This is a genomic window from Comamonas sp. AG1104, assembly GCF_003350425.1.
Taxonomy (GTDB): Bacteria; Pseudomonadota; Gammaproteobacteria; order Burkholderiales; family Burkholderiaceae_C; genus Comamonas; species Comamonas testosteroni.
In genome coordinates, this window is the sequence record NZ_QQAS01000005.1 from 1 (window position 1) to 56,408 (window position 56,408).

A 56,408-nucleotide genomic window follows, 5' to 3' on the forward strand; every position below is an offset into this window, starting at 1 on the left:
GGTCAGTTGCTGGTACTGCGCGGTACCTACAACCTATCCAAGCGCACTGCGGCCTATGCCTCGCTGGGCTATATGAAGAACAGCGGCAATGCGGCCTTTGGAGCAAGCAGCGCTCAAGCTGGTGGAACGCCAATGCCTGGCGTCAACCAGACTGGCTTTGGCATGGGCCTGCGCCACATGTTCTGAGGTCGGTGCACAAATAGAGCGAGTGAGGGTAGCCTGGTGGCCCCCACTCGCTTGATGCATGGAGTCAAATGTCAGGACGCGACCATTCGTGCGGTGAGTCGTGCGTATTTCAGTCAGTAGAGTCGGTACGAGACAGTGAGACAGTATTTCCGAATGACTCTCCGGCACAGCGGATTCAATCGGTCAATGCAACACATGCGCTGAACATCCAGCGGCTGCACAAGACCCGCAAGGCATATCCGCCCTCCCTACAAGCCGAAACTGCCCTAGTCCAGCCGCCCTGAAACAAGTTCCTTTGAACTTTAAATTAGACTGTTCGAAGTGCTGTAATGGACCGGGTTGCAACTACCGCCCCGGCCATGAACAGCCTTTCAGCAGGATTCTCTGATTTACAGTCGCCATCTCTTGCCGAGGTTGGGCCCGTGGTCCTTGTTCTCCTTCCTGGAATGGATGGCACGGGTGAGCTTTTCGCCCCGTTCGTTGCCGCATTGGGGAAGACGACGCCCGTCGTCGTGGTGAGCTATCCAACTTCCGGCTCGCCACAGACCTATGCCGACCTGACGGAACTTGCCACATCGGCCTTGCCGCCCAATGGCCGCTTGGTCTTGCTGGGAGAGTCTTTCTCGGGACCTATTGCCATTTCGCTGGCAGCGGCATACCCGGGGCGCGTTGTGGGCGTTGTTCTGTGCTGCTCGTTCGTTCGCAATCCAAGGCCGGGTCTTCGCTGGCTCAGCGGCCTGGCGACCATGCCCGTTCCGCTTCCCCCTGCTCCAATACTGGACCTGATGCTTCTGGGCCGGTTTGCGACGCCGGGCCTGCGGGTTATGCTGCGGTCCACCTTGGCCAAGGTTCAAACGGCGGTTCTACGTTCAAGGCTGAGAGCGGTGGCATCCGTAGATGTGCGGGCACATGCCAAAGCAATTGATGCTCCGGTTCTCTACCTGAAAGGGATACGTGACCGCCTGGTGCCGCAGTCTTCCGTGTCTGATGCAGAGCAATGTCTTCGGCAGATAAGAGTTCAGGCGTTTGATGCTCCGCACTGCCTACTGCAAGCCATTCCGCAAGAGGCCGCTGCGGTGGTGGCTGACTTCGTTAGGAACGTTGCAACACCACGAAAGAGCTCGGCGGTGCATAAATAGGGATTCGAGAGCGTAGGCGTGGTGTCAGACGCCACGTCGCTCTGGCCTGCGCTGGCACGGTCAGTGCACTCCCTCTACGGTCGACACCATACGGTTTCAGGGCACCCCGTCGAAATTGAGCGCCTCAGTAAGTGTTGCGATAGTGATCTCGGATGAATACGGGCAGATCGTTTGATGGCGGCGTAAAAGGTATCTGATACATCATGTCGCCGACAAAACCTCGGTGATAAGTGCTGTGATTCACGATATGCAGCACGATTTGCCCACGCGTCATGGCGCCTTGTCCTCCTCCTACAAATTCGAAATGGACGACTTTTACAAGATCTTCGTCCGACCAGGTATCGACAAGCCTGGTGTACCAGGAGTCCATTTCCTGAACCGCCTTCCATAGGTCGTCAACCGCAGGCGTATGCTCCGTATTGCGTGCGGTGTAGCCGTGCTTCCTGCCTTGTAGGTGGTGCCTGAAGATATCGTCCACCACATAGACGTGGTTCAACGTATGCACCATGTTCCCGAACCGCATCGGTCTTTGCCGAAGAGCCTCGCCTTCCGGTAGCTCCATCACGTTCTTGAACGTCAGGCCATTCGCCCAGGCCTTGTAGCGCACCAGCATTCTCAATGTGTCTACCGCCGATGCGGACAGCGCCGCGCGCTCTTTGAATGGTGGGCTGTATGGGTGCTGAAGGGTTGTGGACATACTCGAGAGTTCCTTGGACGTCTTCAAAAACTGTGCAGCTCGCTTTGGACATGCGTGTGCGTCTCGCCGCCGACCCGGACCTGGCCGGCATCGTCACTGCTCGGATAGATGCGGCTTTTTTGACTGGGGCGGGTTCCTTGAGCGGCAACATAGCTGCTCTCGGCATGAGGCCCAATCACGCCGATAGACGAGTGCGATTTGGCTGTCGGCCATGTCGGCGCCCCCAGAAATACACACATCTCTTGCATCAGGGCTGGAGATCGGCACGATGCACGATATGGATTTTGTTGCCGTCGGGATCGCGCAGATAGGCGCCGTAGTAGCCGTCCCCATAATGAGGACGTGGCCCAGGAGCCCCTGCATCCCTGCCACCGTGTGCCAGTCCATCGGCGTAGGCGGAGTCCACTGCTGCTGCTGACGGCGCCAGAAAGGCCGCCATGCTGCCATTGCCGACGGTCGCTGGCTCTCCGTTGTACGGACTGTAGACATAGAAGCGAGGCAGACTCGCATGTGCGCTTACCCAGCAAAGCGCCGCCGGCCCACCATCGGGCACCACAATCCGGCGCTTCAGACCAAGCGGCACAAGCACCGCGTCGTAAAAGCGGCCTGACCGTTCAAGGTCACGCGCTCCAACCGTCACGTGGCTAAACATCTCGCTCTCCTTGCTTTCTGTCAACGCCGCTGGGCACTTTTCACCAAGAGGCAGTCATGCAAAGGCATTTGCAAGAACGTTACACTATTAAATAATAAGATAGTGTCACGAGACACTCTTTTTTGTTGAGACTGCAAACATGCTCCTCCAATCCCCTTGGCAGCCTCGCCTTGCAAACATTGAAGCCAATGCGGCCGAACGACTTGCACTTGCCCTGGCCGACGACATCGTTGAGGGCCGGCTGGCGGGAGGTGACCGTCTGCCTGCACATCGAGACCTTGCAGAGAAGCTGCAAATCGGTCTTGGCTCGGTGACGAAGGCCTATGCCGCTCTGGAGCGCAGAGGTCTGACGCGCAGTATCAAAGGGCGGGGAACATTTGTCGCGATTCAGCAGGCGCATGGTGATCGCCTGATTGACCTGTCGTCCAATGCGCCGCCGGACGCACTCAACGCACGCATTCTGGCGCGGGCATTGACAGGCATCGCTCGCAAAATCGACGCGGACCATTTCAATTTCTATGCACCTCCTGGCGGACATCTGGAGCATCGTCGCGTTCTCGCCCGCTGGCTGATGTCACTTGGCCTGGTCGCCGATCCGTCGCTTCTGCTTTTGACGAGCAGCACCCGCCAGGCGCTGTCATTGGCTTTTGATCTGGCTTGCAGCCCGCAAGGATTGCTTGTGACCGAGCGGATCACCTACCCCGGCGCTATTGCTCTGGCCCGGCGCAAAGGCTATCGGATGCAAGGTGTCGAGATCGATGCCGAAGGGATGGTGCCGCAAGCGCTTGCGGACGCACTTGGCAGTGTCGCGCCGACCGATGGCAAGGCGGTCTACCTCACCCCGACGCTGCACAACCCGACAACTGCCACGATGAGCCTGGAGCGAAGGCAGGCCATCGTGGATATATGCCGGAAAACGGGGGCATGGATCATCGAAGACGGGGTCTATGCCGCCGCTCTCCCTGATTTACCCCAACTGTCAGCACTGGCGCCCGATATCTCATTGCATGTGAACGGGCTCTCCAAGTCGCTTGGGCCGGGGCTGCAGATCGGCATGTTGCTGGTCCCAAAAGAACTGGGCGGCGCTGCGCAAGAAATGGTGCAGGATGTGCCGATGGCTCCATCAGCATTTTCCTGTGCGGTAGTCGATGAATGGCTGGCCACCGGCGTGATCGCCTCGATCCAGCGGGATCTGCACCATGAGTCCCGGCGGCGCGCCAGGCTTGCCGCTTCGCTTCTCGGGACTGGCAAGCCTGTCTGGCATCCCCATGCCTACAACGTCTGGCTGCCGATGAAGCGCGAGGCCGCCAATAGTCTTGTCGCTGCAGCCGCAGAAATCGGTTTGAAGCTGACCCTGCCGGAATCCATGATGGTGGACCCTCAGGATGGGAGGAGCGGTCTCCGGATTTGCCTGGGCGCTCCCGGCTTTGAAGACCTGGGCGACGCGCTGAAGTTGCTGGCAGAGCTGCTCAAGCCGCAAGCTTGAGTGCGGCGCCGACGCAGGTCTGCCGCAGAAGACAAGTGAGAGATGCTTGGCAATCCATCCACCTGGTCGCTTCAGGTACGGCTGAAGCGGGAGTTCTTCGAACTGCGCAAGAAATGGAGCAGATACCGAAGAACTCCCCCGCCTTATCTTTGTACCACTGGAAAGCCGTGGCTCCTGGCTGCCCACACAACAGCCAGCGTTGCAGCTAGCAGCACCAGAAGGACCGGAGAGAATGCGGCGACGCCGAGATAGTCCAGCAAGGCACCGCCAATCAGTCCTCCACTTGCAATCGCGATATTCCAGGCTGTGACCAACATGGACTGCGCAACGTCGGCCGCGTTGCCCGCCGCCTTGGCGATGGCTGTTTGAAGCAGTGTCGCCACGCCGCCAAAGGCCAGGCCCCAGGCGGCCACTGCCGCATACACCACAGCAGGCGCATCGCCCATCAGGCCGAGTGCCAGCGCCGACAGGCCGAACAAGAGCGTACTGCCCAGCGTCAGGGCGCGCAGATGGTGATCGATCAGCACGCCGATGACCCAGATGCCCAGCAGCGAAGTGATGCCGAACATGAGCAGGACCAGATCTGTTCGTTTCGCCATGTCTGCCGCCGCGAGAAATGGCGCGATATAGGTATAGAGGATGTTGTGTGCCAGAACGAAGGCCAGCACCACGAACAGCACCGGACGTACACCCGGGAAAGTGAACACATGCCCCAGAGACATGCGTTTGCTCGCCGCCTGGCCCGCGAAATCTGGCAGCTTGACTTGTACCCATGCCATGAGCGCCAGTGCCAGTCCGCTCATGATGCCGAAGCACATCCGCCAGCCCAGCAGATTGCCCAGGAAGGTGCCCGCCGGAACCCCAAGCGACAACGCCAATGGTGTACCCACCATCGCAATGGCGATGGCTCGGCCCTGCTGGTGCTCGGGCACCATGCGCGCGGCATAGCCCGCCAGCATCGCCCATAGCAGACCGGCCGACACGCCTGCCAGGAAGCGCGCGATCATCGTCAGGACATAGTTGCAGGACAGGGCCGTGACAGTGTTGGCGATGGCAAAGCCTGCAATGGCCGCTAGCAGCAGCGGACGGCGGCGCACGCCCTGGGTGGCGGCGGTCAACGGGATGGCGGCCGCCAGCGAGCCCATTGCGTAGATCGTGACCGTTTGTCCTGTCCAGGCTTCGGACACCATCAAGCCCCTCGCCATCTGAGGCAGCAGCCCTGCCGGCAGCGCTTCGGTCAGGATGGTGATGAACGCGGCCATTGCCAGCGCCAGCAATGATGCAATTGGCATCCGGTCTTGATGTGCAGCGGTCATTGCACGACCTCCAGCGCACCATAGACTGCGTCGCGCAGCTCGGCGACGAAGCGACCGGACATGCCCTCGTACAGCGTATTGGTGAAGGCGACCACGCTGAGTCCGCGCGCCCTATCCACAAACCAGGCATGGCCGTAGGCGCCACCCCAGCGCCAGGTACCTACCGATTCTGGCGATGCGGCGCGCAGCGGGTCCCGCAAGACTGAAAAACCGAGGCCAAAGCCAAAGCCCGGTACATCCGGCAGCTCCAGTCCACCAGTCTGGTCCCGCTCCATCTCGTTGATCAGCTCATCGGGAAGCAATGCTCCCCTGCCCTGCCGCAAGGCCTCCAGCAGGCGCAGAAAGTCTCCGGCCGTACCGGCCATTCCAGCTCCACCTGAAGGGAAAGCCAGGGCGTCGAAGATACGGCCCGGGCTGTATCTGATACCGACTGCGCCCTCGAACGGGGAAACCACTTCACCTTCGGCTAGCGGGTGTGGCTGAGGCGTATCGCTTACGTAAGCAGTGGCCACGCGCTGCGGATCGCGCACCAGGAAACCCGTATCGATCATGCCCAAGGGACCTGTTACCCATTGGTTGACTGCTTCGTCCAGTGACGCACCGTGGATGTGTTCAATCAATGCCCCCAACACATCGGTTGCCAGCGAATAGCCCCAGGAGGTACCCGGCACATACAGCAGCGGCACGCTGGCGATACGGCGCAGGTTCTCGGCCAGATTGAAACTGACTCTGTCCATGCCGTCCGAGGCACCAGCCCGGGCATAGGGGCCATCAGCATCGGCCTCGAAAAAGCGATAGCCCAGCCCTGCTGTGTGGCTAAGCAACTGCCTGGCAGTGATGCGTGCCGGGCTGCCATCAATCAACCTGGGCTGGAACCCCGGGAGCCAGCGGCCGATGTCCTCATCCAGATCGAGGCGGCCTTGCGCAACCAGCGCAAGCGCAGCGGCCGAAACGATGGGCTTGCTCACCGATGCCAGCCGGAAGATGGTCGTCAGCTCCATCGGGCGCGCGCTCTCGCGGTCGGCATGGCCGGCAGCCTGTTGGTGGATCAATTCGCCATTGTGTGCCACCAGCACGACGGCACCGACCAGCCGCCGCTCATCCAGAGCCTGCTGAACGGCGGCATGGATGCGGGTGGACAGATGTAGGGGCGGAATGCCCGGGCGTAAAGGAAAGACGGGATAAGTCACGGAAGAGCCCCTGATTCAATGGATCACGCCGTGACGATAGAAAGTCTGAGATTAAAGAAAAAGTAGGCTACAGTTCCTCTTTATGCGGACAAGAATGTCTTTAATCTAAGTGTGTTATGGACAGCTTGAATGGTTTCGCCGTGTTTGTGCAGGTTGCCGAGACGCGAAGTTTTGTGGCCGCCGGCCGGCTGTTGGGCGTGTCGGCCTCAGCCGTAGGCAAGAGCGTGGCGCGGCTGGAAGATCGGCTGGGCGTGCGCCTGTTTCACCGCAGCACACGCAGTGTCACGTTGACCGCCGAGGGCATGCTGTTCCTGGAGCGCAGCCGACGTATCCTGGCTGAGATCGAAGCGGCAGAGCTCGAACTGGCGCAAGCCAGCAGTGCACCACGCGGTCGCTTGAGAGTGAGTTTGCCCCTGGTTAGCTCGCTGGTGCTGCCGGTGCTCGGCGAGTTCATGCGCAAGTACCCCGAGATCGAACTGGACCTGGACTTCACCGACCAGATGGTTGACGTGATAGAGGACGGCTTCGACGCCGTGGTGCGCACGGGTGAGCCCAGCGACTCTCGCCTCACGGCACGCAGGCTCGGGGCTTTCCGTTCGCTGCTGGTGGCTTCGCCAGACTATCTGGCACGGCGAGGGACACCTCGAGAGCCTGCTGATCTGATGCAACACCATTGCCTGCACTACCGCTTCCCCCATAGCGGCAAGCTGGAGCCATGGACTCTGCGAACCATGTCCGGCGAAACCGAGTTGCAGCTGCCCACTTCGATGATCTGCAACAACATCGAGACGCGCGTGTGCTTTGCCTTGCAGGGACTGGGGATTGCCTACCTGCCGGAATTTTCCATTCGTGAACAACTGGCCGATGGCCGGCTGCTACCGCTCCTTACCGACCATACGGAGCGCAGAGGCGTTTTTTATGTGCTTTGGCCGGCAAGCAAGCACCCGTCGCCTAAGGTACGGGCTCTGGTTGATTTCTTGTGCGCACGCGTGTTCCCTGCTGCCTGATCTGCCCGGGATTCACGTCGTTTCCGGGAGCTGATAGCAGAGTGAGGCTCTTCGGTCATTGGCAAACAACCGCATCAGGCCCAGCGCAGTGTCGACCGGCTAGGGAGTCATGTAGTCTTGCAGCCCCTTCAACAGCGCATCAAATGTCACCTTGCAGCTCGGATTGTTGCGCAGATCTTCGTGCATGGTGAGCCAGGTCTCCAGGCTCAGCGGAATGCTTCCAGGCAATATGTTCACCAGATTCCGGTCGCGCGCCGCTAGATTCACCTGGCACACGCCAATACCGCAGCCAGCTCGGATCAGCGCCATCTGTGCCATGTCGTTGTCGGTGCGCACCGCAAAGTTTTCGCGGCTCCAGATCGGGAATGCCTTGCGGGCAGCGCGCACGAACGGCGTCTCTTCATCAAAGCCAATCAGCGCGTGCTGCGCCAGATCGGCCAGCGAGGCGGGCGTCCCATGCTTGTCCAGATAGCGCTTGTGCGCATGCAGGCCAAGTGGCATCGCCCCAACGCGCCGGGCAATCAGTTGCTCCTGCCTGGGTTGTGTCATGCGCACGGCGATGTCGGCCTCGCGCTGCAACAGGTCCTGTACGCGGCTGGTCAGCACCAGTTCCACCGTCAGGTCCGGGTGTGTGTCCTGCAGTTGCGCCAGGATAGGTGGCAATACCTCTTGCCCTATCACCTCGCTGGCCGTCACGCGCACCGTGCCCTGGATGCTCGAGCCTTGGCTTACGGCCGTACGTCTTAGCGCAGCGGCAGCGGCAGCGCTGTGCATGGTCTGGGCAAACGGCTCCAGCGCTAGCACCGCCTCAGTGGGTATAAGACCCATTTGCGAACGTGTAAACAGCTTCACACCCAGCGCTTTTTCCAGCGCGTCCACATGCCGCCCCACGGTGGGCTGGGCAATTCCCATGGCGCGCGCCGCACCGGACAATGAGCCCTCTTCCAGCACGCCCAAATAGGAGCGGTACAGCTCCCAGCCGATCTCGGTGGTGTTGTCGTTAGCCATACAAAAATGTATGGCGGCTACCACATGTTGGTCAATTGCTTAATAGCAGTGCCCGCCCGAAACTTCCTTTCATCGCAACAAATTCAGGGGTAATGAGATGGAAAGCAACACTGCCTTGGTTCTAGGCGCCACCGGCGGTATCGGTGGCGAAGTGGCACGGCAACTACGCGACGCAGGCTGGAAAGTGCGCGCATTACGCCGCAGCGGTGAGCAGCAAATCGAGCTGCGCGACGGCATGGTCTGGGTGCGCGGCGACGCGATGAACCGCGACGATGTGCTGGCCGCCGCAGAAGGATGCTCCGTCATTGTGCACGCAGTCAACCCGCCCGGCTACCGTCACTGGGGTGAGCTGGTGCTGCCCATGCTGGACAACACCATCGTCGCCGCGCAGGCCAACGGCGCCACCATCGTGCTGCCTGGCACGGTCTACAACTACGGCCCCAGCGCCTTTCCCACGTTACATGAAGATTCGCTGCAGCAGCCCCTCACCCCCAAGGGTGCCATCCGTGTGGAGATGGAGCGGCGTCTGCTGCGGGCCAGCAGCCGGAGCTGCCGAGTGATCGTGGTGCGCGCGGGGGACTTCTTCGGACCCATGCCGGGCAATAGCTGGTTCTCGCAGGGCATGCTAAAGCCCGGCCAGCCGGTCAAGTCCATCAGCGTGCCCAACGCACCCGGCGTGGGCCATCAATGGTCTTACCTGCCCGACGTAGCCCGCGCCATGGTGGAACTGGTGCAGCGGCGCGGCACACTGCCCTCCTTTGCCGCCTTCCACATGGCAGGCCATTGGGACGTCGACGGCACCCAGTTGGCCGCTGCGATCTGCCGCGTGGTTGTCAGGCGCGGCGGAGTCCAGCCCAAAGTGAGAGCCTTTCCCTGGTGGCTTACTGCGCTTGCAGCGCCCTTTGTACCGACCTTGCGTGAGCTGCGTGAGATGCGCTACTTGTGGAGCACGCGGATAAAGATGAGCAACGCCAAGCTGGTCTCGACGCTCGGACATGAGCCGCATACGCCGCTGGATGAGGCGGTGGAGGCCGCCTTGGAAGGTATGGGGTGCTTGCCGGCGACACCTGGGCGCAAGTTAAGCACCGTCAAAAAAGCTTTCACCACAGCAATGGTTGCGCTGGCCGTTGGCCTCTGTCTCTGCACGAGCGATGTGCGTGCGGAGCACCTGTTTGCGAATTTGCCAAGTATCGGTCGGTGATCTGGCCTGGCAGTGATGGCGAACGACAGCTGTAGCGCATGCTGCCGAATTCACGCACTGGGTCGATAGCATCAGTACGTTCCGAACTTGATCTATCGTTCATCGCAGGATCACCTGTACCGTAAATCAAGTGCCAGGTCTTGGAGGTGTAGCGGTCATACGAATTGCAACCCAGCGAATGACCTGTGAAGAAAGCGACTGCCGCCAAGGCACAGTGCTCGAATGACTCTGATCAGCCTGGACCTGCCGTTCGCGGCCACGCAGAGGTCAAATGTCGACGTCTGGCGTCGCTGTCAATCTTCGTCGTCATCCTCACGCCAGCCTCGATGAGGGTGTCTGTGCCATCTGTTCCAGCGTCGGCCGTCCTCCTGCCAGCGCCATGCCGGAACAGCCTCCGGCGGCGCGACTATCACGGGTCGAGGGGCATAGACAGGCCTCGGAACGTATTGAACAGCCGGCGGTCCGTATTGAACGGGCGGTGCCGCGTAATAGTACGACGGAGCAGGTGCTGCCACGTATGGAGCCGGAGCACCGTAACCTATACCCAGGTAGACCTCTGCATGACCAGGTGCCGCAGCCATGGCAAGTGCAGCAAACAGCGAGAGTGACGTGTAGTTCATCAAGTGACTTTCAAGGCAATGGCGCTCGCCATGCTTGGTCTCTTTAACGAGGAGAATTTAGGAGCGTTGACTAAGCATTTGTAACTGGATGCGCATAGATGCTTCGTATGTTTCCGACTGCCGAAAATTTCATCGGCAGTTATCGGAACATGCGTGACCGTCATCGATAAGGAGCGAAAATTCCGACCTGTCCTCGGAATTTTTTATGAATCTCAATGGCAACCTGAAGGCTTGGGCAAAGCGGATCAAGCGCGATGGCGTGACACTCTGGTTCGCCGGAAAACACCCCGACACGCCTTGGCATGCGAAAGCGCTGGGACTTCTTGTCGTGGCTTATGCGCTCAGCCCGATTGATCTGGTTCCTGATTTCATCCCGACTCTTGGATATGTGGACGATATCCTCTTGCTTCCGACGCTGATTTGGCTGACTGTCAAGCTGCTACCCCAATCAGTTCTTGTAGATTGCCGTAATCAAGCCGATGCTTGGATGGCCGAAAAAGGGTCTAAGCCTAGTAGGCGCGCAGGCGCGATCATGATCATCGCGTTGTGGGCCGCCATGGGGATCGCGGCATGGCTCTGGTTGAATCCTCAGTCGTTCTGAGACGGTCGCCCACCGAGCCAACAGCGGCATGGAAACACAGCTATCCCGTGCTTCAATTGGGGCATGAGCACACTTAATACTCAACTTGAAGCAGTTCGCAGTGGCAGGATGTACAACGACTTAAGCAGTGAGTTGGTAACCGCGCGTGCGCAGGCCGTATTGCTGAGCAACGAATACAACGCATCTTTTTCACAGCCTGCTGCGCAGCGAGAACACATTCTGCGTAGGCTGCTGGGCTCCGTTGGTTTGAATGTTCACTTTGAACCGACTTTTCGCTGTGAGTTTGGGCAACACATACACATAGGCAATGACTTCTACGCAAATTTCGATTGCGTAATGCTGGACGGTGGCGGCATTTTCATTGGCAACAATGTGCTTCTCGGGCCACGCGTAGGAATCTACACGTCTAATCACGCCATAGATGCGAATGAGCGGGCGGCTGGGGGATGCTATGCCAAACCCGTTCGGATTGGAAACAGAGTATGGGTAGGGGCGGGTGTTCATATCAACCCAGGAGTGACGATCGGAGACGACACCATCATTGGCTCGGGCAGCGTCGTAACCAAGGACATCCCTGCGAGCGTGATAGCTGCAGGCATTCCATGCAAGGTTTTGCGCTCGATTACTCCCGCAGATAAGACTGGTTTTACTGTTTCCGGCTAAGAAAACACAGGACGTCCATCAAATGCATGACCGCTCAGGGTCGGTCTGCGACAGTCGCGGATCGGCCAATAACAGTCGGTCTCGGCAGATGAAAGCAGACGCTCAGCGCCCCAGCCAAACGGGCGAAAACGCCAGGCCACCAGGCCCGGGATAACAATGCCGTTATGCATCTGATGGAATAAACAATTGGGTCAGGGGATCCAAGGATGTGACAACCATATGGCGCGGAATGCGTTATTGCAGCCCAACATCAAAAGAGATTTACGAAGCTGAGAATCGTCGACCAAGCCAGCTCAAGCAACGCCCACGCAGAGAACAATCCGTTCACCACTAGAAAAAGCGCGCCAACCACAATCACTATAACGATGAGTTGCAATGCCTTCATACGGTGAAGTCTCCCGAAAAAACCAATCTTTCCATTGGGCATGTTTGGCCCCTACCGATATGCCGCATCGTGGACCTTTGATCAATTTTAGGTTGGTTATGCACTGTCCCCTCTGGGTCGTTCCGAGGCTCTCACCTACCAGCCAGACGCAGTCGCTGGACTAAAATCCAGCCGAGCGATTTGCAGCGGCCACAGCCTGGCCAGCAGCGACATTGCTGCGTGACTCGCGTACATTGAAATTCATCGTTTCCCTCACCTATGGTCAGCATGGCTGGCAGTCATTGAGAGCAGCTAACAACCCTTGATACGTCGTTGCGCCGCCTTGTCGTACTTCTCACAGCCCTCGGCTTCGCGTCTCGTCTCAAGCGCAAGCCTTCGGTTTGCCGGGCCTTGTTAACCGCTCTTGGCAACACAGGACTCAGATGCGCTATCTAGTGATCGGCACCAGTGGCGCTGGAAAATCCACCTTTGCCAAAAAGCTGGCGCGCAAGATCCGGGCCTCATATATCGAACTGGATTCGCACTACTGGGGGCAAGACTGGCAAGCAGTGCCACCCGAGCAGTTCAGGCATTCAGTTGTTGAAGCTACTCAAGGAGCATGCTGGGTAGCCGACGGGAACTACAGTGCTGTTCGAGACGTGCTTTGGTCACAAGCCACACATGTCGTGTGGCTCAACTACGGTCGCTTCACCGTATTTTCTCGCCTGCTCCGGCGCACTCTTGGCCATGGCATCACCCGCAAGCGTCTGTCGCATGGAAACCGGGAGTCACTGCGGCTGGCCTTTTTCTCGAAAGACTCAGTACTTCTCTGGTCGCTATCCACCTATGCAAAAAACCAGTCGAAGTTCGCCGCTCTGCGCGAGCATGGCGAGTTCGCGCATCTGCAATGGATTGAATTTGCCGAGCCTTCAGAGGCTTCGACATTCCTCAAGGCGATCGCGACCTCACAAGAGCACTGACACGGGTTCATCTCCACTGCCCTGCTACAGCCCGGCATTTCAATGACCACCTTGTTGCCGCCCGGATGTCGGTTCGGTGCCTGACCGCGATGGCCACAGTCAGGCCCGGACCAGACCGTCGAATATGCTCGCTATCGCTGCACATCGAGGTCGTAAGTGACCCAGTCGGTTGCCGATGCAAGCTTGTCGTAGAGCTGGCGCGCCTGGGCATTGCTGCCAGCGGTAATCCAGCGCACCACGGGCCAGCCCCGTTCCCGCGCTTTGGCAGCCACGCCCATGATCAGGCTGCGGCCTATACCTGAGCCACGCTGGCCTTGAGCCACGAACAGGTCGTCGAGAAACCCGACGTCCTGCGCGATCAGCGGTTCAGGGCACGCGCGAAAATGCGCCAATCCCAGCAAATGGCGCTCCTCCGACTCTGCGACCAGCCCTTCCATCGGGTGGCGCGGATCCATCAGCCACGACCAGGTTCGATCCAGGATCGCATCGGTCATGGGCGACTGGTAGAAATGTGCGTACTGGCGGTAGAGATCGCACCATGGCGCTCGATCACTCATTTCCAGGGGGCGAATTTTCACTGCACTCGGCATTGGGGTTCTCTTGCTTGAGGTTTTCTTGTCCATGATTGCTCCGGGTTGGTCATTCCCGAGCCGGTTCTGTGTTTCTCACCAGACGGCGGACGCCGCCGACGGTCCTTCGTGCGAGGGAAAGTGCGGCAGCACCTCCCTGGCCAGCTCCTCCAGCACCTCGGCTGGCGGGCGTTGTGAAAACTGAATGCCAAGCGCGGCATGGTTCACCCCTGCCGCCTGCCACGCTTCAAGCAAGGCCATCAGCCCTTTTCGCCCGGTGCGCAGAACATAGCCTCCGTGCAAGGGGGTCCGAGGATAGCCGGGATCATCCACCAGATCGATCCATTCGTTTGTCATGTGCGGCCTGAATGCCCCTCCGGGGACAAGTTCACGCCAGGCCCGAATCTTCTCCGCCAGATGCTGAGGGCCCCTAGGGGTGTGGGTGGCATTAGGATAGGTCAGCCATCCATCCGCATGCTCGGCAATCCACTCCAGTGACTGCCCGGACGAGCCTGTCACCATCATCGGAATGCTTGCGGACACAGGCTTGGGCAGGAACTCCGCACCTTCAAAACGTCCCAGCGGCGAGTCGATGTCCAGATGACCGGCATGCATGAGCTGGCGCATATAGGATAGCGCCTGGGAAAAGCGCTCCGCGCGGGCACTGTGCTCCAGCCCGTAGGCCGGAAACTCCATCGGCCTGTCGCCAGAGGCTACCCCCATCACCAGACGGCCGCCGGAAAGCTGGTCAATGGTCGTGGCTGCCTTGGCCAGATCAATCGGGTGACGCAAGGAGATGACGGCGCTGCCCGTTGCCAAGGCCACCTTCCTGGTTCGGGCCGCCAGGTATGCCAGATAGGTGAAGGGATCGAACACCTGCCCGGCATCTCCAAACGATGGATCGAGCAAAGGCACATCACGCACCCACACGGCGGCGAAGCCGTAGCTGTCGATCTCGGCGACCAGGTCCGACTGGCCGCGCAGCACCGACATATCGCCTCTGTAGCTGCGCAACGGCAGAAAGATGCCCAAGGTCAACCTGTCCGGCGAAAACATGCGTCGGTAGCCGGGGTGTCCGAAAAACGCGGCGTAGGAGGAGCCGCCCGTGTGCTCAGAGGGTCTGGATGCTTTCATTGCTGGACTCGCGAGATGTTCATTCATGCACCGGTTGCCGGTGCGGGCAGCGTGATGCCTTTGCGTACAGCCGCTCGAGCCGCAACCCGCTCGTGCCATGCACTGAGATGGTGGTGCTGGCTGAAGTCGAAATGGATGATTCGCGCGATGTGCGTCCAGCCGAAATGGGCAATGTCTGCAATAGAGTAGTCGTCGCCGGCCAGATATGGACGGCCCGCCAGCGCTTGATCCAGCACCGTGAACGCTTCCTGCGTCAGGCGCCGGTAACGCTCGATTGCCGGCGCAACGGGTTCATCAGCAAACAGCTCGAAGTGCACGCGCTGGCCCAGCAGCGGCCCCATGCTGGATGCATGGAACTGCAGCCACTTGATCGCCTCCCAGCGGGCTCGCGGATCTGCCGGCAACAGCTTTCCGGTCCTATCCGCCAGGTACAAGAGAATCGCCGCCGACTCGAACAGCACGACACCTGTCTCGCTGTCCTCTAGTACCGGAATACGGCCGTGGGGGTTCAGCGCAAGAAAGGCGGATTGACGGTGCTCGCCTTCATCGATGCGCACATGGTGCAGTTGGTAAGGCAAAGAAAGCTCTTCAAGCGCGATTGTCGCCTTGAAGCCATTGGGGGAACTGTCGGAGTAGAGATGCAACATTGAATTTGTAGATAATCTAAAACCATCGAAATCGCCGGCATCACAAATTTTCAGATGAAAAAATCCTTATATAAAGCGATTATTTCTTCCCAATAAATTTAGAAAATCTAAATTAAATATGAGCTACCCCTTGCAGGCATTGCGCACATTCGTAGAAGTTGGGCAGCGCAAAAGCGTCAAGGCCGCAGCGCAGGCCCTGCACGTCACCCCCGGCGCCGTAAGCCAGCAAATCCGCTTACTGGAAGACCGCCTGGGAGTTGTCTTGCTCGAACGTGAACGCCTTGGCATGCGGCTGACCGAGGCAGGTGCCAGCGTGTACCCCAGGCTGCGTGAAGCGTTTCTTCAGATCGACCAGGCGATGCATGCCCTGGAACGCAGCAAGGGAGAACGCAGCCTGACGGTCAGCACCGTCGCAACGTTTGCGGCATCGTGGCTGGTACCTCGGCTTGGGCGCTTCAAGCAATTGCACCCCGACATCGAAATCCGCGTGGAAGCAACGTCTGAGCTGGTAGACCTGCGACGTGACCGCGTGGATGTCGCCTTGCGCCATGGGCTGGGCGACTATCCCGGGCTTGAGGTCACCTGCCTCATGGCGCCGGTTCTGACACCTGTCGCCTCACCCGAGTTTTTGAAGACCTGCCTGGGGGCGGTGATCAATGAGGCACGCGATTGCCTTGACTACCCCCTGCTCCACGACGGAGACCGCGCAGATTGGCCGCTCTGGCTCAAGGCACACGGGGTGGCCGACGACGCGCGTGCGCAGCGCGGCAGCGCATTTGAAGACGACTTCCTTCTCATCCGCGCGGCGGAAGCTGGACAGGGCCTGGCGCTGGTGCCGCAAGCATATGCCCAGGAAGAAATCGCGACAGGCCGGCTCATTCAGGTACTGGACAAGCCCTGGCCCGCAAGATTCGCCTACTACGCCGTGACCCGCCCTGGTGCGGCTGACCGCCCCGAAGTGCGCGCCTTCCTGGACTGGATTCGCGCAGAAGCGGCCCAGTAAGGCCGCAAGCAGAGACCCTGCCCTGCTGCCCTGCTGCCCTGCTGCCCTGCTGCCCTGCAGGCTGCTCGAATTGAATCACCCGCCGCGCGAAGCCGCAGCCACTACAGCAGTACGACAAGGCGAAGCAACGACTTACCAAGGGTTGTGTTCTCGGTTCCAGGCAATACCGGGCGATGCAATAACCGCCACGACAATCAGCGATTATTCATACCATTGCTGAATGGCAATTTCCCAAGCTACTGAAGGCATTTCGTCAATAGGCCCGTCACGTAATGGCAATGACCCGACACGGCCCCCTCAGGCCTTGAATATCGTCCACTCGCTCAAAACCAGATTCTGTCCAGAATTGATTCCTCGAAATGGAAGGTCTGAAAATTACTTTTCTTCTTTTCTTCCAATCGCTAATCAATAAAAATTCGGCGTATCAGATATCAATTGGAATATTTCATATCATCAAAAAATACTCACCTTAATCTCTAAAAAATATTGCCCAACAAATACGCCAAATTAATAATTCAAATACGCCATCGATAGCCAACCCAACAATGCAGATAGCACAAAATTAGCGATGATTTATTTCAATTTCATATTGATTTAAAAATTCAATTAACGAAGTTAAATCAATTAATTATGTTAATAACACAACTCAACAAACACAACATCAAGCAACTACCCATTTCCCAGGATTCATTTTGTAAATTCAGTAAAAATTGACATTATTTGACATTTTCTATGGATTTCCCAATGAGCACTAATTAGTTTCCTAGAGTATTCAAGCCCCCTGGTCTTTTCGTTGGGAGCCATCTATGCAAGCCGTCCAGACTTCATCTTGCCCGCCCTTGTTCACCCATCAAAATGACGCCCCTCCATCGCTTAGCCACTCGATGTGGCCAGGGCACATGGTGGGCCAGCGAGAGCAGCCCGTTCGCGTCTTTCTGGTGGACGACGACAGCCATATCCGCAGAGTGATTGCCCAGGATCTGATGGGCGACTCAAGAACCCTGCTGGTTGGGCATGCCTGCAGCCTGCGTGAGGCACGCAAGAGCATTCAGCAGCACGACTTCGACGTTCTGATGATTGATCTCAACCTGGGCGACGGCGAAGGTCTGGATTTGCTTGAACTTGTCCAGGGCACACACCCACATGTGCAAAGCATTATCGTCTCGGTAACTGAAAGAGATGAAAAGGTCTTTCAGGCTTTCGAGAAAGGTGCTGTAGGCTATTTGCTGAAAAACTCCTGGTTTGGCGACTACGCACAAGCTGTATTGCAAGTGGCCAATGGCGGTGCATCCATTACCCCATCTCTTGCCAAGAAAATCCTGTCGCTGGTCAGCAGATCACAAACTTATGTCGTTCCGGCGTCAAGCCTCACCAAGGAAGAGAAACTTTCTGAGCGAGAAATAGAAATACTGAAACTCATTGCCTGCGGCTACAGCTCTCCTGAAATATCCACGCACCTCAAGATAAGCACATTGACCGTATCCACGCATGTAAAGAACATGTACCGAAAATTGCAGGCCAAGACAAGAGCTCATGCTGTGAAAGCCGCCTCTTTGCGTGGGCTGATATAAATTTGAAGGCATTTTCTATATCTATAGCCCGAGATGGCAAGCATATGGAATCACTGAGAAATATCGGTTGGAGGGCAACAACCGTTTTCCTTCAGACCATTACCATACTAAGCTGGTGTTTTCTCACACCACTGCGAGATCAGAATTGGTTTTTTGTCTTCAGTATTTTGGTGGCTTTGAGCGGATTGCTTATCTCGCTTCGCTACATTCCTCGAATCTATCGTCTCATCAAGGCCAGGCTGCGCGTCAGTGCCCAACCCTCAAAAGAAGTCCAGGAAGAGCGCAAGCGCATCGCGTCAGACCTGCACGACACCCTAGGCAGCCAGTTGGTAGAGGCCTTGAACCTGATGAACTCACAGTCCTCGGTTGAAGATGGCCCTGCCAGAAAAGTCCTTGAGCAATCGCTGCTGGACCTGCGCCTGATCGTCGACTCCATGGATGCGCAATCCGACAACCTGGCCATGCGCCTGGCGCGATTGCGTTACCGGCTGGAGCCCGCGCTTCAAAGAAAAGGCCTTGTACTGCACTGGCAGTTGACCGACCCTGAGCTCGGGGTCGGCCAGCAGACAACGCTGCCGCTTCCCAGAGACCGCGTTGCGCATGAAATCCTGGCCGTCGTTCAGGCCGGCATAAGCAACGCCATAGAGCACGCCCATGCAACCGAGATGTGGCTGACCCTGGAGCCCTATCAACAAGGCGATCTGCAGAGCTTCGGCTGGGACTGGTATCTGAGCATAGAAGACAACGGCAAGGGCTTCGATCTTCGAGCTGTGCTCAACAACCCCGGCAAGTCCGGGCAAGGCGTCATCAACATGTTTCATCGCATGCGAAACATCGGCGGCGACCTTCACATCCAACCCCGCTATGGTGGAGGCACGCAGGTGTTGATGCGATGGCGGTCTGAACCGACCAGCCTTTGCTAGAGAAGCCTGAATTGAGCGTGCAGCGCAGGAGACCTTCATTGGAAAGCTCTCCGCACACTCTGAAAAAGGACTCATGAAGAGCTTATGAAGGCCTGCTGAAGGCGTTTTGTCGTGGACAGAGATCCGGGGCCGGTGCAGGAACAGTACCCAGAGTCGAACCCACCTCATAACCGGTTGGCGGGCACCATGGCAAGCGACCTCATCTCATTGCTAAAACACGCCACTATTCTGACAAAACGCCATCAGCTCCTGATTGAACTTCGCCTTGAGCTTGCGCATCGCGGTCATATTCTGCGAACTGACTGTCTTGACGCTACGGCTAAGACGCTCTGCAACCTCTGCCAGGCGGTTGATATCCGCCCAGAAGTGACCCACTAGCCCTCCGGCAGTCAGTTCTACATGGAAATCAACATGGGCGCCTTGACTGACATTCCGCGATGGAATGGCTGGCGTGCTGTATCTGGCAATGGGCAGCCATCTACCCAGGATAGGCTGCAGCACAAATCAGTTGCTCATTACAACTATATAGTTGTAGATTACAACCGATATTGATTGCTTGAGGGCACAAATGACCAACACCATGTCTGAAATTGACTCGATTCGAGCCGACTCCCGCACCCTGGTAAGAGAGCTCGGCTTCATGCAGCCGACACTGGCCACAACTGATTACTCGGCATCGGCTGTGCATGCATTGCTTGAAATCGACGCCCATGAAGGCATGACCTCAGTTCAACTTGTGCAGCTTTTGGGGCTGGAGAAGTCAAGCGTCAGCCGAATGCTTGCGAAGCTGGTTGCAGCAGGAGAGATCAAGGAAGTGGCTGCTGTCGATGACGGCCGTTTCAAGCTATTGCAGTTGACTGCCCAGGGGCACAGCACAGTCAGGCAGATTCACTCCTATGGCCAGATGCAGGTGCAAAGTGCGTTTCAGCACCTCAATCGCTCCCAGCAACAAGCGGTTGCACAGGGCTTGTCTGCATATGCAGGAGCGCTTAAAGCCCACCGCTTGAATATGGCAGAAAAACAGCAAAGCCCAATCACTGTCAGCGCAGGATATCGCCCCGGACTGGTTGGACGCATTGCCGAAATGCATGCGGCGTTCTACTCGAAGCACTCCAATTTCGGGCAGTTTTTCGAGAGCCAGGTTGCAAGCGGAGCGGCTGAGTTCGCCGGACGGTTGAACGAGCCATGCAATAGGGTGTGGACCGCTCTGCTCAATGACCGAATTGTTGGTTCGCTCGCGATAGACGGGCAGGACCTGGGGGACAACAGGGCCCATCTGCGATGGTTCATCTTGGACGATGGCTGTCGCGGTAGCGGTGTCGGCAGGCTGTTGATGACAGAGGCGATGACATTCTGCGATATACGTGGGTTCCGTGAAGTCCATCTTTGGACATTCAGGGGGTTGGACGCAGCTCGCAAGCTGTATGAGTCTTTTGGCTTCAAGCTGCAGAAGGAGGAGCAAGGGGCGCAGTGGGGAAGCACAGTGACCGAGCAGCAATTCGTTCGCGTATCCTGAAAATTTATTGCCGGCTCAGGACAGCTTCTGGCCTACAGCGGGCGGCAACGCTCCTGTGGCGATTTCACTGCGCGCAATGAGCGCCATGATGCAAACGTAGTGCCCCATCGTGTGAAGCGCGGCGCGATAAATCAGCAGGCTGTAATGCGATAAATTAGCGCCACGTTACTTTCGCTCTATGCAAAGGAATTTCAATTTCACCAACTAAGCGATGGTGACCTGCTCAAGCTAGGCACCACCTACCGCCTCCAAGGTGACTGGTCGCGCTGGACCGTGGGTGGCAATGTCACCTGGCAAACCGAAACGTATTACCAGCAGCCCAGCGCTCCGTACTGGCGCGCCCCCCCAGCCTTCCTATGCCGTGGTGGGACTGATGGCACGTTACGAGATGGACAAACACTGGTCGATGTCGGTCAATGTGAACAACCTGTTCGACAAGACCTATATGCCGGGCCTGGGCTCTTATGGCACAGGCGTCTACGGCGATCCGCGCAATGTGCTGGTGACAGCGTGCTGCCGCATCCAAGAGCCGCCAACACCGCCCTTGATACGTCGTTCACTTTGTCGTACTTCTGTACTGTCTGTGGCTTCGCGCCTCGTCCCAACCGCAAACCTTGGGTCTGCCGGGTCATACCAGCCGCCCCAAGGGCAAGGCGTGCAACGTTCGGTGATGGCGTCATCTCTCGGTGAACGCCTCTGAGATGTGTGAAGGGCCGCAAATGGTCCATCTATGACTGTCGCAATACGTCCCAAGGCAGTTCGGCAAGGTGCTATTTCCTTGTTTCGGTCAACATACGAACGGCCAAGCTGGCGAGGACTGTTCCCATCAGCCATCGCTGGACCATGATCCATTTCGGACGGGCGGAAAGAAATACTGCTATCGAGCCTGCAAGCATGGCAATCGCGGCGTTCACACTGACGCTGATCACAATCTGGGTGAAGCCCAGAACCAGGGATTGAGAGAGCACACTGCCGTGTTCAGGGCTGATGAACTGAGGCAGCAGTGACAGATACATCACGGCGATCTTCGGGTTGAGAAGATTGGTCAGGAAACCCATCAGGAACAGCTTCTTTGGGCCGTCCTGCGGAAGGTTCCTGACCTCAAACGGAGAGCGACCGCCCGGCTTGACGGCTTGCCATGCCAGATAGATCAAGTACAGAGCTCCGCCAATGCGCAACGCATCGTAGGCATACGGCACCGCCATGACGATCGCCGTAATGCCCAGTGCCGCGCACATCATGTAGAACACGAAACCGAGAGCAACTCCCCCCAAGGAGATAAGCCCGGCGACACGCCCCTGGCATATCGATCGGGAAATCAAGTAAACCATGTTTGGTCCTGGAGTGAGGACCATTCCAAGGGAAACAAGGCCGAAAGCAAGCCAATTCTCAAAGCCAGGCATGATGGTTTCTCAAGTGTTATTGCATTTGAATATATCAGTCGAGGTCTGCTCCTGGCCGAAAGAAGCAGCACTCGACCCGGATCAGGCAGTCGCCGAGTGAGAGGTTCTCTCCAGTCGTATGCGCCCGATATTCATCAACAACATGCCGAAGATGGCCGTAGCGCCGCCTCCCAGCAGCGAGCTGGTAACGGGCTCTCCCAGCCAGAAGCTGGACAGCAGCATGCCAAACAACGGCACCAGGGACATATACGCGGCTGCGACGCCAGCACCCAGCTCCTGGACGCCCTTCAAGTACCAGGCGTAAGCCAATGCCGTAGCGCCCAGGGCCAGGGCCACAACGCTGTACCAGGCGATGGCAGGTGCTTTTGCCAGGCCAGTCCAGGCGGACGAGCCCTCCAGAGCAATGCTGGCCATAAGAAGAAGAGCAGCGCCAATGAGTGCGGTCGCCGTCGTCGTGGTCAGCGCATCCACGCGGATCAGAACGATGCGCCCTATCAGGGTATAGGCAACCCAGCATGCGGCGCAGCCAAGCAGCAGCCACTCACCCACGCCGGACGAGGAAGACACCAGATCCCCCAAAGCGCCGCCACTCAGCGCATACAGGGCGCCCGTTACGGCCAGCCCCAACCCCAGGCACATGATGGCGTTCACGCGTTCACGAAACAGCAGCGCTGCGAACAGCATGGTCAGAACCGGGTTGAGCGCCACCACCATGGCCGCCTTACCCGCAGGCACGGTCTTGAGTGCCTGCAAGAAGAACACGGAGTAGCCCAGCACACCTACGGCAGAAGCACAGGCCAGGCCCGCCCATTGGCGAGGCCCCAGGACACGCAATGCACCCATGCGCCCGCTGCGGTACAGCCACAGCACCAGCAGGAGCCCGGCCAGAAAGAAGCGCAGGCTGGCCGCAGCCAATGGAGGCATGGCTTGCGCGACAATGCGTCCCCAGGGCCAGGAAGCGCCCCACAGGACAGCCATGCCAATCAATCCCAGATGGGTGGAGGTTCGTAATGTGTTCATGAGACGTTACTATCTGATAATCAGAATTCATCGTCGAATGAGTAAAAGCTCATGACATTCACGCAACTCGAAGTCTTTGCAGCACTCGCCCGGGTCGGCAGCTTCTCGCGCGCAGCGGGTGTGCTCGGTATTTCCCAGAGCGGCGTCAGCCATGCCATCAAGCAGTTGGAGACAGAACTGGGCGTCACGCTTTTCAAGCGCGAAGGGGCTGCGGCAGCACTGACCGAAGTGGGCGTCAGGCTACTGAGCCGCGCCAATGACATCCTTCAGCAAAAAGAGGCATTGCAGCAGGAAGCCGACGCGGAGCATGGCATTGCCCGGGGCAACTTGCGCATTGCATCTTTTGGCGCCACCTCGTCGCTGCGTCTGCTGCCGAGCCTCCTGGCACGTTTTCAGCAGAAGCACCCCCTGGTCGAGGTGCACATTGAGGAGGCCGTAGACAGCACTGTCGTTCAGTGGTTGCTGGAACGGCGCGTGGAACTGGGCTTCGTCGCCTTGCCCGACGAGCGCTTCGATACCCTGCCCCTGGCCGAAGACGAGCTGGTGGCGGTGCTGCCCGCTGCGCACCCCCTGGCGTCCCAATCAGCCATTGGCGCCATGAGCTTTCATGGACAGCCCTTTATCCGCACCAGCGCAGGCTCGGGTCCCCATATCGATGCATTTTTGGCCAGCCAGGGCGCCGTACCCAGAACCCTGTTCAGGTTTGAGCAGCTCACTTCAATGATGGGCTTTGTAGCGCAAGGCGAGGCAGTCACCATTGCCGCACGCCTGGCTCTGCCCGAGTCCCCGGTAGATGTTGTCTACCGCCCGTTAAAGCCCCGTTGTCGCCGGAAAATCGCGTTAGCCGCGCTGAGCTTTGACAAGCTCTCGCCCGCTGCCTTGGCTTTTGTCGAGCTGGCCCGGAAAAGCAGGGCCAGTCTGACGGTGGAGCATTGAGCGACCTCGTCATCCGAAGCAAGTGATCTACCGAATGCCTGGAGCCAAAGGTAGTCTGCAACAGCGAAGCAAGGCAGATTGCCACCGTCGATAAGGCAACAAGTTACGGTCGTGCGATGAGTGCAAGGTTCATTGCATGACTGGATATCGGCCGACCAGCCTTTGCAGTCATGGGAGGCTCAAGTCCATACCGAGCATCTTGGCAAGGCCGAAGGTGAACAGCAGCACACACAGCAGCGCCAGCATGAAGGCGGCAGCGACCTTGCTTCCCGTGCGCAGCAACGCGCGCCTGTCCATGCCCTTCTTTCCTTGGTCGTAATGCCACTTGATGGCGAAGAACATGCACGCACCGAAGATGAGAACCTTGAACGTAACAAAGATTACAGGGACCCAATCGATCATTTTGAGATTTTCCAGCTATGACTTGACACTGTCTATCGTGAGGAACACCGCCTCCCGAAGGAGAGAGGCGAAAACGTCGGCGATTGCCATACAAGAATGGGATCGCCACACGCTCTGAGGCATATTACTTAAAAGCAATTTCCATACATTGAGACAAAATGTCTGCGTATGAAAACCATACAAGATGACAGTTTGCCAGTTTGGCTGCCGCGATTGGCCGTGCATGGCGGGCCGCGCTTCTTGCAGATTGCGGATGCCTTGCAGGCGGCAATGGCTGACGGATCGCTCAAACCGGGTGATCGTCTGCCTCCGCAGCGCCAGCTGGCAGCACAGCTGAACCTCGACCTGACGACGGTCACGCGCGCATACGACGAAGCCAGACGCCGCCATCTGCTGGAGGGCCGCGGCGCGCGAGGTACCTATGTCGCGGCACCGAAAGTTGAGCTGACCTCGGTCCTCGACCTGAGCATGAACACACCGCCCCCACCCGCTGGCGTGGACTTCGACGACCTGCTGAAACAAGGCCTTTCTCAGGTAATGATGGGGGCAGACACCGCATTGCTGATGACTTACCACCTGGGCGGAGGAAGCGACTCCGACCGTAAGGCAGGAGCCAGATGGCTGGAGCCGATGTTTGGATCCCTGGATTCAGCGCAGGTTGTTGTCTGTCCGGGCGCGCAAGCAGCAATTGCCGCATTGATCTTGGCGCTGACGAAGCCTGGCGATGTGATACTAGCAGAGCCAGCAAGTTATCCGGGCCTGCGTACTGCTGCGACCCAGTTCGGCCGACGCATCGTTGCGGTGGAAGCGGATCAGCACGGGATGGTGCCCGAGATGCTGGAGCAGGCATGCCATCAGCACCTGCCTGGGCTGGTCTACCTCAACCCTACATTGCAGAACCCGACCGCCATCACCATTCCGGAGCGCCGGCGCAAGGAGCTCGCCAAAATCGCCAAGCGCTGCACTGTACGCATCGTCGAAGATGACCCCTACTGGCTGCTTGCCGATGCACCGCCACCACCTATTGCCACGTTTGCCCCGGAACAGGTGTCCTACATCTCGACCCTGTCGAAATGCCTGACGCCCGGCTTGCGTGTCGCCTTCGTGCTCATACGTGACCAGTATGAACGAGAACGTTTTCTGGTCGCGCTCAGGTCATTTGCGCTGATGGTCGCACCTCTGACGGCCGCACTGGCCACACAGTGGATCCTCGACGGCTCGGCTGCCGCGTTGATGGAAGGCGTACGTAAGGAGGCGCGTCTGCGCCACTGGATGGCCAGGGATATTCTTGCGGGGAGGTACAGCGGCACTGGAGACGGCCTTCATGTATGGCTCGAGTTGCCAGGGTATTGGAGCTCCTCACAGCTTGCGCGTGCAGCCGGCAGCGAGGGTATCGCAGTCACGCCGGCGGAGGCATTCACAACTAGTGCCGCCAGCAGCGACTCCGTCAATGCCATTCGTATCTCGTTGGGCAGCATCAAGGACCGCAGACGCTTGCAGACGGGCCTTCAAAGGCTGTCTCATCTGCTGGCGAGAAGGCCCGAGCCGTTCAGCGCTGCGGTGGTTTAAGTACTCGGGAAAAACGGCTCCCCTTCGGGAGCTCCCTCAATGCGGTCGCATCCAGCCGCTTCAACCATCGACTAATCCGGCTTTGTAAGCGCCCTCACCGCTCTGGCTGGCCTTGGAATGCCCTGAATCGCTACGACCACCGGTTGCGATTGCCCACCACGGACCTGGCATGCGTCTGGTGGCTTGAATTTCAAGCGTGTGCTACGCACCGACTTGCTGCCATTGCTTATCCCTTTGTCGTTTCTTGAACAGGGTGAAGAAATCCACTTTGCAGGGAGCAAGGTCAACCCGCACCAGGCACACCGGCGATCACTCGTGCGCCCTTCACTCGCGGCGTCCTTTGCATCTCTATTGCAACAGCTGAAATCCTCAATCTTTGGCCGGGAATCTTCCATTTGATGTGCTCTCACATAACTACGACTATGATTGTCGGAGTTATGTGTTCGACCGGCGACTTCCAGTCTGCCGAGCCAAGGCGGTCTCCTGCGCGCCAGTTGTCGACACTCCTACCGGACCTCGGTGAGCCAACAGGCCAACCGAGCATGCCGTGATACGTGGGATGAAGGTGAATCTGTGAATACTCAACGCATCGTGATTGTTGGTGCAGGCTTTGCTGGCATGTGGAGCGCCCTTGCTGCGGCGCGCGTCCTGGACATGCAAAAGCGTTCCGATATTGAAGTTGTGCTTGTGGCCCCCCAGCCTGAGCTACATGTTCGACCTCGCTTGTACGAGGAAGCCCCAAACACCATGCGGGTCAAGCTAACTGAGTTGCTTGATGCCGTCGGCGTGAGGTTCATGCAAGGAAGCGTCGAAAAAATTGACGTGCAGCAGCAGCAAGTTGTCGTCAAGGCGCAGGGGCAGGATGCTCAGCTGTCCTATGACCGCCTAGTGCTTGCAGCCGGGAGCAAGCTCTTCCGACCCGATATTCCGGGGCTCACCAGATACGCCTTCAGCGTGGATCAGGTGGATGAAGCGGCGGCTCTTGAAGCGCACATTCAGAGCCTTCGCAGCCAGCCCGACACAGAAGCCAGGCGTACCCTTGTCGTTGTCGGGGGCGGCTTTACCGGAATCGAGACTGCTGCAGAGATGCCTGCCCGGCTACGTGCGGCCCTGGGCGAAAGCGCAGCAGTGAATGTCGTGATTGTCGAACGCAACAGCGACATTGGACCCGACCTCGGGCCGGGCCCGCGGCCGGTGATCGAACAGGCGCTCGCAGAACTCGGCGTAACTGCGGTTCTGGGTGCTGGTGTGACCGCTATCGATGAGCATGGATTGGTCACATCGGCCGGTCAGCGCATCGATGCAAGCACGGTCGTGTGGACAGCAGGCGCCCGGGCGAATGAACTCACATCGCAAATCCCGGGAGAGCGGGACGCATACGGTCGATTGCACGTTGACCATGATTTGCGCGTGAAGGCGGTGCCAACCATCTATGCAACGGGAGATGTCGCCTACGCCGCGACTGACGATCAAGGTCATGTAGCCATGATGTCGTGCCAGCATGCAATGAATCTCGGCCGCTCTGCTGGACACAACGTTGCCGCCGATCTGCTTGGGCTGGCTCCGATTCCTTATAGTCAGCCAAAGTATGTGACCTGCCTTGACCTCGGCCCCTGGGGAGCGGTCTATACCGAAGGATGGGAGCGCTCGGTCAAGCTGGTTGGAGCGGAGGCAAAGGCGCTCAAGCAGAAAATCAACACCGAATGGATCTATCCCCCATCGGCGAATCGTGCCGAAGCATTGGAGTCGGCTGACCCCCTGCGAATAGTCGTCGCCTGAGAACGGCTGACACGCCCCGGCATACCGAAGGTTTGCGGTTGAGACGAGGCGCGAAGCCACAGGCAGTACAGAAGTACGACAAGGCAAAGCGACGCGGTATCAAGGGGTGTGTTGGCAACTCCAAGCAGGACAATCGATGGAAGAGACCTCGCGCCTCTTCTACATGAGGACCGTGTCCCGATATCCGTTCACATCCCAAACTAAGAGGTCGAGCGCCGAGCCGCCGAGCGTGCACCAAACCATTCGATGACTTTGGCTTCGTGGCTCGCTGGCGCTTTGGACCTGGTTCGGCTTGCGAGGTCCGCAAGCGTGTGCCGGTCGAGTTCGTCGCGCATGGCCTTCTCTGCTCCCACCATCACTGCATGGATGGAACAAGTGCCACGTGTGGCCCATGCGGGAGCGACTTCGCCAAAAACAGCACAGCGCTCTCGTACCTCCCGGCAATCGAACACCGGCTTCACGCCATCAATTGCCTCCACGACGTCTTTCACCGTAATTTTCTCAGCTGGCCGCGCCAGGGAGAAGCCGCCGCGAACCCCTTCTGCCGCACGTACGAGTCCAGCATGCCCCAGCTTGGTAAAGAGCTTGGCGACGTACTCCGCTGGTACGCCCTGCATATCTGCAAGGTCACGGGTGCTGGCCTCCGCAACGCCATGCTCGGCGGAGTGAACCAAGTACAGCATGCAGTGCAAGCCATATTCGACACCTGCGCTCAAAAAACTCATCGCATAACTCCGACTGATACAGACTTAGTTTAGCCGCATACCTGCGGCCATGCACTGGAGAGGACTCATCCGGCCGCGGCATCGGCTTCCCCGATGACTTTTCGCTCCAGACGTACTTGTTACCATGCGTTCAAAACGGCCTGGGGAGAGTACGTGGGCAAGGCATTACAGCAGCAAGCTCAGCGCAAGCAGTCAATGCGATCCACCGTGCGCATGGCGACGCTGGGAATGGCCGTTGCGTGGCTGACCTTGGTGGCTGGTTCGGGGTGGTGGATGTCCAAGCGAGTCGTGGGTGCAGAGCTGGACCGCTTGACGGCCAGCGCCGAATACGAAGCCAAGACGACGGCTCGCATCATGGACCGGCTGTTCACGGAAATGCTGAGTGTGACCAATATGGTGGTGCGCCAGGACTCGGTGATCCAGCTGACCACCCGGTATCGCTAAGATCCGCCGAGTCTGTCCAGGCTCACGCGCCAGCAGCGCGCAGCGCAATTCACGCAGGATTCGCTGGTGCGTAAAGTCGGCGACTTCATGCATGAACTCTGCAGCGATCTGCGCTATGCCCGTATCTACATGAACAATATGTCGGACGACACGGTAACGGCCAGCAACTAGGACGAGCCTGACAGCATCGTGGGCATGATCTACTCTGGCCGTCCCTATCTGATCGATGCATTGCGTGGCGGCAATGACCATTCGTTCGGTATCGCCCGGCTGAACAAGACGCCGTCCTATTTTGTGGTAAGCCGTATCGCGAATGAAGACGATGTGCCTCTGGGCTCCGTCACGGTGAAGTTCGATGCGCCGGAAATAGCGCTCTACCTGACTGGACACCACGTTGCACTGATCGTGGATCGCTAGGGAAGCCACTGAGACACGCAAATTGGCGGAGCGACTCCAGGTTTCGGCTTCCGACTTTGGTTCTGTGCGAGCCTGAAACAGACCGGGAGTAAAACTCCGGCTTCGCCTGACCCGCGTTGACGGAAATCCCTCATTGCCACAGGTTTCTTGCCGCCGCATTGTTGTGCACTCCGCAAACTATCCCAGAGGTGCCCCATGGCTGAACCATCGACTCCCGACAAGCAACCGCAGCCCGATCCGGCCGAACTCAATGCGTTCTTTCCCTCCCCCTACTCGCTCAGCCAGTTCACGTCGCCCAAGTCCGACCTGAGCGGGGCCGACTACGCAAAAACCTATCAAGGCAGCAAGAAGATCCTGATGATCGGCGCAGACGAACGTTACCTACTGACCGATAACGGCAGCTTCTTCTCCACCGGCAACCACCCGGTCGAGACGCTGCTGCCCATGTACCACCTGGACAAGGCGGGATTCGCGTTCGATGTGGCAACGGTGTCGGGAAATCCTGTCAAGTTCGAGTTCTGGGCAATGCCTTCGGAAGATGAGACGGTCAAGGGCTTCTTCAACAAGTACCACTCCCAATTCAAGGAGCCGCTGCGCCTGTCTACGGTGCTTGAGCGAGGACTGGAGCAGTACGCCGCCATCTTCGTCCCTGGCGGGCATGGCGCGCTGATCGGCATCCCCGACAGCCATGATGTAGGCGAGGTGCTGGAATGGGCGGCGGCCAACAACCGGTTCGTCATCTCCCTGTGCCACGGCCCTGCGGCCTTCCTCGCGGTTGGCGACAGCGATATCTACCGTGGCTACAAGATCTGTGCCTTCCCTGACTCACTCGATGCACAGACCCCGGCCATCGGCTACATGCCGGGTCACCTGACCTGGAAGTTCGGCGAAAGGCTCAAGGCCCTGGGTTTCGAGATCGTCAACGACGGCATCTCGGGTGCCGTGCACCGGGACCGCCAGCTGATCACCGGCGACAGCCCTCTGGCTGGCAATGCGCTTGGCAAGCTCGCGGCCGAAACCTTGCTCAAGGAAGTCACGGCCTGAGATGAGCACCGCAATCGCGCAGGCGGCATTCCAGGGATCCCTCGCCATCGAGGGCGCCCGCAGCCTTGCCGCAATCCAGGATACGGTGCGTGCTATCGGCGCGCCGCTAGGGTACGACCGCTTTGTGCTGTTCTCAGCCTCCAGCGCTCGGGACGATGCGGTGGAGCGCATCTACTGGATCGAAGGCGACTGGTTCGGCACGGGCGCGCCTGTCGATGCTGAAACCTACGTGCGGCACTGCCCGGTGACGCGCCATATCCTGGAGACGAACCAGCCCTTCTTCTGGACCAAGACGAACGGCGCTCAGGGCGAGAGTTACAGCGTCGTCCGCGCGCCGCAGGGCCCGGGTATCCACGGTCTGCAAGTGCCTGTATTCGGCCTCCTGGGGCTGGAAGGCGCGATGAGCCTGGGCGGCGAGCGCATTGATGCCTCGCCGCAGGCCCGGCTGGCGCTAGAGTTGATCGCCCAAACCGCATTCCGCACAGCGCGCAGATTGCTGGAACTGCCCCCACAAGAGGAGCTCAGCACCCTGTCTGATCGCGAACGCGAGGTGCTTGCGTGGACGGCCGCCGGCCGGCGGCAGACGGAGATTGCCGCAACCCTCGGCCTGTCCGAACGCACTGTGGAAAACCACCTGCGCCGCATCCGCAAGCGCCTGGGCGTTGCCACGACGGCGCAGGCCATTCGCGTGGCGATCCGCAACGGAGAGATCGCCGCCTGACTATCAATGTCGGCTCACATCTCAAGTGTCCCTTTGGAACATGCAAACGGGAGGCAGGAACCGGCCGCAAGAGCTCTTCAAGACACAGCCCTGCCGGCTTCTGCTCCCGGTTCAGATCTATGCTGAAGTGGGTAGCGCCTTAATGGAGCGCAGAACATTGCGTGTGATGCTTTGCCGTTTGGCAAGGTCGGCAAGTCTGTTGGGCGTGTCCATGTTCAAGGCGAAGAAGACGGGGCCGCTGGGCCACTCTACCCAGCCCACCCACCAGCCGATTTTTCCGGTCCAGCCCGTTTTTGCACGCAGTATCCAGTCAGGCCCCGCTTCATTGACCATCACGTCCTTCACAAGCCGCTGGTGCTCGACCTGGAAAGGCAGTTGATTGCGGTAAAGCCGTTGCAAGAAAGCAATCTGCTCGAAGGATGAGATGGCGAGGTCGCCCTCAACCCAGAATGGCTTGTCGCCAGTGGCGACCGCATTGCCGTACCCAATCTTGCGCATATAGGCGCTCTCGCGTGCATCGCCGAGTTCCTTGGCGAAGCGCTCATACACCCAGACGGTGGAGTTCCTCATCGCGGAGCGCAGATTCTGGTCCACGTTCCACGCCGCCTCAGGCCGTTTCACACCATCCCATTGAATGAGCTGAAATTCGTCACGCAGCAGCCCTGCATCAAGCGCAAACAGGCTGTGCGGAATCTTGAAGGTAGAGGCTGGCGAGTAACGCTGACTGGAACGCGACACGTTGTAGACGTGGGTAGTTTCTGAGTTATCACGTGCATCGAGAACAACGATGCTGCCTTGCGCATCGGCTTCTGTGAAAAACCGAGACCACTCTGTCATTTCTTGAAGCTGGGGGCCAGCTGCCGTCACTTGAGCAAACCCTGCGGCCAGGGCGGATAAGACCAGACTACGTCGATTCATGCGGCTAGTTTAAAGGTCAAACGAACCCATCCTGAGATGGCAGGGACAGTGACTGTGTCGACTTGTCGCAAGGGAGAGCGTCTCTTGCGGGCCAGACAGCGGCAGCCGCAATCGCTTGAATCCACAGCCAAAGGCTGTCTTTCGGTCAGCCAGATCGGACATAGCGAGCGCTCCGGGAGTTCCGACTGCCGCCTGAGCTGTCAATCAGCGCTCGCAGGCCCTTTAAGTTCAAGCTGATTGCCGTCCGGGTCTTTGCAGTAGATGGACAGGCCCATGCCGTCAGCGCCAAAGCGTCGCACCGCCCTATCTGCCTCGAGACCGTGACCAGCTAGGTGGGAGAGGATGGCTTGCTCATCAAATGGCTCGATACGCAGGCAAAAATGATCGACGTTTCTGCGCTCGCTTGTGGCCGCAGCGCCCCCCGCACGGCCTAAAGGGCCCTCAACATCCACCAGGTCAATCATGGATGCACCAGCTCGCAGGTGAACCATACCCAGATCCTCGCGGCGCTTCACCAAGGTACAGCCCAGGACCACTTGGTAAAAGCGGATGCTGTGCTCCAGGTCGGTGACGCGCAACACGATGTGATCAATGTGCTGAATACTGAATTTGCTCATCGCGATCTCCTGCTCCAGGCATGCATACTCCTAATCGTATGCACTTGGTGTGATGGAACCCCAAACATTCGGCGAGCGTCAGGGACTTTTTTTCGATCGGAAGGCCCGTGCGTGCTTGATCTTGTCAAGCAGTTACGACATGGGGCCGTCAATGTCCACCCAAGGGCTCGCATTGAGCATTTCGGTGTGAGGCGCTGATTTCCATTTTCTTTCGAGAAGTGTTCAGCGCACTGGTGCCGCGCCAGTGGGTCAATCACTATTTTTGTGCTCACGCCAAGCCCACGCTGGAGGTGACGGGGATCGCTGTGGCGGCAGGCCTGGCTGCTCCCACTCCCTGGATCAGGAACACCCCGCCAAGAATCAGGAGCACACCCAGCAAACGCATGACGTTGATGGGCTTTGGCTCCAGCCCCATGACACCGAAGTGATCGATCAAGACCGCCACGACCATCTGTCCTGCGACCACGGCGACCAGAAATCCGCCGGCACCCAGTTTGGGTATCAGGGCTGCAGCACTGGCAACGTAAACAGCCCCCAGGACACCGCCGATCCACAACCACCAGGGACCGTGAAACGCATTGCTGAAATTCGGCATGGGGGCTTTGACCAGAATCAGCATGGGCACCATCACGGCCAGGCTGATCACCAGCGATGTGGCAGCCCCCCAGAAAGGGTGACCAAGAGCACGGCCTACGTTGGCATTTGCTGCGGCCTGAAAAGGCAGGATGGCCCCCGCCAGCAAGGCCATGCCCAGTGAGGCGACCGTCATCAATGCCATCTTGCTGTTCATATCTGCCACTCCTTCAAACGTCTACAAGCAATGTTTGAATGGTCTCGCATACGGATTAATTATGGAAATCGTTTATATGCACGTGTACTATTCTTCACATGGATGATCTACGTCGTATCGACCTCAATCTGCTGCTGGCACTTCACGCGTTGCTGACTGAGAAGCACGTGACCAGGGCTGCCATGCGCCTGCACAAGAGCCAACCGGCAGTGAGTCATTCGCTAGCTCAGCTGCGCGAGCATTTCAATGACCCATTGCTGGTGCGCAAGCAGGGAAAGCTGGAGGTGACAGCCCGAGGCAATGCGCTGCTGCAACCACTCTCGGAGGCTTTGGGCAGCCTCAATACTCTGCTGGGAACACCTCAGTTCGATCCACTGCAGGCGCAGCGACGATTCAGGCTGTCACTGTCCGACTATGCGGCTCGTCTGGTACTTCCGGACCTGATGCGATACGTCCGCAAACATGCGCCCGGCTTTGACTTCGCCATCAGTCAGGCCAGCCGGGATGCCATGCTGGTACAGCTAGCCGATGGTGAATTGGACCTGGCTCTGGGGATCTTTCCCGATCTTGCACAAGGCATCCAGGTCGAAACACTGTTCGAAGAGGATTTCATCTGTCTCGCAGACAAGGCCGTCAGTCCGGAAAAAGGAGGACTGTCGTTAGAGGAATGGCTGACGCGCCCTCATGTCATGCTGGCATTGAGGCCGGATGCGAACGACGAGATCGAGCGCGCACTCGCCGCCAAGGGACTCAAAAGGAGGATTGCGGTGGCCTTGCCACACTGGAGCGCTGCGGTTGAATTGCTGCCAGGTACCGATCTGGTTCTGACGATTGCCCGTCGTGCTGTAGGCCCGCTGCGCTCATTCAAGAATCTGCGGCAGTTTGCGCCTCCACGCCAATTGCAACTACCGAAAATGGCATACCAGCAAGCCTGGCACACGCGAAAGCACAATGACCCTGCGTTGACCTGGCTCAGGCTTGCTGTAATGAACAGCTGCAAACAGAGTGCTGGCTAGCAGTGAGTTGCCACCAGTCGCGACTTTTGCCGTAATTTTTCTTCAGCATCCTAGACGCTGCCGATGACTGCGATGGGCGGGGATTCAATCGGCCAATAGCGGTTTTTTGATCATTTCATCCTGATATATGACGATGGACTCCAAACAATTTGTTGAAAACTGGGTCAACCTCAAATCAGAACTTCTTTTGTCTTTCATGAATGCTCATGAAGAGTCGGAGGTCGCAGCGAGGATCGAGGCTCTAGGGCTTACTCCCATGCAGCACGAGCAACTTCGAGCAATTCTGGATTCTGTGCTGAGAGACACTATGTATACGTTGCTGCTGGGACTCGATGGCGCCGCGAGCATTGGAGGCGAGCAACAAACGTATACGCTTCATGATGAGGACGGCAATCTCATCTCTGATGGCGGTGAACTGGAAGCAGCAGCATGGGAAGCCTTTCACGGGCAGGATCAGGCACCCGAGGACGATTGACAAACGCTTTCCAGCGACTGGTCTGGGTCGTTTGCAGTCCTGGTTTCATTAATGAAGTAAGCGTAACTACGCGCTCTTGGTGCTTGCATCTCTTCAATGCGCTCGACTATGCTGGTTACATTGAGTCACGCTGCGCTAGGAGGGAACTTTGCCAAGCATTGAAGTTTTTGAAAAGCTCACTGGTCGCAAATTTTCGAATGCAGAGCTCTTGCATACAAAGGTGCTCTCTTTCCCTGAAGAGGGGAAAAAGAGAGTTGTCTATGGACTGCTGGCCGAGGCTATCGACATCGACTACTCTCAAAAGTCGCTTTCTGAGCTTGGCGAGCAAATAAGACTGGTTCTGTCCAATATTGAGCGCGTTGCACCCAAAGCCTTCGTTGGTCAAAACATTCGTGTGTACGAGGGCGGCAACCACTTGGACATCATCAATGATGGTGTTGGCAGCATGGGCTGGTTGATTGTGGAAGACCACCTGACTTGATTGGACCTCAAACGCCCGGGATCCAGAAGCGCAGCGATCCCTTGTCCGGCGCCTGATGTCTGCAGGCTGTCTGCGCAGACCTCGCCGTTCGATCCGCTGCGCCGGTCTGGAGATCGTTGTACTCGCGAAAGAAGTTTTCAGCTTAGCGCATGCAATCGATCTGAACTGGCTGGATCAGAAAGGCTCCTACAGGAGCCTTTTTGCTTAGACAGCAGAACTGTTCAATCCACAGCAACCATCACCGACGACGCCTTAATGACGGCATACGCATTGTCGCCCTCCTTCAATCCCAGGGACTGGGCCGACGTTGAGGTGATAGAGGACGTGACTCTCACACCAGGGGCAACTTCTAGTGTCAATTCCGTGCTGACCGGGCCCGTGACAATCGAGATAACCTTGCCTTGCAAGACATTGCGAGCACTGATTTTCATAGCATCTGTACCTGAATAAATGACGACGGACAAGAGCATATATTCAGCGACTCGATGGCTGTAGACGCTCTGTCATATAGAAGTCCTATCGCCAGTTGTATGACTGCAATGGGCCGAGCAGCGATAGCCGCAAGCGGTTGTCGATGGCGGTTATTCGCCTAACTGATCAAGCCACGCACAAACGCCATCTTCAGCGCGTTCCCAGCCATCGACTGATACCTGCTGCGGCAACGGCAGCAACTGCTGCACAAACAGCTCCTGCGACGGCAACACTGCCGGCATCCCACCAGGTGATGCTTGCCCCACCTAGCAGCGCACCCAGCGCGATACCTCCGTTGGCAGCCGAGACGTTAATGGTTCCGGCCAGAGCCTGGGCATGTGGTGCTGACTTCATGACCCGGATCTGGCAGATGGGATACAGCGCCGTGTTCGCAATGCCCCACACGCCCAACGCGAGGGCCAACCCTGCCGGTTGCGCTGCCATCAGTACCGTAGCCAGCATACCAATAGCCAGCACGACGCTGAACAGTGCGGTGGTTGCCAGCGGCTTGCGGTCTACCCATATTCCGCCCAGCCGGTTTCCGAGAAGGCCGACGGCGCCGAAACCCATCAGCCACCAGCCCACATGCACCGAAGGCACATGCGCAACCTTCTCCAGCAGCTCAGCCAGGTAGGTGTACCCCGTAAACATGGCCGTGAACACCGCGACCGACAGCAGCACGTTGGCCACAAAGGCCGGATCGCGGAGGATACGCACCTGCTGTGCAAGCCCGACCCGTTGGCCTGCGACCATGGCAGGCATGAAGCAGTGCAAGAGGACGGCAATCAACAAGGACATGATCGCGAGCACCCAGAAGGCGCCGCGCCAGCCCATGGCGTCGCCTGCGACCGTGCCCAAGGGAATCCCCAGCAGCATGGCCGCGGAAATCCCGAGGTAGACCGTGGAGACGGCCTTGCCTGCGCGCTCGACCCCGGCCAGCTGAGCTGCTGTCTCGCTGGCCGTCCCCCAGAACACCGGCAACGCAAGCGCAGGAATGATGCGGGCAACGGCCAGGACCCAGAAGTTCGGGGCCAGTGCGGCCACGGCGTTGGACACGGCGAAGAGAGCCAAAATCGTCATGAACAAACGTTTGCGCTCTACGTGTGCCAGCCATGCCGTCAGGGGCGGCCCGAAGAACATCACCACGATTGCGAACAAGGTGACCAGTTGGCCTGCCGTAGCGATGGAAATCGACAGATCGCGAGCAAGTGCCGGCAGCAGGCCGACCATCAAGAACTCGGTCGTGACGATCACGAACGCCGCAATCGCCAGGATATACATGGATGCGGTGCCAGCCTGCGCGGCATTTCCTGGACCCTGACAGGCGGTGGTAGACGAAGAGGACATTTTCAGCAAGGGGATTTTCAAACCCAGAGCTTATTAACTCCCAAAATTCTTATGTTGGATGCAAATTCCATTGACTTCATCCAAAAATTCCATAATCAGACACGTAGCCTGGCTCCTAGATGGCTGAGTAATGCGTCTACCTTGGGCAGCAATTGCCGGCTGCGCTGCCATTGGAGATACAGAGGCAGGCCATTCACCGCCAAGGAGGGCAATACTTCCACCAGCTCGCTCTTGGCCAAGCGCTCGCCAATGAGCCAAGTTGAAATCTGGGCTACCCCGAATCCTTGGCTCACGGCTTCCACCCAGGATTCAGCGCTGCCCACCTCCAATCTCCCTGCGGGGCTGTAGTGCTCGATGGGTGCATCCCTGCACTGAATCAGCCATGGGCTGGGTGTGCCGTTGGGGCGCCGGTAGAGCACGGAATCCAAGCGGTCCAGCGACTCCACATCATCCTCAATCTCGCCAACCTTTTCCAGGTAGCTCGGTGCGCAGCAGAAGATGCGCCGCTCCCTGCCGAGAAAGCGATATCCGATGGGAGCCGGCCAGGTCTCGCCGCCGCCAATGCGCACCGCGACATCCACCCCATCTTCCACAAGGTCCACAAATCGATCTGTGAAGGAAATCTCCGGCTGCACGCCGGGATAGACTTTCATGAAGTCGAAGAGCACAGGCATTACACACATGCGGCCATATGTTGCAGGAAGGTCGATGCGCAGCTTGCCCACTGGCACCGTGTCTTCGGCTTTCAGTACATGCTCGGCCTCCTCCAGTTCGCCAAGGACACGCTGGCAGGTCCGGTGAAAGGCCTGCCCCGCATCGGTCAACGAAAGGCGACGGGTGGTCCGCTCAAACAGCCGCACGCCCAGGCGTGACTCCAGACGTGCAACCGCCTTGCCCACGGCGGAGTTGGTCAGGTTCAGGCGTTCCGAGGCAGCGGTGAAACTACCGGCGTCCACCACAGATACGAAGACATCTATGCCTTTCAGGCGTTCAGAGGAATACATGTTTATGGAAATAAACTCCAGAGGCTGGACCAATAATAGAAGACATCAGCCATGGATTCCTGAATTCCATTGAGCTTTGACTGATCGAAGTCGCGCCGTTTCGTTGGCAAGTTCTCATTGCCGAGACTTGCGCAACGCGCCCTTCCAGCACATCCGTCCAGACCGATCTGGGTTTCGACAGAACATCGGCACCCGGCCTACTCAGAGAATGTCCGCTCAGGGTCGCGCTCTACCTCCGAGGGCAATCAAAAGCGAAGGCTGAGGTGCTCCTCGAACAGCATCGCTACATGCGCGATAGTCGATACAGACGATGTCCAGCCAGCTAATGCTCGTATTGTCCTGATTGGTTCAAATCATGACTTCCAAACGGAGCCAGCAATGACACTTCAGGACATCTCGGACAAGGTAGAAATCAATGAACTCCTGGCACGTTACTGTCATGCCTTAGATGAAAAGGATTGGCACTCGTTTCAAGCGATATTTCTTCCTGATGCGATTTTGGACTTCACCGCTTTTGGTGGCCCCAAAGGCTCTCCTGCCGAGCTGCAAGCGTTTTTTGCGCCAATCCTTGGCAGCCTGGCCTCGACACAGCACACAGTCTCTACCGTCAAAATTGATCTGGCAGGAAATAGCGCCACCGCTCGATCTGCAGCCATCGTCCCCATGACAGGCAAGACGCCTGAAGGCAAAGAAGCCACTTCTGTGAGCGGCCTCTGGTATGAAGACAGCCTTGAGCGCACAAAGGATGGCTGGAAGATCAAATCACGAAAGCAAGTTCGCAGTTGGTCCGCAAATATGGCCTGATCCACACGCTTTGGTACAAGCTTGTCAGTTTTCGCAGGTTTGGTGTGCAGCCGTTGCGATCACTCTCAAGTAGTCGACAGCCCCTGGATGGCGGCTTAACGTTCAGCGACAGTATTCGCTGAACCTTGCTCGCCAACGCGTTAGCCCAGCGCTGCACGGCAGGTGACTCCTGTTTCAGGCATCGCATGCGTCACCAATGGGGAAGCTGCCCAACTTCTCGCTCTTTTTATATCTCACTCCAGCTCTTTCATCTCAAGCTCAATTCTTGTGTACTCCTTGTACAGGCCTGCTCGGACCTCTGGCTCTATGGCTGCGCTTGAAGCAATTTATTGAGCTGGTGCTGCGGACGCTGGATAGCCTTCTGACTTCGGCCTGTTTTTTGTGCTTCTATCACCAGGCCTATTTTTCAAGTTCTTCACGGCGTAAAAGGCTGACGGGGGAAAAACAAAGTCAAATTCTTCTGGCAGCAATTTTCACAGTCTTCTTGACCAAAACACTTGGCTTGCTGTGGCTTTTGGTACCTCAAACCGTCATCAACGAAGCCGCTGCCGCCTTCGCGATCGCCTTGGCTTTTTCCTTTGCAGCAATTTTTCTTTTAGTTCGCAGCAACCAATCGAGTATTGAGGCCTTGGCCCAGAAAAGAGAATTGGGGGCCATCAAACGATTGCTAATCGAAAAGCCGCGAAATTGATTGCCGCGATTTACATGGAGCACCGCGAAATACCAGTCAAAGTCTGCCTGGATCCAACCGACCAATGCAACGTATTCGCCAGGGGCCATTAACACGACCCTTGATACGTCGTTGCTTCGCCTTGTCGTACTTCTTTGCCACCTGCGGCTTCGCGCCTCGTCTAAACCAATCCCCATCAGCGGACTGGTCAGCAGCAGTCTTTAGATGCGGTCCAACCTGCAAGGTCTGCAGCATTGGTGCCTGCCTATGCGATGGGAATCGAACCGATCAGGCCGGGGTTTAAGGGGGTGACACCAGGTGTTTCTCCCTCTGAGCGACATCATTTCAATTCCCGCCGCGCCCCCTAAACTCCCCAGAAAACTCCCCTGACGCGTCCATGCGTCACAGCTACCCTACTCTGCCTGGCCGTCGGCAACTCAGACCTCCAGCGTCAGCTTTACTTTTCATAGTGACAATATAAAAAGAGGCCCATAGTCATTATGACTATGGGCCTCTTTTCTGTTACGTAGCCTCTTTTGCAGGAAAGCTACGCACTCGTGCTTACCACTGCACCTTCACGCCAATGGAGGCCTGCACCCCGCTCTTGACCCGGCTGTCGCCGCCATTGGCCCACAGCTTGCCCAACTCACCATAAACGCTGGTACGCGGGTTGATCTGCAGGCTCGCACCGGCGGCCATCTCGGTCGCGGTGTAGCCGCCCTTGGCCTTGATGTCGGTGGTGCCGCCCGGCGCCGCAAAGCTGGCGATGTCGGTGGTGTTGCTCGCCTTGTAGACGTTGATGCGGCCATAGGGCTGCAGCACGCCGGCGCCGGTCGCAAAGTTGCCCTTGATGCGGGCACCCAGGCGCACGGTCCAGTCATCGTCGGCCTTGTTCTTGACCGTGGCCAGGCTCAGCGCTGTGTCGTCGATGCTCAGCTTGCGGTAGATGATCTGCGCCTGGGGCTCGATCTGCCAGTTGGAGGTCACAGCAAAGGCCTTGCCCATTTCCAGAGAAGCCAGCCAGCCGCTGCCCTTGGTGCGAGCCTGGGCTGTGTCGCCGGCGGTGCGCAGGTCGCTGCGGTAGTCGGCGCCTTGCAGCACGGCATCGGCATACAGGCCAGACTGATCTTGCCAGGTGCCGTACACACCCAGGTAGCGGGTGCGCAGGTTGTTGAAGCCGACGTATTTGCGATCCACGCCGCTGGCAAAGCCCTTGACGCTCATGTCGCCTTCAAGCTGGCCCACATAGATGCCGGCCTTGACGCTCTGGTCGGCATACAGATCCAGACCTGCCTGGAAGCCGGTCAGGTGACCGCTGCTCTCGGGGCTGACGGTGCCTTGCTGGCTGATCTTGGGATCGGTGCGCAGAATGCGGCCCCAGACTCGGCGGCTGGCGCCTGTGTCGGAGCTGGTCGTCGCTTGCGTGCCTTCATCGCCCATGCGCTTGCGCAGATCGCCTAGCATGGCCATGTCGGCCTGGCGCAGCTGTGCCGGCAGGGCCGACAGCAGCGGCACTTCAGCACGGTAGGCCGTGGTCGGTGTCGTGGGCGTTGTGGGAGCCGTAGTGGTCGAGTGCAGGGCCGCACCTTGGGCGGTCTGCGTCAGGCGGTACTCATAGGCACCGGCATCCACATGACCGCCAGCCAGGGTGAAGCTGCCCGGCTGCAGGCTGGCTCCGTTCTCCGTGCCGATGATCCCGATACCGTTGCTGCCCGTCTGGGCGCCCAGACCGCCGGCATTGGTGATGTGCACCGTGGTGTTGCCGCTGGCCACGGCCGAGGCTCCGGACAGCAGCAGCTTGTCGGTGGCACTGCCGTCCGCACCCAGCACGGTGGACAGGCCCAGGTTGCCGTTGTTGCCCACATAAGCGCCAGTAACCTTCAGCACCGTGCCCGGTGCTGCACCGGTGTTGCTGCTGAGCTTGACGGTGCCGCTGTTGTTCAGGCTGGCCAGGGTCTGGTTGTAGCCCGCCAGATCCAGCACAGCGCCGCTGGCCACAGTGTGGGCCGAGGTGCTGCTGAAGGTGTTGGCAGCGCCTGCCTGCAAGGTGCCCTGGGCCACATCGGTGGCGCCGGTGTAGGTGTTGCCGGTGCTGGTCAGCGTCAGCGTGCCAGTGCCTTGCTTGGTCAGGAAGCCCGCTCCGGTAATGGCCCCAGTCCAAGTTCCGTTGTTGGCACCGGTGTCAACGATGGGATCGTTGTCGCCAGTCATGTGCAGGTTGTTGGCAATGGTCATGCCGTTGGCGATCAAGGTAATCTTGGTGCCATCGTCCATAGCCAGCGTACCGCTGCCCAGGCCCTTCTCGTTGCCCAGGTTGATATTGCCACCCTTGTGGCTGACACCGCCGCTGAAGCTGTTGGCTGTGTTCAGCGACAGCGTGCCGTCGCCTTGCTTGATCAGCTCACCCGTGCCATCCATCTTGCCGTCGAACTCGGAAACGGCCCCCGCAGCGGTGTTAACCGTCAGGCTTTGCGAACCCAGCGCCACGTTGCCCGTACCCGAGATGCCGCCCGTCTGCAGCGCATGACCATTAAGGTCCAGCGTGGCACCGGTGTTGACCTGGTAGAACGAGCCCTGCACCAGAGCAGAGAGGCCACCAATCTTGAGCGTACCGGCCTGCACATAGGTGCCGCCGGTATAGGTATTGCTTCCATTCAGTGTCAGCGTGCTAGAGCCATTCTTGGTCAGACTTCCGGTGCCGGAGATATTGCCGCCCAGCGTCAGATCATTGGAGCCGGCCACGGTCAAGCCGCCGTTGAGCACTACGTTGTTGGCCAGGCTGACCGCCGTGTTGCTGTCTAACGCTGTGCCATTGGCGGCCGTCAAGACGCCAGTACCGAGGGCCGCGTTGTTGCCAACCACGATCTTGCCGCCGTTGAGTTGAGTACCACCGGTGTAGCCGTTGGCGGCGTTGAGCACCAGCGTACCGGCATCATATTTGCCCAGGGTGCCGGCGCCGTTGAGCGCGACGCCCACGGTCGCGGTGACGTTCGGATCGACCCGCACGGTCGCATTGCCCAGCGAGCCGTTGACCAGGTTCAGCGAGCCTGCTGCACCGTTCTGCACGCTGTAGCCGTCGGTGACGAACTGCATGCCAGTGATCGTTTGGGGACCGTTGACGGCCACAGTGCCTGCCGTGCCCTGGAACACTGCAAAACCGTTAGACCACCCTTGATTGGTCGTGCCATTGACATCGGTCCAGTTGGTGGTGCCAGTGCCCCAGGTGCCGCTGCCACCATCCACCGAGCCGTTGGCAACCAATTGATTGCCATCCCAGAACTGCACCAAGGTGCCCGGGGCTGTGACCAGCAGGTTGATCTGGTTGGCCAGCGCGGTTTGCAAAGTCAGGTCGCCTGGGGTGACGCTGCCGGGGACGGTTCCAATCAGCATGCCGTTGTCGGTCAGGCCGCCGGTGTAGTTGATCAACCGGTACACGCCGCTGCCGAATCCGCCGATGTCGCTGACATTGAGGGTGCCGTCGAGGGTCAGGTTGCCGCCGACATTGACCAGCTGGTTGCCGCCACCGGAGACCGGTGCGCCAAGGCCGACATCGAAGTTGGAGTTGGCATTGAACACCAGTGAGTTCACCGACAAGGTGCTGCCGGTGGCGCCGGCCAGATGACCGCCGTCCGCCACGGTCACCGCCCCGCCGAGCGAGCCGCCACCCGTCAGGGTGCCGCCGCTGTTGACCAGTACGCTGGCGCTATCCAGCGAGCCACTGACGTTCAAGGTGCCGGCGTTGACCGTGGTGTTGCCGGTCAGGCTGTTGAGACCGGTCAGGGTCAGCGTACCGGTGCCGAGTTTGCTCAGTTCGCCGGTGCCGGTAAGCACGCCGTCGAAAATGCTGCTGGCGTTGTTGCCACCGATGCTCAGGGTGTTGCCGCCGCCGATCAGTGCGGTACCGCTACCGGTCAGGCTGGCGAGACTGCCGGAGCCGCCGAGGTTGAGGGTCGCCGCAGCGCCGAGATTGACTCCGGCATTGCTGCCCAGTGCCGAGTTGCCCAGCGTGGTCAGGCTGCCGGATTGCACATCGAAGGTGCCGCTGAAGGTGTTGTTGCCGGTCAGCGTCAGGTCGGCCAGACCGTTCTTGGTCAGGGTGCCCGCCCCGGCGATCACGCCACCCAGGGTCAGGTTGTTGTTGCCCGCCACGCTGAGGTTGGCATTGACGTTGAGGTTGTTGGCCAGCACCAGCGGCGCCGTGGTGTCCAGGGTCGATGCGCCCGCCACGGTCACCGCGCCGGAACCCAGGCCCGCCGAGGTGCCGAGGGTCACGGTGCCGGCATTCAGCGTGGTACCGCCACTGTAGGTGTTGATGCCATTGAGGGTCAGGTTCGAGGCGCCGTTCTTGATCAACCCGCCTGTTCCGCTGACTACGCCACTGAGGGCCACGTCGCTGTTGCCGGTGTTGGTCAGGTTGGCGTTGAGCACCACGTTGTTGCCCAGCGACACCGAGGTATTGCTGTCCAGCGACGACGCACCGGCCACTGTCAGGTTGCCTAGGCCGAGGGCGCCGTTGCTGCCGGCGGTCAGGGTACCGGCATTGAGGGTGAGGCCGCCGAGGAAGTTGTTGGCCCCGGACAGGGTCAGGTTGGCCGCGCCGTTCTTGGTCAGGTTGCCGGCGCCGTTGATGGCGCCGCTGAGGGTCAGATCGTTGCTGCCGACGATAGCGAGGTTGCCCGCCAGGTTGATCGCGTTGCCCGCGCTGAAGGCACCGCTGGCATCCAGAGTCGTGCCGTTGCCCGCGTTCAAGGTGGCCGAGCCCAGCGCGCTGTTCGACGCCAGAATCAGACCGCCCGCGTTCAGTGCCACCGGCCCGAGGAAGGCGTTGTTGCCACCGAGGATCAGGCTGGCCGAGCCGTTCTTGATCAGCCCGCCAGTGCCGGAAATGACACCGTTGAGAGTCAGCGCATTGCTGCCGAGCACGGTGAGGTTACCGTTCAACGTGGTCGCGTTGGCCAGGGTCACGGCGGTGTTGCTGTCCAGTTGCGTGCCAGCGTTGGCGATCAACGCGCCAGTGCCCAGTGCGGTGTTGCTGCCGACCACCAGCCTGCCGCCGTCTAGTTGCGTGCCACCGGAATAGCTGTTGGCGCCGTTGAGCACCAATGTGCCGGCGTCGAGTTTGTTGAGAATACCGCTGCCGTTGATGTTCACACCGACCGTAGCGGTCACGCCCGGATCGACTCGCATCGCCGTGGTGCCACCGCTGCCGTTGACGGCTGTGAGCAGCCCCGCGGTGCCGTTGACCAGGCTGTAGCCGTTGGTGGTGAACTGCAGGCCGGTGAACAGCTGCGTGCCGTCCACCGTCACTGTGCCGGCCGTGCCCTGGAACACCGCAAAGTCGCCGGCCCAGGTCTGGTTCACTGTGCCGTAGGAGTTGGTCCAGTTGGTGCCGCCGGCAGTCCACGTGCCAGTGCCGCCATCCACGGTGCCATTGGCGATCGTCTGGCTACCGTCCCAGAAACGCAGGTTGGTGTTAGGTGCCGACACCACCACATTGACCTGATTACCCAGGGTCTGCACCAGCAAATCGCCGATAGCGTAGCCCACCGGTACGCTGGCCACGGTCAGGCCATTGTCAGTCAGTGCACCGATGTAGTTGAACAGGCGGTAGACACCGACGCCGAAACCACCGGCATCGGTGACATTGAGATTACCGTCGAGAGTCAGGTTGCCGCCGATGTTCATCAGCGAGCTGGTCGACGGCGCAGCGAGGCTCGCGTCGACATTGCTGCTGGAAGTCAGGGTCAGCGACGCGGCCGACAAGGTATTGCCCGAGGACAACGCCAGATGACCGCCGCTGTTGATGGTTACCGCACCAAGCGCCGACCCGGTGCCCATGAGAGTGGCACCACTGTTGACGTTGAGCTGGGAACTGGCCAGCGAACCGGTGAGATTCAGCGTACCGGCGTTGACGTTGGTGTTGCCGGTAATGCCGCTGTTGCCGGTGAGGTGCAGGGTTCCGGCGCCGACCTTGGTCAGGTCACCCAGGCCGTTGAGACCACCGGCGAAGGTGCTGTTGAAGTTGTTGCCACCCAGGCTCAGGACGCTGCCAACACCAACATCAACTTGACCACTGCCGGTCAGACTGCCGAAGCTTGCGTCACCGTTGAGTTTGAGCCAGCCACTGGCGCCGACGTTGAGTGTTTTGACGTTGGCAAGCACACCGCTACCGAGTGTGGTGAGTGAGCCGCCCTGGATGTCGACGTTACCGGTGAAGGTCTTGGTGCCAATCAGGGTGAGGTCATCGACGCCAGTCTTGACCAGGTTGCCGCTGCCGCCGAGGCCGCCGCTGAGGATCAGCGCGTTGGCAGCGTCGACGGCCAGGTTGGCGTTATTGCTCAAAGCGATGGTGTTGTCCAGGGCCATGGACGCGCTGTTGGCCAGGGCGGCATCGGCAGTGACCGCCAGGGTACCTATGCCCAGGGCACCACTACTGCCCAGGGTCAATCGGCCGGCGTTCAGGGTGGTACCACCCTGGTAGCCGTTGTTACCATTGAGAGTCAGGTTACCGCTGCCGTCCTTGGTCAGCCCGGCGGTGCCGTTGATCACGCCATTGAGGGTCAGGTCGCTGCTACCGCCGACAGTGAGGCCGGCGTTCAGGGCGACGTTGTTGGCCAAGGTGATGTTGCCGGAGCTCCTCAGGGTCGAGGCACCTGCAACTGTCAGGGCGCCCTGCCCCAACGCATTGTCGTTGCCGACCACGAGCTGGCCGGCATTGAGGGTAGTACCGCCTAGGTAGGTGCTGGCACCATTGAGGTTCAGATTGGCCGCGCCGTTTTTCACCAGGCTTCCGGCTCCGGCGACAGTGCCGGTGAGGGTCAGATCGGCGCTGCCGCCGATGTTCATCGCACCGGCCAGGTTAACCTGATTGCCCAGCGTGACGGCGGTGTTGGTATCCAGCGTGGTGCCGGCCGCGGCGTTCAATGCGCCGCTGCCGAGCGCGGTATTGCTGCCGACAATCAGTTTGCCGACGTTGAGTGCGGTGTTGCCGAAGTAGGTGTTGGCGCCGTTGAGAATCAAGTCAGCGGGGCCGCTTTTGGTCAGGCCGCCGACACTGGAGACCACGCCCGCGAGGGTCAGCGCGTTGCTGCCCCCGATGGTCACGTTGCCGCCGAGGTTGACGTTGTTGGCCAGACTCGTCGCGGTGCTGGCGTCCAGCGTGGTGTTGTTACCGGCATTGAGCACGCCGGTGCCGAGTGCGGTATTGGAGCCGACGACCAGTGTCCCGGCGTTCAGCGACGTAGCACCGGTATAGGTGTTGTTACCGGTCAGGGTCAGCATTGAAGAACCTGTCTTGATCAGGCTGCTACCGCCGCTGATCACGCCACCGAGGGTCAGCGGGTTAGCGCCGCCGGCAGTCAGGTTGGAATTGAGTGCAATCGCGTTGTTCAGCGTCACGTTGGCGCTGCTGTTGAGCGTTGCGCCCGCCCCGCCCACGGTCAGCGTGCCGATGCCGAGTGCCGCGCCGTTGCCGACGGTCAGGCTGCCGGCGTTGAGCGCCGTGCCACCGGTGAAGATGTTGGTGCCATTGAGGGTCAGGTTGGCGGTGCCGTTCTTGGTCAGCCCGCCGCTGCCGCTGACCATGCCGCCGAGGGTCAGGTTGTTGCTGCCGCCAATACTCAGCCCACCGGCAAGGTTGACCGCGTTGCCCAGGCTGACGCTGGTGCTGCTATCCAGCGTGGTGCCCGCCGCCGCGTTGAGTTGGCCCAGGCCCAGCGCGGTGTTGCTACCGATAACCAGTTTGCCTGCGTTCAGCGCGGTATTGCCGAGGTAGCCGTTGTTGCCGCTGAGCGTCAGATCGGCGGCACCATTCTTGATCACCCCACCGACGCCGTTAACCGTCCCGCTCAGGGTCAGGCCAGCGGTGCCGCCGATGTTTAGGTTGCCGGCAAGGTCGACCGCGTTGCCCAGCGACACCGCCGTGTTGGCGTCTAGCGTGGTGCCAGCCATCGTAGTCAATCCACCAAAACCCAGCGCGGTGTTGCTGCCGACCACCAGTGAGCCAGCATTCAGCGAGGTTCCTCCCAAATAGGAATTCGCGCCATTAAGCACAAGGGTGCCCGTATCAAGCTTACGAAGTAAGCCGTTGCCCTGAAGAGAGCCATTGACTATAGCAGTGAAGCTGGGCCCGACACTGACATCAAAGAAGCCGCTACTCAAGCCATTAATCAGTTGAAGAGGGGCCCCATTCAGCACATAGCCATTGGCGGCGAACTTCAGCCCTACGACGTCTGTAGGACTCATGACGGACACAGCACCCGCTGCGCCTTGAAAGACTGCAACAGCAGGGCCGAACCATGAAGTGGTACCAAAACCATCGGTCCAGATAGGAGTGAAGTCGTCCCACACACCGGTACCGCCCGATCCCGGAGGAATGCCAATCAGAGCAGGGTCCCAATACAACTCTTGCTCATTTGCTGCCAAAGCCGATCCGCTACCTAGCGCACCGGCTAGAACAACTCCCGCTACACCGCCAAGCGCCACAGAAGAACGGCTACTTTTCACACGGCCTTTTGCGATTTCGCTGACGGCTTGCCACACGCCTGTCACGGCGTTAAATACCACACGATGGACCTGATTCACGGGCCTTGCCTCTCATCTAATTGATAGTGAAGTGCGTCAATTCCGAGAGAGGTAGGCTGTGGCAGACCTGCGAAGCCGCACTTGCAACTCCTGCTGCGTCAACCAATTCGTTTCTAAATTGACAATTACTTACATTGCAAGCTTAAAGGAAAAAGTGTGTACAAGACATCACTGAAATCAGTGATTTTTCGAAAAAAACAGCACTTTAGTAGGCGCCATTTTTGATAAGCATCAACAGAGCCCGAAGCTTGAGGAGTCTGCGAAAGACGCACTGCCACTGGCGCCCGCTCGGCGCAGCCTTCGTGCCAAGCCCTCTCGCTCTTTCATCCAGCTTCGTCTGCACGCCAAAGCCGCGTATTTCCCTGAAAGCGGAGGAAAGCACAGCGGCCATCCAGACGGCATGTGCCATCTGAGCAAGGGCCACTGCGCCGGGCCCAGCCCACACAACAGCTCATATTGCCGCTGACACAAGCTTGCGTTAGCCTGCGGGCTCCACCATTGCTCAGGAGCCTGCCATGTCCCGTCGTTTGGTTCTTTCTGCCAGCACCGCCCTTGCGGCTGCCGCACTGATTGTGGGTTGCGGCGCCATGGGGGCGCCGGGCGGCAACCCCATGAGCTTCTTCATCACCAGCACCAACCCCGGCAAGGGCGGCGACCTGGGCGGGCTGGCCGGGGCCGACCGCTACTGCCAGTCGCTGGCCGCAAGCGTGGGCGCCGGCAACAAGACCTGGCGCGCCTACCTGAGCAATGCGGCGCTGAATGGGCAACCTGCCGTGAATGCGCGCGACCGCATCGGCAACGGGCCGTGGCGCAACGCCAAGGGCGTGGTCATTGCCACCAGCGTGGCCGACCTGCACAGCGCCAATGCCAAGGTCGGCAAAGACACCTCGCTGACCGAAAAAGGCGAAGTCGTCTCGGGCTTTGGCGATGAGGTCAACCGCCACGACATCCTGACCGGCTCGCGCCCTGACGGCACCCTTGCCGTGCCCGAGCCCGGCAAGGACACCACCTGCGGCAACTGGACCAAGAGCGACGGTGGCTCTGCCATCGTGGGCCACCACGACCACAAAGGCACCAACCCCGACCCTGTTGCCAATGCCTCGTGGAACTCATCGCACGGCACGCGCGGCTGCAGCGTCGAGCAGCTCCAACAGAGCGGCAGCGCCGGGCTGATGTACTGCTTTGCGACCAACTGATCGGGATGAAGGCGCGAGCCTCGGCCGCGCAAGTTCAAGCAGGGCTTCCTTGCCCTGTTTGAACACGACATGAAGATCGCCACGCTCCCCACACACCGATATCGCTGCCCAATTTGATGGCAAGCCTGCGCTACCCTAAACGCCCCTGACGCTCCAGGGCTTGCTGCCACCCTACTTTGCTTGGTCATCGACATGCCGCTCAGCAAGGCCCCAGTCTGCAATCGGCCCTTGCGGTCATTAGCGGCATCATTTTCACGATACGATGCAGTACATCAATAGTGGTTGAACGGGTAGATCTATTTCATGCAAGTCTTTGTAGCCGGCACAGGAAAACTTGGTTCTGAATTGTTGAAATCTCTCACTTCTAAAGAGGGACAGGCAATTCTTCCCTGGCATAGCGATCCGACTTCAAATGAACGAAGCATAGTTATTCATGCAGGCTCTGGACGAGAGCTGCAGACAATTTCCACTTTCTGTTCACGCACATCCTCCGTTCTGATTGAACTGTCCACCGGTTCCGCAATTGAGTCCGTTGATGTCTGCTTTCCTGTTGTGCTATGCCCGAACACCAACATCCTCATGCTCAAATTTATGCATATGTTGGAATGCTCAGGCAGCTTGTTCAGTGGCTATGACATACAGCTAACGGAATCTCACCAGGCATCTAAAAAGTCTGTCCCAGGCACTGCTGTTGCTATTGCCAACGCATTGAGCCTTTCGATAGACAAGATTGCTTCAGTTCGTGATACAGCAACCCAAACAGGTGAGTTCAAAATTCAAGAAGAACATCTGGGGCGGCATGCCTTCCATCAAATCAGAATCAATGATGGTTCGTGCCAGATCGCCATGGAATCGAGAGTAGTTGGCGACTCTCCTTACGCTCATGGCGTACAGCAAATCGTAAGTGCAGTGATTGAGCAAAAACTACTAAATCGGATTTACTCGATTACTGAGTTCATCGAAAAGCGATGGCTCTGAACAAGCTCAGTCACGAGCTTTCGACGACCGCTTCTGGCCGAGCGCAGCCAGCCACAGCGCCAGGTGCAAGACCGAGTGGAAAGCATGCGACATCAACGTGGGTTCATGACACCTGAGCCTCATCAACCGCTACACTGTACGTATGCACAGTCATCGTCTTATGAGTGGTATGCCCGTCCAACTGATCGCGTCCCCGGTTACTTTGCCGCTGGCTGATCGCAGCGCGCTTGCAGGCTCGCCCGCCAATGACTTTGCAGGCAAGCGGCTGGATATTACAGACCTGCTGGTCACGCACTCCAAGGCCACGTTTGTGCTGCGCGTGGCCGGCCCGTCCATGCAGGAACACGGCATCGATGACGGCGACATCGTCGTGGTGGACAGAGAGTTGCGCGCCCGTGATGGCAGCATTGTCGTGGCGGTTGTCGAGCGCGAACTCGTCATCAGAGTGCTGGACGGCGACGGCGACACTTGCAAGCTCAAGGCAGGCGCTCCCACCTACCCCGACATCGTGCCGCAGGAAGGACAGACGCTGGAAATCTGGGGTGTCGTCACCAGTTGCATCAAGCGCTTTGCCCTTTGACCTCTTGATGAAAAACAAACTCCAAGTGCCTTCGCTCCCAGAAGTTAGGCGCATTTGACACACCAATCATCGCCGCTCAATTTAAGTGAGTGACCAGAAGCGATATTTGGTTTAATCAGGCGCGATAACAACACTGAGAGAGATTGAATGGCTTCATGCGCGTACTGCAATACCAGAATTCTTTTTGGCGGAAAGCGAGACGGCGACCGTCGCTACTGCAATGAAAAATGCCTGCACCAAGGGCTACTTTCCGACGCTGCCAGCCAGCTCTCCCCCGCTGATGTGAAGGCCCATATCTTTCGGGTTCACAAGGGCAACTGCCCCAAGTGCGACGGCCCCGGCCCGGTGGATGTACATACCTCTTACCGTGTGTATTCCGTCGTCATGATGACGTCGTGGTCGAGCCGGCCGCTGGTGGCCTGCGCACGATGCGGCACCAAGCAAAAAATCGGAGACACGGTCTTTTCATTGTTTCTGGGTTGGTGGGGCCTGCCTTGGGGAATCTTGATGACGCCGGTGCAGCTCACCAGAAATCTGATTGCCTTTGGCAAAACCCCAGACCCCGAGACCCCCTCGCCCGCGCTGGAGCAAGTGCTAAGAAGCCATTTGGCAGCCCAGTTCCTTGCCAATCAGCAACAAGCGGCGCTATCGCAAAGCTCTCAGCCCGGCAACAGGTAGAGACGGCGCGGCCCGCAGCCCCCGTTGAAATCTGATTAGCACCCCAAAAAAGCGCCCACTCACGAACAAAGGCAATGTAGCTCTCTACATTGCCTTTTTCTTTGGTTTATTTCATTTTTGGAAATCGCACCAAACACCTCGGGAAATGCTTGTGTAACTAATTTTTTCAACTAATGTGCACTGACATCTCTTTATGTTAATGGTCTGCAATTTAGTCGTCAGCTATCTCCTACAAAAAATCCGCCGGGCATGCTCCAAATGAACATCAGCATAAAAAACTGCAACAGCATTGATGAAGCATCTGTCTCGCTAGAACCAGGGCGAATAAACATTAAGTATGGTTCTAATGGGACTGGAAAAAGCACCATAGCAAAGGCAATTAGTTTATCAACAAAGCATCCTGTGGATTTTTCATCGTTAATTCCGTTCAAATACAGATCCAACGCTGCAGAAAATCCAAATCATCCTCATATCGCTGGTGTTGAGCAATTTTCCTCCATCGCAACCTTCAACGAGGATTACATTAATCAGTTTGTATTCACTCAAGATGAAGTAATAAAGAATAGCTTCGATATTTTCATCAAAAACGCAGACTACGATGCGAAAATGATGGAAATTGAAATCCTTGTTTCAGAAATAAAAGAGACCTTCAATAAAAATGAAAAAATAAATGAAGTTCTGAAAGATTTGGAAGACTTAAGCAGTAGTTTTGGAACATCTCAATCCGGCTACTCTAAAGCTGGAAAAATTGCAAGAGGTATAGGCAATGGCAACAGGCTCGAGCACATTCCAGAATATCTAATTCCTTACTCAAGCTTCATAAAAAGTGAAGAAAATATTAAATGGCTTAAATGGCAAATTGAAGGCAACAGCTTTTCTCACATATCAACCGATTGCCCCTATTGCACTTCACCAACAAAAGAAAAACAAACGACCATACTGTCTGTCAGCAAAGAGTACGATGCAAAATCACTTGAGCATTTAATTACCATTCAAGCGATAGTAAGCAGGCTTGGAAAATATTTCAACAATGATGTCCTGCTCAAACTAGAGCCCATTATTAAAAACAAAGATGGTCTGGCACGAGAGCAGATTACATATCTTCTTGGTATCAAAGCCCAAATTGATACACTCAAAGAAAAATTAAAGGATGCAAGATCAGTATCTTTTTTTTCACTCCGTGATGTCGCTGAAGTTCAGCAAAATCTATTAAGTCTTAAAATTGACTTAGAGCTACTGGAATGCCTTAAATCACCGGAAACCCAATCAATTGCAGATCAGATCAATGCATCTTTAGACATTGTTTTAGCCAAAACAGGGAAATTACAAGGCGAAGTTAACAAACAAAAAAGAGGTATTGAAAAAACAATTGAAAAGTATAAAAAAGAAATCAATACATTTTTAAAATATGCAGGCTATAAATATTCTGTAGATATTCAATATAACAGCAATACCTACAAAATGAAGCTCAAGCATATAGATTTTAATGAAAACATCGAAAATGGGGCTCTTCACTTAAGTTACGGAGAGCGGAATGCATTCTCAATTGTTTTATTCATGTACGAGTGCCTAACCAAGAACCCTGATCTCGTTGTTTTGGATGATCCAATTTCCTCATTCGATAAAACAAAAAAATTCTCAATACTCGAAATGTTATTTCGCGGAGAGAATAGTCTTAGAGGAAGAACAGTTCTAATGCTAACTCATGACATCGAGCCAATAATAGATTTAATAAAAAACTTGAGTCATACATTTGAACCAATTCCCAAAGCATGTTTTCTCAAATCGAGCAGTGGAATAATAACAGAAATACCAATCGCAAAGGATGATATATCCAGCTTTGCACAGATTTGCTCCGACAATATATCTCAACTAGATAATGACATTATAAAATGCATATATCTTCGCAGGCATTACGAGATAATTAATGATAAAGGTATTGAATATCAATTATTATCTAACCTTCTGCACAAAAGGTCTAATCCATTCATAAAACATGAAGGACAACAATTATTTATGAGTCAGGAGCAGATCAAATGTAGCTCAGACAGCATAAGATTAAGGCTTCCTTCGTTTGACTACATGAATTATCTCGCGGAAATTACAGATACTGAAAAAATGATTGCCGCCTACATCCAGGCTGGCAACAATTACGAAAAGCTCCAATTATTTAGAATAATAAACAGTGAAAATCACCAAAACGATGTGATTAAAAAGTATATAAATGAAGCATTTCACATAGAAAATGAATATATTATGCAACTCAATCCACACAAATATGACTTTATCCCAGAGCACATAATATATGAATGCAACCAAGAAATCATAGGCACTCAGTAAAAACTATAAGCCACAGTATTTCAACAAGCCAAGGAGGCAGTAAATGAAAGAGTCTATTTACGATATTATTCGTAGCGCAATCAAAAATAAGCAACAGGTGACAGCCACATATAAAGAACATGTTCGCGAACTGTGCCCTCACGTAATCGGCACAAAAAGTGGACGAGAACGAGCCTTGTTCTATCAATTTGGAGGCACAAGCAGCCAGGGAACAATTACGCCAGAGCAAGGCGCTTGGCGCTGCCTTTTCATCGAAGAGTTAAGCAATGTTTCTACACGCAATGGTGAATGGTTCACTGGGGCTAATCATTCGCGTCCACAAAGTTGTGTTGACAACATCGACCTCGAAGTTAAGTTTTAAGTAAAAAACCGCCAGCTAATCATTTTTTAGCTTCTAAGGCCCGCTCCTCGCGGGCTTTTTGCGCTACATGCAAGCCCGCGCTATACTGACGAAGCCTCGCAAGAGGCGGAGCGTAAGAACTCCAAGAGCAAGCGGGAAAACCGCACCCGATAGATGGCGGTTTTTTTGCGCCCGGACATTGCACGCCTGCACACTCGCAGGCTGCTGATTTATGGCCGGGAGGGCGACGGATACAAGACCCGCAAGGGGAAGAAGTCCGCCTAGCTTGCTCTAGGTTCTTAACCTCCCGGCCACCTCGTTGGCGGCGCGTAAGAACGCTCCAGCGAGGCTTTGAAGTCTCAGCAAGGAGCGTCTATGTCTCAGCCCGCACTGGCTATTTCTCCCGCCATCACCATCGTTGACGGCAAGCCCACCATCCTCAGCACAGATCTGGCACGCCACTTTGGCAAACGCCATGATGATGTACTGCGCGCTATCGACAACCTGTGCATACAACTCGATGAAGACCATCTCCGCAATTTTGCGGAGACAGAGGAATGCCGCGCTAGTCCTTTGAATGGTGCTCCTATTTCTGCAAGAGCCTACCGCCTGACCCGCGACGGCTTTACGTTGCTGGCCATGGGTTTTACGGGCAAGAAGGCGCTAGCCTTCAAGGTGGCCTATATCGACGCCTTCAACCGCATGGAGGCCGCGCTGCACCAGCCGGCAGACACGCAGCGTATGGAACTGGCCTTTTCTCTGGCCGCAGAGGCTGCGGCGCAGGTGCACCGCACGGTGTTCAATGCGGTGATGGAAGGCGATGCAGACGAGTGGCAGCACAGCCGCTATCTGCTGAACCTGAACTACGACAGCCAAGGCCGCCCCACCCTGCCCCATGCGCAGCCCATTGCGACGGACCAGATGGTGGTGTCCTTCAGCAGCCTGCCACAGCGCATTGCCGACGGCGAGATCATGAGTGCGACCGATGCGCAGCTGGCCACGCTGGCAACGGCCTGCACGCAGCGGCTGACTCAACGCGCCCAGCACCGCGAAAAGCAGGTGACGCTGCCGATCTACCCCAGTAATTCCCCCAGCCAGCGCCCCGCGCAAGCACCGGCCCTTTCATCCAAGCAGCCCCCTGCGCCCAATGAAGGCCTGCTGCGCATGACGTTCAGGTAGTCTGCTCTGAAGCCCTAAGCGCTTTGCCATACAAAAAGCCCCTGGCAGGGGCTTTTGTTCAGGCCTCTGGCTTGGAGGGCCAGAACATCTCTCGCACTTCGGGAGAGTAGTACGGCAATGCAAGCACTGCGCCAAACAGCGCAAAGCCCAAGCCCGATGTCGCGTTCCCCAGGCCGGACAGCACAATCGGCGGGCTGAAACATGCGACGACTGCGGTCGCAACAGAAGACCACAGGGTAAACCGAGGTGCCCATGCTCTGAACCACAGCATGCCGTAGAAGGAAATGAGGCCGAGCACTACGAGCACCGAAAGCGCCAACAAGAAGATCCAGTCCGTGGGGCCGACCTCTGACTGCATCAGAAGGCTCTGGGATAGATCGGTTAGCTCATGGGGCACGAGATCAAAGCCATATTCCACCAGCATTCCGAATAATGGGATGCCCAGCGAAGCAATCACCAATGCGCGATACGTCGATTTGCCCATACCCTCTCCAAGTTGCTATTGGCGAATCGTACTACCGCCCTAGCCGTTGATGGCGATCTGCACAGCGGATGCGAGAGCACCAAGCACAATACCTGCGCCGTTAAACGGGCCGGTGCCCTTCCGCAAGCTGGCGCAGCAGCTGCAGCTGCTCGGTCTGGATGGCGATGAGTTCACCCCACTGCGTTTTCTGCAGCTCGTCGATCTTTTCGTGCAGCAGCATGATCTCCAGCTCGGCCTTGAGGTTGACCTCGTAGTCATGCTCGCCGCGAATGCGGTCCTTGTCTGCTTGCCGGTTCTGCGACATGAGAATGATGGGCGCCTGGATGGCCGCCAGCATGGACAGAAACAGGTTCAGCAGAATGTAGGGGTACGGGTCGAACGTGGAGCCGCGCGTCAAAAGAAGCATCGTGTTGAGGCCAACCCATACCACCATCGTTGCGCCAAATAGCACCACAAAGGTCCAGGACCCACCAAACGTTGCAACGGCATCTGCCGCACGCTGCCCGAAGGTGGGCGGCGTTTGC

Annotated in this window: 51 protein-coding genes and 3 pseudogenes (1 of these 54 running past the window's edge); 31 read left to right on the forward strand and 23 right to left on the reverse strand. The window is 57.7% G+C overall.

What is annotated here, in order from left to right:
- Positions 1 to 186: pseudogene (locus tag DFO48_RS14540) on the forward strand (porin); the annotation flags it as partial.
- 359 nt (positions 187 to 545) lie between these two features.
- Complete coding sequence (locus tag DFO48_RS14545) at positions 546 to 1,325, forward strand: alpha/beta fold hydrolase (RefSeq protein WP_233506399.1); 780 nt, start codon at positions 546 to 548, stop codon at positions 1,323 to 1,325.
- Positions 1,326 to 1,449: 124 nt separating this feature from the next.
- On the opposite strand, the gene DFO48_RS14550 is transcribed toward DFO48_RS14545, so the two are convergent.
- Positions 1,450 to 2,022, reverse strand: a complete 573-nt coding sequence (locus DFO48_RS14550) for a DinB family protein (RefSeq protein WP_114863853.1) — start codon at positions 2,020 to 2,022, stop codon at positions 1,450 to 1,452.
- Positions 2,023 to 2,269: 247 nt separating this feature from the next.
- Positions 2,270 to 2,674: a VOC family protein gene (locus DFO48_RS14555; RefSeq protein ID WP_114863854.1), complete on the reverse strand. Its 405-nt coding sequence runs from the start codon at positions 2,672 to 2,674 to the stop codon at positions 2,270 to 2,272.
- A 139-nt stretch (positions 2,675 to 2,813) separates the two neighbouring features.
- Between DFO48_RS14555 and DFO48_RS14560 the strand changes: the two genes are divergently transcribed.
- Complete coding sequence (locus DFO48_RS14560; protein WP_114863855.1) at positions 2,814 to 4,160, forward strand: PLP-dependent aminotransferase family protein; 1,347 nt, start codon at positions 2,814 to 2,816, stop codon at positions 4,158 to 4,160.
- 143 nt (positions 4,161 to 4,303) lie between these two features.
- Here DFO48_RS14560 and DFO48_RS14565 read toward each other — a convergent pair whose 3' ends face one another.
- Complete coding sequence (locus DFO48_RS14565) at positions 4,304 to 5,476, reverse strand: MFS transporter (RefSeq protein WP_114863856.1); 1,173 nt, start codon at positions 5,474 to 5,476, stop codon at positions 4,304 to 4,306.
- Positions 5,473 to 6,666, reverse strand: a complete 1,194-nt coding sequence (locus tag DFO48_RS14570) for a serine hydrolase (protein ID WP_003076110.1) — start codon at positions 6,664 to 6,666, stop codon at positions 5,473 to 5,475. Before DFO48_RS14570 ends, DFO48_RS14565 begins: the two co-directional genes overlap by 4 nt.
- 116 nt (positions 6,667 to 6,782) lie before the next feature.
- Between DFO48_RS14570 and DFO48_RS14575 the strand changes: the two genes are divergently transcribed.
- The gene (locus DFO48_RS14575; RefSeq protein WP_114863857.1) at positions 6,783 to 7,673 is read left to right on the forward strand and encodes a LysR family transcriptional regulator; all 891 of its coding nucleotides are present in this window, start codon (positions 6,783 to 6,785) and stop codon (positions 7,671 to 7,673) included.
- A gap of 99 nt (positions 7,674 to 7,772) precedes the next feature.
- On the opposite strand, the gene DFO48_RS14580 is transcribed toward DFO48_RS14575, so the two are convergent.
- Entirely contained in the window at positions 7,773 to 8,681 is a 909-nt protein-coding gene (locus tag DFO48_RS14580; RefSeq protein ID WP_114863858.1) for a LysR family transcriptional regulator, read from the reverse strand.
- Between the two features lie 97 nt (positions 8,682 to 8,778).
- Here DFO48_RS14580 and DFO48_RS14585 point away from each other — a divergent pair, with 97 nt between their 5' ends.
- From DFO48_RS14585 to DFO48_RS14600, 4 genes are all read left to right on the forward strand, one after another.
- A complete protein-coding gene (locus tag DFO48_RS14585; RefSeq protein ID WP_114863859.1) occupies positions 8,779 to 9,882 on the forward strand; it encodes an NAD(P)H-binding protein in 1,104 nt (367 codons plus the stop codon).
- 825 nt (positions 9,883 to 10,707) lie between these two features.
- Positions 10,708 to 11,103, forward strand: coding sequence for a YkvA family protein (locus DFO48_RS14590; protein WP_003076104.1), 396 nt, complete (start codon positions 10,708 to 10,710; stop codon positions 11,101 to 11,103).
- Between the two features lie 63 nt (positions 11,104 to 11,166).
- Complete coding sequence (locus tag DFO48_RS14595) at positions 11,167 to 11,766, forward strand: sugar O-acetyltransferase (RefSeq protein ID WP_114863860.1); 600 nt, start codon at positions 11,167 to 11,169, stop codon at positions 11,764 to 11,766.
- 807 nt (positions 11,767 to 12,573) lie between these two features.
- Positions 12,574 to 13,110 (forward strand): toxin, encoded by a 537-nt coding sequence (locus DFO48_RS14600; RefSeq protein ID WP_158545668.1) that lies wholly within the window; start codon positions 12,574 to 12,576, stop codon positions 13,108 to 13,110.
- A gap of 131 nt (positions 13,111 to 13,241) precedes the next feature.
- Here the strand turns inward: DFO48_RS14600 and DFO48_RS14605 are convergent, their stop codons facing one another.
- The 3 genes from DFO48_RS14605 to DFO48_RS14615 all read right to left on the reverse strand — a co-directional run bounded on the left by DFO48_RS14605 (position 13,242) and on the right by DFO48_RS14615 (position 15,460).
- Positions 13,242 to 13,688: a GNAT family N-acetyltransferase gene (locus tag DFO48_RS14605; RefSeq protein ID WP_233506400.1), complete on the reverse strand. Its 447-nt coding sequence runs from the start codon at positions 13,686 to 13,688 to the stop codon at positions 13,242 to 13,244.
- Between the two features lie 87 nt (positions 13,689 to 13,775).
- The gene (locus tag DFO48_RS14610; RefSeq protein WP_114863862.1) at positions 13,776 to 14,813 is read right to left on the reverse strand and encodes an LLM class oxidoreductase; all 1,038 of its coding nucleotides are present in this window, start codon (positions 14,811 to 14,813) and stop codon (positions 13,776 to 13,778) included.
- A gap of 23 nt (positions 14,814 to 14,836) precedes the next feature.
- Entirely contained in the window at positions 14,837 to 15,460 is a 624-nt protein-coding gene (locus tag DFO48_RS14615) for a glutathione S-transferase family protein (RefSeq protein ID WP_114863863.1), read from the reverse strand.
- 118 nt (positions 15,461 to 15,578) lie between these two features.
- On the opposite strand from DFO48_RS14615, the gene DFO48_RS14620 reads away from it, so the two are divergent.
- The 3 genes from DFO48_RS14620 to DFO48_RS14630 all read left to right on the forward strand — a co-directional run bounded on the left by DFO48_RS14620 (position 15,579) and on the right by DFO48_RS14630 (position 18,957).
- Complete coding sequence (locus DFO48_RS14620) at positions 15,579 to 16,463, forward strand: LysR substrate-binding domain-containing protein (protein WP_114863864.1); 885 nt, start codon at positions 15,579 to 15,581, stop codon at positions 16,461 to 16,463.
- Positions 16,464 to 17,362: 899 nt separating this feature from the next.
- Positions 17,363 to 18,034, forward strand: a complete 672-nt coding sequence (locus tag DFO48_RS14625; protein ID WP_003076090.1) for a response regulator transcription factor — start codon at positions 17,363 to 17,365, stop codon at positions 18,032 to 18,034.
- A 44-nt stretch (positions 18,035 to 18,078) separates the two neighbouring features.
- The gene (locus DFO48_RS14630; RefSeq protein WP_114863865.1) at positions 18,079 to 18,957 is read left to right on the forward strand and encodes a sensor histidine kinase; all 879 of its coding nucleotides are present in this window, start codon (positions 18,079 to 18,081) and stop codon (positions 18,955 to 18,957) included.
- Positions 18,958 to 19,167: 210 nt separating this feature from the next.
- Here DFO48_RS14630 and DFO48_RS25630 read toward each other — a convergent pair whose 3' ends face one another.
- Positions 19,168 to 19,458 carry a hypothetical protein gene (locus tag DFO48_RS25630; RefSeq protein ID WP_233506402.1) on the reverse strand — a complete coding sequence of 97 codons (291 nt, stop codon included), beginning with the start codon at positions 19,456 to 19,458 and terminating at the stop codon, positions 19,168 to 19,170.
- 67 nt (positions 19,459 to 19,525) lie between these two features.
- On the opposite strand from DFO48_RS25630, the gene DFO48_RS14640 reads away from it, so the two are divergent.
- Together DFO48_RS14640 and DFO48_RS25635 are read left to right on the forward strand one after the other, a co-directional pair.
- Complete coding sequence (locus DFO48_RS14640; RefSeq protein WP_114863866.1) at positions 19,526 to 20,473, forward strand: bifunctional helix-turn-helix transcriptional regulator/GNAT family N-acetyltransferase; 948 nt, start codon at positions 19,526 to 19,528, stop codon at positions 20,471 to 20,473.
- A gap of 373 nt (positions 20,474 to 20,846) precedes the next feature.
- Positions 20,847 to 21,173, forward strand: coding sequence for a TonB-dependent receptor (locus DFO48_RS25635; RefSeq protein ID WP_233506403.1), 327 nt, complete (start codon positions 20,847 to 20,849; stop codon positions 21,171 to 21,173).
- A gap of 70 nt (positions 21,174 to 21,243) precedes the next feature.
- Here DFO48_RS25635 and DFO48_RS14650 read toward each other — a convergent pair whose 3' ends face one another.
- Positions 21,244 to 21,876, reverse strand: coding sequence for a LysE family translocator (locus tag DFO48_RS14650; protein WP_114863867.1), 633 nt, complete (start codon positions 21,874 to 21,876; stop codon positions 21,244 to 21,246).
- 81 nt (positions 21,877 to 21,957) lie between these two features.
- Positions 21,958 to 22,896: a DMT family transporter gene (locus tag DFO48_RS14655; protein WP_034348739.1), complete on the reverse strand. Its 939-nt coding sequence runs from the start codon at positions 22,894 to 22,896 to the stop codon at positions 21,958 to 21,960.
- 51 nt (positions 22,897 to 22,947) lie between these two features.
- On the opposite strand from DFO48_RS14655, the gene DFO48_RS14660 reads away from it, so the two are divergent.
- Positions 22,948 to 23,832, forward strand: coding sequence for a LysR family transcriptional regulator (locus DFO48_RS14660; protein ID WP_114863868.1), 885 nt, complete (start codon positions 22,948 to 22,950; stop codon positions 23,830 to 23,832).
- Between the two features lie 168 nt (positions 23,833 to 24,000).
- On the opposite strand, the gene DFO48_RS14665 is transcribed toward DFO48_RS14660, so the two are convergent.
- Positions 24,001 to 24,234 (reverse strand): hypothetical protein, encoded by a 234-nt coding sequence (locus DFO48_RS14665; protein ID WP_114863869.1) that lies wholly within the window; start codon positions 24,232 to 24,234, stop codon positions 24,001 to 24,003.
- 168 nt (positions 24,235 to 24,402) lie between these two features.
- On the opposite strand from DFO48_RS14665, the gene DFO48_RS14670 reads away from it, so the two are divergent.
- Both DFO48_RS14670 and DFO48_RS14675 read left to right on the forward strand, forming a co-directional pair.
- Complete coding sequence (locus DFO48_RS14670) at positions 24,403 to 25,803, forward strand: PLP-dependent aminotransferase family protein (protein ID WP_199407005.1); 1,401 nt, start codon at positions 24,403 to 24,405, stop codon at positions 25,801 to 25,803.
- Between the two features lie 573 nt (positions 25,804 to 26,376).
- Complete coding sequence (locus tag DFO48_RS14675) at positions 26,377 to 27,582, forward strand: NAD(P)/FAD-dependent oxidoreductase (protein WP_114863870.1); 1,206 nt, start codon at positions 26,377 to 26,379, stop codon at positions 27,580 to 27,582.
- A 200-nt stretch (positions 27,583 to 27,782) separates the two neighbouring features.
- Here the strand turns inward: DFO48_RS14675 and DFO48_RS14680 are convergent, their stop codons facing one another.
- Positions 27,783 to 28,307 carry an Rrf2 family transcriptional regulator gene (locus tag DFO48_RS14680; RefSeq protein WP_114863871.1) on the reverse strand — a complete coding sequence of 175 codons (525 nt, stop codon included), beginning with the start codon at positions 28,305 to 28,307 and terminating at the stop codon, positions 27,783 to 27,785.
- Positions 28,308 to 28,502: 195 nt separating this feature from the next.
- On the opposite strand from DFO48_RS14680, the pseudogene DFO48_RS14685 reads away from it, so the two are divergent.
- The 3 genes and pseudogenes from DFO48_RS14685 to DFO48_RS14695 form a co-directional block, all read left to right on the forward strand.
- Positions 28,503 to 29,165: pseudogene (locus tag DFO48_RS14685) on the forward strand (GGDEF domain-containing protein); the annotation flags it as partial.
- A gap of 198 nt (positions 29,166 to 29,363) precedes the next feature.
- A complete protein-coding gene (gene hchA / locus DFO48_RS14690) occupies positions 29,364 to 30,212 on the forward strand; it encodes a glyoxalase III HchA (protein WP_114863872.1) in 849 nt (282 codons plus the stop codon).
- Between the two features lies 1 nt (position 30,213).
- A complete protein-coding gene (locus DFO48_RS14695) occupies positions 30,214 to 30,933 on the forward strand; it encodes a PA1136 family autoinducer-binding transcriptional regulator (RefSeq protein WP_114863873.1) in 720 nt (239 codons plus the stop codon).
- Positions 30,934 to 31,050: 117 nt separating this feature from the next.
- Here the strand turns inward: DFO48_RS14695 and blaOXA are convergent, their stop codons facing one another.
- From blaOXA to DFO48_RS14710, 3 genes are all read right to left on the reverse strand, one after another.
- A complete protein-coding gene (blaOXA, locus tag DFO48_RS14700) occupies positions 31,051 to 31,851 on the reverse strand; it encodes a class D beta-lactamase (RefSeq protein WP_255413098.1) in 801 nt (266 codons plus the stop codon).
- 200 nt (positions 31,852 to 32,051) lie between these two features.
- The gene (locus DFO48_RS14705; RefSeq protein WP_114863875.1) at positions 32,052 to 32,468 is read right to left on the reverse strand and encodes a VOC family protein; all 417 of its coding nucleotides are present in this window, start codon (positions 32,466 to 32,468) and stop codon (positions 32,052 to 32,054) included.
- Between the two features lie 268 nt (positions 32,469 to 32,736).
- Complete coding sequence (locus DFO48_RS14710; RefSeq protein WP_114863876.1) at positions 32,737 to 33,258, reverse strand: DMT family transporter; 522 nt, start codon at positions 33,256 to 33,258, stop codon at positions 32,737 to 32,739.
- 98 nt (positions 33,259 to 33,356) lie between these two features.
- Between DFO48_RS14710 and DFO48_RS14715 the strand changes: the two genes are divergently transcribed.
- The 3 genes from DFO48_RS14715 to DFO48_RS14725 all read left to right on the forward strand — a co-directional run bounded on the left by DFO48_RS14715 (position 33,357) and on the right by DFO48_RS14725 (position 35,230).
- Positions 33,357 to 34,274 (forward strand): LysR substrate-binding domain-containing protein, encoded by a 918-nt coding sequence (locus tag DFO48_RS14715; RefSeq protein WP_114863877.1) that lies wholly within the window; start codon positions 33,357 to 33,359, stop codon positions 34,272 to 34,274.
- Positions 34,275 to 34,407: 133 nt separating this feature from the next.
- On the forward strand, positions 34,408 to 34,749 hold the full coding sequence (locus DFO48_RS14720; protein ID WP_114864245.1) for a hypothetical protein: 342 nt from the start codon (positions 34,408 to 34,410) through the stop codon (positions 34,747 to 34,749).
- A gap of 148 nt (positions 34,750 to 34,897) precedes the next feature.
- Positions 34,898 to 35,230 carry a hypothetical protein gene (locus tag DFO48_RS14725; RefSeq protein WP_114863878.1) on the forward strand — a complete coding sequence of 111 codons (333 nt, stop codon included), beginning with the start codon at positions 34,898 to 34,900 and terminating at the stop codon, positions 35,228 to 35,230.
- 221 nt (positions 35,231 to 35,451) lie between these two features.
- Here DFO48_RS14725 and DFO48_RS14730 read toward each other — a convergent pair whose 3' ends face one another.
- The 3 genes from DFO48_RS14730 to DFO48_RS14740 all read right to left on the reverse strand — a co-directional run bounded on the left by DFO48_RS14730 (position 35,452) and on the right by DFO48_RS14740 (position 38,052).
- Positions 35,452 to 35,700, reverse strand: a complete 249-nt coding sequence (locus DFO48_RS14730) for a molybdopterin-binding protein (RefSeq protein WP_370449583.1) — start codon at positions 35,698 to 35,700, stop codon at positions 35,452 to 35,454.
- Between the two features lie 151 nt (positions 35,701 to 35,851).
- Entirely contained in the window at positions 35,852 to 36,982 is a 1,131-nt protein-coding gene (locus DFO48_RS14735; RefSeq protein ID WP_114863879.1) for an MFS transporter, read from the reverse strand.
- 161 nt (positions 36,983 to 37,143) lie between these two features.
- On the reverse strand, positions 37,144 to 38,052 hold the full coding sequence (locus DFO48_RS14740; protein ID WP_114863880.1) for a LysR family transcriptional regulator: 909 nt from the start codon (positions 38,050 to 38,052) through the stop codon (positions 37,144 to 37,146).
- A gap of 378 nt (positions 38,053 to 38,430) precedes the next feature.
- Between DFO48_RS14740 and DFO48_RS14745 the strand changes: the two genes are divergently transcribed.
- Together DFO48_RS14745 and DFO48_RS25175 are read left to right on the forward strand one after the other, a co-directional pair.
- Positions 38,431 to 38,856, forward strand: coding sequence for a nuclear transport factor 2 family protein (locus tag DFO48_RS14745; RefSeq protein WP_114863881.1), 426 nt, complete (start codon positions 38,431 to 38,433; stop codon positions 38,854 to 38,856).
- A gap of 196 nt (positions 38,857 to 39,052) precedes the next feature.
- Positions 39,053 to 39,547, forward strand: a complete 495-nt coding sequence (locus DFO48_RS25175) for a hypothetical protein (protein WP_147282740.1) — start codon at positions 39,053 to 39,055, stop codon at positions 39,545 to 39,547.
- Positions 39,548 to 40,087: 540 nt separating this feature from the next.
- On the opposite strand, the gene DFO48_RS14755 is transcribed toward DFO48_RS25175, so the two are convergent.
- Both DFO48_RS14755 and DFO48_RS25870 read right to left on the reverse strand, forming a co-directional pair.
- Positions 40,088 to 47,476, reverse strand: a complete 7,389-nt coding sequence (locus tag DFO48_RS14755) for an autotransporter-associated beta strand repeat-containing protein (protein WP_233506436.1) — start codon at positions 47,474 to 47,476, stop codon at positions 40,088 to 40,090.
- A 48-nt stretch (positions 47,477 to 47,524) separates the two neighbouring features.
- Positions 47,525 to 48,109, reverse strand: a pseudogene (locus DFO48_RS25870) (ESPR-type extended signal peptide-containing protein); the annotation flags it as partial.
- Positions 48,110 to 48,624: 515 nt separating this feature from the next.
- On the opposite strand from DFO48_RS25870, the gene DFO48_RS14765 reads away from it, so the two are divergent.
- The 7 genes from DFO48_RS14765 (at position 48,625) to DFO48_RS14795 (ending at position 55,400) form a co-directional block, all read left to right on the forward strand.
- Positions 48,625 to 49,305, forward strand: coding sequence for a hypothetical protein (locus tag DFO48_RS14765; protein ID WP_054075687.1), 681 nt, complete (start codon positions 48,625 to 48,627; stop codon positions 49,303 to 49,305).
- 303 nt (positions 49,306 to 49,608) lie between these two features.
- Positions 49,609 to 50,283 (forward strand): dihydrodipicolinate reductase C-terminal domain-containing protein, encoded by a 675-nt coding sequence (locus DFO48_RS14770; protein ID WP_114863885.1) that lies wholly within the window; start codon positions 49,609 to 49,611, stop codon positions 50,281 to 50,283.
- 169 nt (positions 50,284 to 50,452) lie between these two features.
- Positions 50,453 to 50,863 (forward strand): LexA family transcriptional regulator, encoded by a 411-nt coding sequence (locus DFO48_RS14775; protein ID WP_114863886.1) that lies wholly within the window; start codon positions 50,453 to 50,455, stop codon positions 50,861 to 50,863.
- A gap of 147 nt (positions 50,864 to 51,010) precedes the next feature.
- Complete coding sequence (locus DFO48_RS14780) at positions 51,011 to 51,541, forward strand: hypothetical protein (protein ID WP_114863887.1); 531 nt, start codon at positions 51,011 to 51,013, stop codon at positions 51,539 to 51,541.
- Between the two features lie 249 nt (positions 51,542 to 51,790).
- A complete protein-coding gene (locus DFO48_RS14785) occupies positions 51,791 to 53,881 on the forward strand; it encodes an AAA family ATPase (protein WP_114863888.1) in 2,091 nt (696 codons plus the stop codon).
- A 43-nt stretch (positions 53,882 to 53,924) separates the two neighbouring features.
- Entirely contained in the window at positions 53,925 to 54,242 is a 318-nt protein-coding gene (locus tag DFO48_RS14790) for a hypothetical protein (protein ID WP_114863889.1), read from the forward strand.
- A gap of 354 nt (positions 54,243 to 54,596) precedes the next feature.
- Positions 54,597 to 55,400, forward strand: coding sequence for a Rha family transcriptional regulator (locus DFO48_RS14795; protein WP_114863890.1), 804 nt, complete (start codon positions 54,597 to 54,599; stop codon positions 55,398 to 55,400).
- Positions 55,401 to 55,458: 58 nt separating this feature from the next.
- Here the strand turns inward: DFO48_RS14795 and DFO48_RS14800 are convergent, their stop codons facing one another.
- Both DFO48_RS14800 and DFO48_RS14805 read right to left on the reverse strand, forming a co-directional pair.
- Complete coding sequence (locus DFO48_RS14800) at positions 55,459 to 55,884, reverse strand: hypothetical protein (protein ID WP_114863891.1); 426 nt, start codon at positions 55,882 to 55,884, stop codon at positions 55,459 to 55,461.
- Positions 55,885 to 55,984: 100 nt separating this feature from the next.
- Positions 55,985 to 56,408, reverse strand: partial view of a DUF1003 domain-containing protein gene (locus DFO48_RS14805; protein WP_114863892.1) — the 3' portion only. It continues 134 nt past the right edge of the window; the window shows 424 of its 558 coding nt (coding positions 135-558); its start codon lies beyond the right edge, outside the window; its stop codon occupies positions 55,985 to 55,987.

Bases quoted from the DNA above. Each gene is read 5' to 3' on its own strand.
- DFO48_RS14555 (WP_114863854.1), bottom strand. From the start codon at position 2,674: ATGTTTAGCCACGTGACGGTTGGAGCGCGTGACCTTGAACGGTCAGGC.
- DFO48_RS14730 (WP_370449583.1), bottom strand. From the start codon at position 35,700: ATGCTCTTGTCCGTCGTCATTTATTCAGGTACAGATGCTATGAAAATC.
- DFO48_RS14585 (WP_114863859.1), top strand. From the start codon at position 8,779: ATGGAAAGCAACACTGCCTTGGTTCTAGGCGCCACCGGCGGTATCGGT.
- DFO48_RS14620 (WP_114863864.1), top strand. From the start codon at position 15,579: ATGAGCTACCCCTTGCAGGCATTGCGCACATTCGTAGAAGTTGGGCAG.
- DFO48_RS14545 (WP_233506399.1), top strand. From the start codon at position 546: ATGAACAGCCTTTCAGCAGGATTCTCTGATTTACAGTCGCCATCTCTT.
- DFO48_RS14775 (WP_114863886.1), top strand. From the start codon at position 50,453: ATGCCCGTCCAACTGATCGCGTCCCCGGTTACTTTGCCGCTGGCTGAT.
- DFO48_RS14705 (WP_114863875.1), bottom strand. From the start codon at position 32,468: ATGAGCAAATTCAGTATTCAGCACATTGATCACATCGTGTTGCGCGTC.
- DFO48_RS14655 (WP_034348739.1), bottom strand. From the start codon at position 22,896: ATGAACACATTACGAACCTCCACCCATCTGGGATTGATTGGCATGGCT.
- DFO48_RS14580 (WP_114863858.1), bottom strand. From the start codon at position 8,681: ATGGCTAACGACAACACCACCGAGATCGGCTGGGAGCTGTACCGCTCC.
- hchA (WP_114863872.1), top strand. From the start codon at position 29,364: ATGGCTGAACCATCGACTCCCGACAAGCAACCGCAGCCCGATCCGGCC.
- DFO48_RS14600 (WP_158545668.1), top strand. From the start codon at position 12,574: ATGCGCTATCTAGTGATCGGCACCAGTGGCGCTGGAAAATCCACCTTT.
- DFO48_RS14590 (WP_003076104.1), top strand. From the start codon at position 10,708: ATGAATCTCAATGGCAACCTGAAGGCTTGGGCAAAGCGGATCAAGCGC.
- DFO48_RS14785 (WP_114863888.1), top strand. From the start codon at position 51,791: ATGCTCCAAATGAACATCAGCATAAAAAACTGCAACAGCATTGATGAA.
- DFO48_RS14765 (WP_054075687.1), top strand. From the start codon at position 48,625: ATGTCCCGTCGTTTGGTTCTTTCTGCCAGCACCGCCCTTGCGGCTGCC.
- DFO48_RS14745 (WP_114863881.1), top strand. From the start codon at position 38,431: ATGACACTTCAGGACATCTCGGACAAGGTAGAAATCAATGAACTCCTG.
- DFO48_RS14800 (WP_114863891.1), bottom strand. From the start codon at position 55,884: ATGGGCAAATCGACGTATCGCGCATTGGTGATTGCTTCGCTGGGCATC.
- DFO48_RS14770 (WP_114863885.1), top strand. From the start codon at position 49,609: ATGCAAGTCTTTGTAGCCGGCACAGGAAAACTTGGTTCTGAATTGTTG.
- DFO48_RS14755 (WP_233506436.1), bottom strand. From the start codon at position 47,476: ATGGCTGGCACCACGCTAGACGCCAACACGGCGGTGTCGCTGGGCAAC.
- DFO48_RS14625 (WP_003076090.1), top strand. From the start codon at position 17,363: ATGGTGGGCCAGCGAGAGCAGCCCGTTCGCGTCTTTCTGGTGGACGAC.
- DFO48_RS25635 (WP_233506403.1), top strand. From the start codon at position 20,847: ATGGCACGTTACGAGATGGACAAACACTGGTCGATGTCGGTCAATGTG.
- DFO48_RS14710 (WP_114863876.1), bottom strand. From the start codon at position 33,258: ATGAACAGCAAGATGGCATTGATGACGGTCGCCTCACTGGGCATGGCC.
- DFO48_RS14660 (WP_114863868.1), top strand. From the start codon at position 22,948: ATGACATTCACGCAACTCGAAGTCTTTGCAGCACTCGCCCGGGTCGGC.
- DFO48_RS14680 (WP_114863871.1), bottom strand. From the start codon at position 28,307: ATGAGTTTTTTGAGCGCAGGTGTCGAATATGGCTTGCACTGCATGCTG.
- DFO48_RS14595 (WP_114863860.1), top strand. From the start codon at position 11,167: ATGAGCACACTTAATACTCAACTTGAAGCAGTTCGCAGTGGCAGGATG.
- DFO48_RS14560 (WP_114863855.1), top strand. From the start codon at position 2,814: ATGCTCCTCCAATCCCCTTGGCAGCCTCGCCTTGCAAACATTGAAGCC.
- DFO48_RS14615 (WP_114863863.1), bottom strand. From the start codon at position 15,460: ATGTTGCATCTCTACTCCGACAGTTCCCCCAATGGCTTCAAGGCGACA.
- DFO48_RS14780 (WP_114863887.1), top strand. From the start codon at position 51,011: ATGGCTTCATGCGCGTACTGCAATACCAGAATTCTTTTTGGCGGAAAG.
- DFO48_RS14550 (WP_114863853.1), bottom strand. From the start codon at position 2,022: ATGTCCACAACCCTTCAGCACCCATACAGCCCACCATTCAAAGAGCGC.
- DFO48_RS14650 (WP_114863867.1), bottom strand. From the start codon at position 21,876: ATGCCTGGCTTTGAGAATTGGCTTGCTTTCGGCCTTGTTTCCCTTGGA.
- DFO48_RS14610 (WP_114863862.1), bottom strand. From the start codon at position 14,813: ATGAAAGCATCCAGACCCTCTGAGCACACGGGCGGCTCCTCCTACGCC.
- DFO48_RS14740 (WP_114863880.1), bottom strand. From the start codon at position 38,052: ATGTATTCCTCTGAACGCCTGAAAGGCATAGATGTCTTCGTATCTGTG.
- DFO48_RS14735 (WP_114863879.1), bottom strand. From the start codon at position 36,982: ATGTATATCCTGGCGATTGCGGCGTTCGTGATCGTCACGACCGAGTTC.
- DFO48_RS14640 (WP_114863866.1), top strand. From the start codon at position 19,526: ATGACCAACACCATGTCTGAAATTGACTCGATTCGAGCCGACTCCCGC.
- DFO48_RS14575 (WP_114863857.1), top strand. From the start codon at position 6,783: ATGGACAGCTTGAATGGTTTCGCCGTGTTTGTGCAGGTTGCCGAGACG.
- DFO48_RS14695 (WP_114863873.1), top strand. From the start codon at position 30,214: ATGAGCACCGCAATCGCGCAGGCGGCATTCCAGGGATCCCTCGCCATC.
- DFO48_RS14720 (WP_114864245.1), top strand. From the start codon at position 34,408: ATGGACTCCAAACAATTTGTTGAAAACTGGGTCAACCTCAAATCAGAA.
- DFO48_RS14630 (WP_114863865.1), top strand. From the start codon at position 18,079: ATGGAATCACTGAGAAATATCGGTTGGAGGGCAACAACCGTTTTCCTT.
- DFO48_RS14670 (WP_199407005.1), top strand. From the start codon at position 24,403: ATGAAAACCATACAAGATGACAGTTTGCCAGTTTGGCTGCCGCGATTG.
- DFO48_RS14790 (WP_114863889.1), top strand. From the start codon at position 53,925: ATGAAAGAGTCTATTTACGATATTATTCGTAGCGCAATCAAAAATAAG.
- DFO48_RS14565 (WP_114863856.1), bottom strand. From the start codon at position 5,476: ATGACCGCTGCACATCAAGACCGGATGCCAATTGCATCATTGCTGGCG.
- blaOXA (WP_255413098.1), bottom strand. From the start codon at position 31,851: ATGAATCGACGTAGTCTGGTCTTATCCGCCCTGGCCGCAGGGTTTGCT.
- DFO48_RS14715 (WP_114863877.1), top strand. From the start codon at position 33,357: ATGGATGATCTACGTCGTATCGACCTCAATCTGCTGCTGGCACTTCAC.
- DFO48_RS14795 (WP_114863890.1), top strand. From the start codon at position 54,597: ATGTCTCAGCCCGCACTGGCTATTTCTCCCGCCATCACCATCGTTGAC.
- DFO48_RS25175 (WP_147282740.1), top strand. From the start codon at position 39,053: ATGGGGAAGCTGCCCAACTTCTCGCTCTTTTTATATCTCACTCCAGCT.
- DFO48_RS14665 (WP_114863869.1), bottom strand. From the start codon at position 24,234: ATGATCGATTGGGTCCCTGTAATCTTTGTTACGTTCAAGGTTCTCATC.